Annotated in this window: 56 protein-coding genes and 2 pseudogenes (1 of these 58 only partly in view); 26 read left to right on the plus strand and 32 right to left on the minus strand. The window is 65.7% G+C overall.

Annotated features, from left to right (window positions below):
* The 3 genes from BM145_RS15635 to BM145_RS07145 form a co-directional block, all read right to left on the minus strand.
* Window positions 1-223, minus strand: a 223-nt coding sequence (locus BM145_RS15635) for a transposase (RefSeq protein ID WP_143090122.1), incomplete at its 3' end; no start/stop codon positions are given.
* A gap of 41 nt (window positions 224-264) precedes the next feature.
* Window positions 265-690 carry an NUMOD4 domain-containing protein gene (locus tag BM145_RS07140; RefSeq protein ID WP_143090123.1) on the minus strand — a complete coding sequence of 142 codons (426 nt, stop codon included), beginning with the start codon at window positions 688-690 and terminating at the stop codon, window positions 265-267.
* A gap of 77 nt (window positions 691-767) precedes the next feature.
* Window positions 768-1,022 carry a PDDEXK family nuclease gene (locus tag BM145_RS07145; RefSeq protein ID WP_218149633.1) on the minus strand — a complete coding sequence of 85 codons (255 nt, stop codon included), beginning with the start codon at window positions 1,020-1,022 and terminating at the stop codon, window positions 768-770.
* Between the two features lie 142 nt (window positions 1,023-1,164).
* On the opposite strand from BM145_RS07145, the gene BM145_RS15640 reads away from it, so the two are divergent.
* The gene (locus BM145_RS15640) at window positions 1,165-2,136 is read left to right on the plus strand and encodes an STM4504/CBY_0614 family protein (protein ID WP_143090124.1); all 972 of its coding nucleotides are present in this window, start codon (window positions 1,165-1,167) and stop codon (window positions 2,134-2,136) included.
* 39 nt (window positions 2,137-2,175) lie between these two features.
* On the opposite strand, the gene BM145_RS15645 is transcribed toward BM145_RS15640, so the two are convergent.
* The 4 genes from BM145_RS15645 to BM145_RS16000 form a co-directional block, all read right to left on the minus strand.
* The gene (locus BM145_RS15645; RefSeq protein ID WP_143090125.1) at window positions 2,176-3,063 is read right to left on the minus strand and encodes a TIR domain-containing protein; all 888 of its coding nucleotides are present in this window, start codon (window positions 3,061-3,063) and stop codon (window positions 2,176-2,178) included.
* Window positions 3,064-3,141: 78 nt separating this feature from the next.
* Window positions 3,142-3,540, minus strand: a complete 399-nt coding sequence (locus BM145_RS15650; RefSeq protein WP_143090126.1) for a hypothetical protein — start codon at window positions 3,538-3,540, stop codon at window positions 3,142-3,144.
* 97 nt (window positions 3,541-3,637) lie between these two features.
* The gene (locus BM145_RS07150) at window positions 3,638-3,985 is read right to left on the minus strand and encodes a hypothetical protein (RefSeq protein WP_143090127.1); all 348 of its coding nucleotides are present in this window, start codon (window positions 3,983-3,985) and stop codon (window positions 3,638-3,640) included.
* Complete coding sequence (locus BM145_RS16000; protein WP_093332879.1) at window positions 3,933-4,226, minus strand: hypothetical protein; 294 nt, start codon at window positions 4,224-4,226, stop codon at window positions 3,933-3,935. Before BM145_RS16000 ends, BM145_RS07150 begins: the two co-directional genes overlap by 53 nt.
* Before the next feature lie 115 nt (window positions 4,227-4,341).
* On the opposite strand from BM145_RS16000, the gene BM145_RS15655 reads away from it, so the two are divergent.
* Window positions 4,342-5,019, plus strand: a complete 678-nt coding sequence (locus BM145_RS15655) for a hypothetical protein (RefSeq protein ID WP_143090128.1) — start codon at window positions 4,342-4,344, stop codon at window positions 5,017-5,019.
* An 881-nt stretch (window positions 5,020-5,900) separates the two neighbouring features.
* Here BM145_RS15655 and BM145_RS07160 read toward each other — a convergent pair.
* Complete coding sequence (locus BM145_RS07160) at window positions 5,901-6,524, minus strand: hypothetical protein (RefSeq protein WP_218149634.1); 624 nt, start codon at window positions 6,522-6,524, stop codon at window positions 5,901-5,903.
* Window positions 6,525-6,643: 119 nt separating this feature from the next.
* Here BM145_RS07160 and BM145_RS15660 point away from each other — a divergent pair, with 119 nt between their 5' ends.
* Window positions 6,644-7,258: a hypothetical protein gene (locus BM145_RS15660; protein WP_143090129.1), complete on the plus strand. Its 615-nt coding sequence runs from the start codon at window positions 6,644-6,646 to the stop codon at window positions 7,256-7,258.
* Between the two features lie 23 nt (window positions 7,259-7,281).
* Here the strand turns inward: BM145_RS15660 and BM145_RS07165 are convergent, their stop codons facing one another.
* A complete protein-coding gene (locus BM145_RS07165; RefSeq protein WP_093332883.1) occupies window positions 7,282-7,914 on the minus strand; it encodes a hypothetical protein in 633 nt (210 codons plus the stop codon).
* An 83-nt stretch (window positions 7,915-7,997) separates the two neighbouring features.
* Between BM145_RS07165 and BM145_RS07170 the strand changes: the two genes are divergently transcribed.
* Together BM145_RS07170 and BM145_RS07175 are read left to right on the plus strand one after the other, a co-directional pair.
* The gene (locus tag BM145_RS07170; RefSeq protein WP_093332884.1) at window positions 7,998-9,833 is read left to right on the plus strand and encodes a glycosyl hydrolase family 28-related protein; all 1,836 of its coding nucleotides are present in this window, start codon (window positions 7,998-8,000) and stop codon (window positions 9,831-9,833) included.
* A 130-nt stretch (window positions 9,834-9,963) separates the two neighbouring features.
* Window positions 9,964-10,293: a hypothetical protein gene (locus tag BM145_RS07175; RefSeq protein ID WP_143090130.1), complete on the plus strand. Its 330-nt coding sequence runs from the start codon at window positions 9,964-9,966 to the stop codon at window positions 10,291-10,293.
* A 323-nt stretch (window positions 10,294-10,616) separates the two neighbouring features.
* Here BM145_RS07175 and BM145_RS07185 read toward each other — a convergent pair whose 3' ends face one another.
* A complete protein-coding gene (locus BM145_RS07185) occupies window positions 10,617-11,195 on the minus strand; it encodes a recombinase family protein (RefSeq protein WP_093332889.1) in 579 nt (192 codons plus the stop codon).
* 603 nt (window positions 11,196-11,798) lie between these two features.
* On the opposite strand from BM145_RS07185, the gene BM145_RS07190 reads away from it, so the two are divergent.
* Together BM145_RS07190 and BM145_RS15665 are read left to right on the plus strand one after the other, a co-directional pair.
* Window positions 11,799-12,395 (plus strand): hypothetical protein, encoded by a 597-nt coding sequence (locus BM145_RS07190; protein WP_093332890.1) that lies wholly within the window; start codon window positions 11,799-11,801, stop codon window positions 12,393-12,395.
* Window position 12,396: 1 nt separating this feature from the next.
* On the plus strand, window positions 12,397-12,996 hold the full coding sequence (locus BM145_RS15665; RefSeq protein ID WP_143090131.1) for a hypothetical protein: 600 nt from the start codon (window positions 12,397-12,399) through the stop codon (window positions 12,994-12,996).
* Window positions 12,997-13,030: 34 nt separating this feature from the next.
* Here the strand turns inward: BM145_RS15665 and BM145_RS07200 are convergent, their stop codons facing one another.
* Window positions 13,031-13,480 (minus strand): hypothetical protein, encoded by a 450-nt coding sequence (locus tag BM145_RS07200; RefSeq protein ID WP_143090132.1) that lies wholly within the window; start codon window positions 13,478-13,480, stop codon window positions 13,031-13,033.
* 163 nt (window positions 13,481-13,643) lie between these two features.
* Between BM145_RS07200 and BM145_RS07205 the strand changes: the two genes are divergently transcribed.
* Window positions 13,644-14,837: a DNA-methyltransferase gene (locus BM145_RS07205; RefSeq protein ID WP_093332895.1), complete on the plus strand. Its 1,194-nt coding sequence runs from the start codon at window positions 13,644-13,646 to the stop codon at window positions 14,835-14,837.
* Window positions 14,838-15,139: 302 nt separating this feature from the next.
* Here the strand turns inward: BM145_RS07205 and BM145_RS07210 are convergent, their stop codons facing one another.
* On the minus strand, window positions 15,140-16,777 hold the full coding sequence (locus BM145_RS07210) for a recombinase family protein (RefSeq protein ID WP_093332896.1): 1,638 nt from the start codon (window positions 16,775-16,777) through the stop codon (window positions 15,140-15,142).
* Window positions 16,778-16,817: 40 nt separating this feature from the next.
* Between BM145_RS07210 and BM145_RS07215 the strand changes: the two are divergent.
* Window positions 16,818-17,108 (plus strand): annotated as a pseudogene (locus tag BM145_RS07215) (JAB domain-containing protein); the annotation flags it as partial.
* A 104-nt stretch (window positions 17,109-17,212) separates the two neighbouring features.
* Here BM145_RS07215 and BM145_RS07220 read toward each other — a convergent pair.
* Entirely contained in the window at window positions 17,213-17,752 is a 540-nt protein-coding gene (locus tag BM145_RS07220) for an EF-hand domain-containing protein (RefSeq protein ID WP_093332898.1), read from the minus strand.
* A 197-nt stretch (window positions 17,753-17,949) separates the two neighbouring features.
* Here BM145_RS07220 and purB point away from each other — a divergent pair, with 197 nt between their 5' ends.
* A complete protein-coding gene (purB, locus tag BM145_RS07225; RefSeq protein ID WP_093332899.1) occupies window positions 17,950-19,266 on the plus strand; it encodes an adenylosuccinate lyase in 1,317 nt (438 codons plus the stop codon).
* A 4-nt stretch (window positions 19,267-19,270) separates the two neighbouring features.
* On the opposite strand, the pseudogene BM145_RS07230 reads toward purB, so the two are convergent.
* The 3 genes and pseudogenes from BM145_RS07230 to dnaK all read right to left on the minus strand — a co-directional run bounded on the left by BM145_RS07230 (window position 19,271) and on the right by dnaK (window position 23,285).
* A pseudogene (locus tag BM145_RS07230) lies at window positions 19,271-20,101 on the minus strand (APH(3') family aminoglycoside O-phosphotransferase).
* On the minus strand, window positions 20,101-21,216 hold the full coding sequence (gene dnaJ, locus BM145_RS07235) for a molecular chaperone DnaJ (protein ID WP_093332901.1): 1,116 nt from the start codon (window positions 21,214-21,216) through the stop codon (window positions 20,101-20,103). The pseudogene BM145_RS07230 and the gene dnaJ overlap by 1 nt, the downstream one beginning before the upstream one ends.
* A 167-nt stretch (window positions 21,217-21,383) precedes the next feature.
* Complete coding sequence (dnaK, locus tag BM145_RS07240; RefSeq protein WP_093332902.1) at window positions 21,384-23,285, minus strand: molecular chaperone DnaK; 1,902 nt, start codon at window positions 23,283-23,285, stop codon at window positions 21,384-21,386.
* A 163-nt stretch (window positions 23,286-23,448) separates the two neighbouring features.
* Between dnaK and BM145_RS07245 the strand changes: the two genes are divergently transcribed.
* Together BM145_RS07245 and BM145_RS07250 are read left to right on the plus strand one after the other, a co-directional pair.
* Window positions 23,449-23,904 (plus strand): copper chaperone PCu(A)C, encoded by a 456-nt coding sequence (locus BM145_RS07245; RefSeq protein ID WP_177200120.1) that lies wholly within the window; start codon window positions 23,449-23,451, stop codon window positions 23,902-23,904.
* Between the two features lie 45 nt (window positions 23,905-23,949).
* Entirely contained in the window at window positions 23,950-24,447 is a 498-nt protein-coding gene (locus tag BM145_RS07250; RefSeq protein ID WP_245739155.1) for a vgr related protein, read from the plus strand.
* A 99-nt stretch (window positions 24,448-24,546) separates the two neighbouring features.
* Here the strand turns inward: BM145_RS07250 and trhO are convergent, their stop codons facing one another.
* Both trhO and BM145_RS07260 read right to left on the minus strand, forming a co-directional pair.
* Complete coding sequence (trhO, locus tag BM145_RS07255) at window positions 24,547-25,473, minus strand: oxygen-dependent tRNA uridine(34) hydroxylase TrhO (RefSeq protein WP_245739156.1); 927 nt, start codon at window positions 25,471-25,473, stop codon at window positions 24,547-24,549.
* Window positions 25,470-26,693, minus strand: a complete 1,224-nt coding sequence (locus BM145_RS07260; RefSeq protein WP_093332907.1) for a threonine synthase — start codon at window positions 26,691-26,693, stop codon at window positions 25,470-25,472. Before BM145_RS07260 ends, trhO begins: the two co-directional genes overlap by 4 nt.
* Before the next feature lie 107 nt (window positions 26,694-26,800).
* Here BM145_RS07260 and BM145_RS07265 point away from each other — a divergent pair, with 107 nt between their 5' ends.
* Complete coding sequence (locus BM145_RS07265) at window positions 26,801-27,259, plus strand: DUF4126 domain-containing protein (RefSeq protein ID WP_245739157.1); 459 nt, start codon at window positions 26,801-26,803, stop codon at window positions 27,257-27,259.
* A gap of 106 nt (window positions 27,260-27,365) precedes the next feature.
* Here BM145_RS07265 and grpE read toward each other — a convergent pair whose 3' ends face one another.
* The 3 genes from grpE to BM145_RS07280 all read right to left on the minus strand — a co-directional run bounded on the left by grpE (window position 27,366) and on the right by BM145_RS07280 (window position 29,660).
* Window positions 27,366-27,920 (minus strand): nucleotide exchange factor GrpE, encoded by a 555-nt coding sequence (gene grpE, locus BM145_RS07270; RefSeq protein ID WP_093332909.1) that lies wholly within the window; start codon window positions 27,918-27,920, stop codon window positions 27,366-27,368.
* A 26-nt stretch (window positions 27,921-27,946) separates the two neighbouring features.
* Entirely contained in the window at window positions 27,947-28,981 is a 1,035-nt protein-coding gene (gene hrcA, locus BM145_RS07275) for a heat-inducible transcriptional repressor HrcA (RefSeq protein WP_093333183.1), read from the minus strand.
* A gap of 154 nt (window positions 28,982-29,135) precedes the next feature.
* Window positions 29,136-29,660, minus strand: coding sequence for a DUF6438 domain-containing protein (locus tag BM145_RS07280; protein ID WP_093332911.1), 525 nt, complete (start codon window positions 29,658-29,660; stop codon window positions 29,136-29,138).
* A gap of 73 nt (window positions 29,661-29,733) precedes the next feature.
* Between BM145_RS07280 and rph the strand changes: the two genes are divergently transcribed.
* Window positions 29,734-30,459 carry a ribonuclease PH gene (gene rph / locus BM145_RS07285; RefSeq protein WP_093332912.1) on the plus strand — a complete coding sequence of 242 codons (726 nt, stop codon included), beginning with the start codon at window positions 29,734-29,736 and terminating at the stop codon, window positions 30,457-30,459.
* A complete protein-coding gene (gene rdgB / locus BM145_RS07290; protein WP_093332914.1) occupies window positions 30,456-31,091 on the plus strand; it encodes an RdgB/HAM1 family non-canonical purine NTP pyrophosphatase in 636 nt (211 codons plus the stop codon). The genes rph and rdgB overlap by 4 nt, the downstream gene beginning before the upstream one ends.
* Before the next feature lie 27 nt (window positions 31,092-31,118).
* Here rdgB and BM145_RS07295 read toward each other — a convergent pair whose 3' ends face one another.
* Window positions 31,119-31,682 (minus strand): CAP domain-containing protein, encoded by a 564-nt coding sequence (locus tag BM145_RS07295; RefSeq protein WP_245739159.1) that lies wholly within the window; start codon window positions 31,680-31,682, stop codon window positions 31,119-31,121.
* Between the two features lie 23 nt (window positions 31,683-31,705).
* Here BM145_RS07295 and hemW point away from each other — a divergent pair, with 23 nt between their 5' ends.
* Window positions 31,706-32,869 carry a radical SAM family heme chaperone HemW gene (hemW, locus tag BM145_RS07300; RefSeq protein WP_093332917.1) on the plus strand — a complete coding sequence of 388 codons (1,164 nt, stop codon included), beginning with the start codon at window positions 31,706-31,708 and terminating at the stop codon, window positions 32,867-32,869.
* 4 nt (window positions 32,870-32,873) lie between these two features.
* Here hemW and BM145_RS07305 read toward each other — a convergent pair whose 3' ends face one another.
* On the minus strand, window positions 32,874-34,079 hold the full coding sequence (locus BM145_RS07305; protein ID WP_093332918.1) for a penicillin-binding protein activator: 1,206 nt from the start codon (window positions 34,077-34,079) through the stop codon (window positions 32,874-32,876).
* Between the two features lie 10 nt (window positions 34,080-34,089).
* Here BM145_RS07305 and rsmI point away from each other — a divergent pair, with 10 nt between their 5' ends.
* The 4 genes from rsmI to BM145_RS07325 all read left to right on the plus strand — a co-directional run bounded on the left by rsmI (window position 34,090) and on the right by BM145_RS07325 (window position 37,082).
* Entirely contained in the window at window positions 34,090-34,920 is an 831-nt protein-coding gene (gene rsmI, locus BM145_RS07310) for a 16S rRNA (cytidine(1402)-2'-O)-methyltransferase (RefSeq protein WP_093333184.1), read from the plus strand.
* Between the two features lie 97 nt (window positions 34,921-35,017).
* A complete protein-coding gene (locus BM145_RS07315) occupies window positions 35,018-35,368 on the plus strand; it encodes a YraN family protein (protein WP_093332919.1) in 351 nt (116 codons plus the stop codon).
* A gap of 55 nt (window positions 35,369-35,423) precedes the next feature.
* Window positions 35,424-36,380 carry a glutathione synthase gene (gene gshB / locus BM145_RS07320; protein WP_093332920.1) on the plus strand — a complete coding sequence of 319 codons (957 nt, stop codon included), beginning with the start codon at window positions 35,424-35,426 and terminating at the stop codon, window positions 36,378-36,380.
* 96 nt (window positions 36,381-36,476) lie between these two features.
* Entirely contained in the window at window positions 36,477-37,082 is a 606-nt protein-coding gene (locus BM145_RS07325; protein ID WP_093332921.1) for a DedA family protein, read from the plus strand.
* A gap of 125 nt (window positions 37,083-37,207) precedes the next feature.
* Here the strand turns inward: BM145_RS07325 and BM145_RS07330 are convergent, their stop codons facing one another.
* Window positions 37,208-38,107, minus strand: coding sequence for a tyrosine-type recombinase/integrase (locus BM145_RS07330; protein ID WP_093332923.1), 900 nt, complete (start codon window positions 38,105-38,107; stop codon window positions 37,208-37,210).
* A 383-nt stretch (window positions 38,108-38,490) separates the two neighbouring features.
* Here BM145_RS07330 and BM145_RS07335 point away from each other — a divergent pair, with 383 nt between their 5' ends.
* On the plus strand, window positions 38,491-40,659 hold the full coding sequence (locus BM145_RS07335; protein ID WP_093332924.1) for a primosomal protein N': 2,169 nt from the start codon (window positions 38,491-38,493) through the stop codon (window positions 40,657-40,659).
* A 37-nt stretch (window positions 40,660-40,696) separates the two neighbouring features.
* Here the strand turns inward: BM145_RS07335 and BM145_RS07340 are convergent, their stop codons facing one another.
* The 5 genes from BM145_RS07340 to BM145_RS07360 all read right to left on the minus strand — a co-directional run bounded on the left by BM145_RS07340 (window position 40,697) and on the right by BM145_RS07360 (window position 45,809).
* On the minus strand, window positions 40,697-40,948 hold the full coding sequence (locus BM145_RS07340; RefSeq protein ID WP_093332926.1) for an ATP synthase F1 subunit epsilon: 252 nt from the start codon (window positions 40,946-40,948) through the stop codon (window positions 40,697-40,699).
* A 188-nt stretch (window positions 40,949-41,136) separates the two neighbouring features.
* On the minus strand, window positions 41,137-42,618 hold the full coding sequence (atpD, locus tag BM145_RS07345; RefSeq protein ID WP_093332927.1) for a F0F1 ATP synthase subunit beta: 1,482 nt from the start codon (window positions 42,616-42,618) through the stop codon (window positions 41,137-41,139).
* A gap of 92 nt (window positions 42,619-42,710) precedes the next feature.
* On the minus strand, window positions 42,711-43,589 hold the full coding sequence (locus BM145_RS07350; RefSeq protein WP_093332929.1) for a F0F1 ATP synthase subunit gamma: 879 nt from the start codon (window positions 43,587-43,589) through the stop codon (window positions 42,711-42,713).
* A 129-nt stretch (window positions 43,590-43,718) separates the two neighbouring features.
* Window positions 43,719-45,248: a F0F1 ATP synthase subunit alpha gene (atpA, locus tag BM145_RS07355; RefSeq protein ID WP_093332931.1), complete on the minus strand. Its 1,530-nt coding sequence runs from the start codon at window positions 45,246-45,248 to the stop codon at window positions 43,719-43,721.
* A 6-nt stretch (window positions 45,249-45,254) separates the two neighbouring features.
* Entirely contained in the window at window positions 45,255-45,809 is a 555-nt protein-coding gene (locus tag BM145_RS07360; RefSeq protein ID WP_093332933.1) for a F0F1 ATP synthase subunit delta, read from the minus strand.
* A gap of 179 nt (window positions 45,810-45,988) precedes the next feature.
* Between BM145_RS07360 and ada the strand changes: the two genes are divergently transcribed.
* Both ada and BM145_RS07370 read left to right on the plus strand, forming a co-directional pair.
* Window positions 45,989-47,032, plus strand: a complete 1,044-nt coding sequence (gene ada, locus BM145_RS07365) for a bifunctional DNA-binding transcriptional regulator/O6-methylguanine-DNA methyltransferase Ada (protein ID WP_093332935.1) — start codon at window positions 45,989-45,991, stop codon at window positions 47,030-47,032.
* A 57-nt stretch (window positions 47,033-47,089) separates the two neighbouring features.
* Window positions 47,090-48,631 (plus strand): TadA family conjugal transfer-associated ATPase, encoded by a 1,542-nt coding sequence (locus BM145_RS07370; protein WP_093332936.1) that lies wholly within the window; start codon window positions 47,090-47,092, stop codon window positions 48,629-48,631.
* A 59-nt stretch (window positions 48,632-48,690) separates the two neighbouring features.
* On the opposite strand, the gene BM145_RS07375 is transcribed toward BM145_RS07370, so the two are convergent.
* Together BM145_RS07375 and BM145_RS07380 are read right to left on the minus strand one after the other, a co-directional pair.
* The gene (locus BM145_RS07375; RefSeq protein ID WP_093332938.1) at window positions 48,691-49,101 is read right to left on the minus strand and encodes a holin family protein; all 411 of its coding nucleotides are present in this window, start codon (window positions 49,099-49,101) and stop codon (window positions 48,691-48,693) included.
* 53 nt (window positions 49,102-49,154) lie between these two features.
* The gene (locus tag BM145_RS07380; protein ID WP_093332939.1) at window positions 49,155-49,694 is read right to left on the minus strand and encodes a glycoside hydrolase family 108 protein; all 540 of its coding nucleotides are present in this window, start codon (window positions 49,692-49,694) and stop codon (window positions 49,155-49,157) included.
* A 251-nt stretch (window positions 49,695-49,945) separates the two neighbouring features.
* Between BM145_RS07380 and BM145_RS07385 the strand changes: the two genes are divergently transcribed.
* From BM145_RS07385 to BM145_RS07395, 3 genes are all read left to right on the plus strand, one after another.
* Window positions 49,946-50,665 (plus strand): phosphocholine cytidylyltransferase family protein, encoded by a 720-nt coding sequence (locus BM145_RS07385; RefSeq protein WP_093332941.1) that lies wholly within the window; start codon window positions 49,946-49,948, stop codon window positions 50,663-50,665.
* Window positions 50,665-51,855 (plus strand): hypothetical protein, encoded by a 1,191-nt coding sequence (locus BM145_RS07390; RefSeq protein ID WP_093332943.1) that lies wholly within the window; start codon window positions 50,665-50,667, stop codon window positions 51,853-51,855. The genes BM145_RS07385 and BM145_RS07390 overlap by 1 nt, the downstream gene beginning before the upstream one ends.
* 92 nt (window positions 51,856-51,947) lie before the next feature.
* Window positions 51,948-53,039, plus strand: coding sequence for a CDP-alcohol phosphatidyltransferase family protein (locus BM145_RS07395; protein ID WP_093332945.1), 1,092 nt, complete (start codon window positions 51,948-51,950; stop codon window positions 53,037-53,039).
* A 102-nt stretch (window positions 53,040-53,141) separates the two neighbouring features.
* Here the strand turns inward: BM145_RS07395 and asnB are convergent, their stop codons facing one another.
* On the minus strand, window positions 53,142-54,825 hold the 3' portion of the coding sequence (asnB, locus tag BM145_RS07400) for an asparagine synthase (glutamine-hydrolyzing) (protein WP_245739161.1). 233 nt of this gene lie beyond the right edge of the window; the window shows 1,684 of its 1,917 coding nt (coding positions 234-1,917); its start codon lies beyond the right edge, outside the window; the stop codon is at window positions 53,142-53,144.

Genomic DNA, 54,825 nt, shown 5'->3' on the forward strand with positions numbered 1-54,825 from the left:
CGGCTGCCGCGGCGGTCAACGCGCCCTGGTTCATCAGCCTGCGCCACGTGAAGACCTGGCTGCCGCTGATGCCATGCTGCCGGGCGACGAGCGACACGCTCATGCCGGGCAAATACGTCTCCTCGACGATCCGGACCTTCTCTTCCGGTGTCCATCGCCTCCGGCGCTGAACACCGGAAAGGACCTCGCCGTCATTGTAACGCCTGGTCGTACCGTCAGTCATATGCCTCACTCTTATCCAAGAGCGAGATCCTGTCAGGTCATTTAGGGGGCCACCTCACCGCGACTGTGCATCGAACGCACCTGCGCAGCTTCTTCGACGGTCAGGAACTTCTGGTCGGCGAATGGTCGAAGCTTACCGTTCTGCGCAGCCATCTTACCGTTGTCGGACTTATCACCCCAGACGATGTTGTCGATGTGGTTGCTCGCCGGGTTGTCATCGCGGTGGAGTGCCAGCGGCTTGTCTGACGGCTGCTCGGGACCATGGGTGACCAGCACCACACGATGTAGATAGAGGCGACGACGCTGCTGGTAGTCGTCGGTCAACTCGATTTTATAATGATTATCAGACAACCAAGGGTTGATAATCTTATATCCGCCTGCACGCTTCTTCTTGCGAATCTTGCCATCTTCGCTGACTTCGTAGCGGCTGTAGCCGTCGATTGTTCTCCAAATAGTTTCCGTTGACATTGTAGATACTCCTTTTGGAGAAGACTTATTCTTGCTCCAAAAGTATTTATTTAAACTGCGTGAAAGTGTGCCATTAGCTAGCATTTGAAGTGTTGCCACTCTATGCCGTTTTTCTCACAGCAAGCGGCGTAAGTGGTTTTGGACTTGGCGACTAGAAGGTTGGGGCGCTGTAGAACCATGACGATCCGCCAATCTGGATACTGGCGTTTGACAGCCAACATCTTGCGTCGGTCGGCAGCATCCAGTCTGCCTTTTGTTTCGTAGATGGTTTGGTTGGCGTGATCGACGAAGTCAGGCGTGTAGGTGCACTGAAGCGTGTAGGTCAGCCTCAAGGCTCATAGGCGAGTTCCGGGTGGAGTTTTTGAAAGCGCGCTTCGAAACGGTTGCGGACGCTTTTGCCACCGGGTAGCGTTCGGTGGTCGAGCATGGCGGTATTTATCAACCGCCGACCAGAAGCTCCGAAGGACCGCGTTGATGACCCTGCCTGCGACATTTTCCCGCCGAAGGCGTCAAGCTGCTGCTTCTACCGGGGCTGATGTTTATCAGTATGACGACTTTCCGCCAAAACTGCGGCGGCAGATCGTCATGATACTATTGGACGCGATTGGCGGCTACCACGCTGGCTCGCAATACACATACTTACCTAGAGTGGCCTATGATGCAATTGTGGCCTTCTGTCGAAAAGAGCAGGGGGTTCACGTTTTGACGCGTGGGGCTGGTAACGATCTTTCTAGAGAGTTTCTCACTTGGATCGAAGAGGAAGATCGCATTGATGATCTACTGGATGGACTGGAGTTTGCGCTTGGAATAGTAGATCGTTGGGTTCGACAGAACTATGCTAACGCTCGGGCTTACGTTAATTCGTCGCCCGACGACGCTTTAGCGGAGTTCAACGCACGTCTCGCCGAAGCCGGTGTTGGATACGCATACAACGAAGGCGAGATAATGAGGGTGGACTCTGCCCTCATTCACAAAGACGCCGTAGTTCCCGTGTTGAAGCTACTTGGTCAAGGCCGCTTCGCTACAGTTGATGAAGAATATCGGCGGGCGCACGAAGCCTATCGTCATAACGACTACGAAACTGCGCTTACCGAATGCGCAAAGGCATTTGAGTCGACGCTGAAGGTGATCGCAGCCGAGCATGGTTGGGCCGTGCAGCCCAACGATACTGCACAAACGCTGATCACGGTTTGCGTCAACAATGGCCTTTTTGCCACCTATCTCGGACAGGGGTTCGGCTCTCTTCGTAGTATGCTGGAGTCCGCTATTCCAACGATCCGAAATAAGTCGGCAGCGCATGGCGCTGGAACAACTCCACGCGTCATCCCGACGCACCTTGCCACGCTTCAAATCCACCAGACGGCTGTCGTCATCAAATTTCTGGTAGAAGCAAGTGACGCCTACGTAGCCCCTTCGGGGTCGTTAAAGGCAGCGGCAAGTTTCTGAAGAGTAGCCTACTTCGCATTCGAGGATAGCAGAAGAACGTTATCTTTTCTTGTTCAAGTTATCTTTCTCTTCTGCCTCTTTCTCGTAAGCAACGCCTTCAATGTGGTCGAGCGCTGATTTCTGAGCCCTACTGCCAAATTCGCCGGTTAAAGCGGCAGCATAAAGCCTTGCTCTTTCGTCATCTGATGCTCGTAAAAGCTCGGATTCGAGTTCCTTCTTCAGCAATCCGCGATCTAGCGCGTCTTGCAAGGAAGATGCATTGATCGGATAGGTCCACTTAAACGCGGCCCCTCTCTTGTGGACTAGAGCGTTCCGTGCCTGCTCTAACGTCATCGTAGATAACGGCCCCTGACCCTTTATGCCCTCTGCTATGCGGTCGCGCTCCAATCGGGCCAGTCGCTCTTCCATGTCGCCGATGGCTCGGTCTTTAGGATCGTCACTGGTTTTCAAGGCTGTAATTGCGCCAGCCATCGTGACAGGATTGCTGACTTTGTAGCCATGAACCTGCGTCGCCAGCACAGCCGCTTTCAAGCGGTTCTTGGCATTCTCAATAGCCTCAAAATCCGAAATATCGACATAGATTGTTCGCTGGTCTTGATTATCAAATGGGAGCTTCACGTTCTCGGCGATGACGTGGATTGTAGGTTTTTGTAGGGCGTGACGTATACCTAGCTCGTAGAACGCATTGGGGTTGAAACCCGTCAGGTCAGCTATAACGAGATCGGCATTGATTAAGTCTGTAATTAACGCGCTCGATATGGAGCCGGGATCGGCATCTTCATCGGCTCTCTTGACAATAAAGTTTATCGATTCGTCTTCAAGAACCGGCTTGAAGAGACCCCTTAGGAGCCAGTCCGCTAGCTTTCGAGTTTCTGTGCCGCCGTCGCCGATCGGCCCAACTATGAAACACATCTTTTTGTCAGCCACTTGCCAGCCTTCCGAGTTACGCTCGCTAACGAGGCTAGCAGCTATCCGGTAAGCTGGGCAATCGCGAACCTTCGCCGCCTAAACCCGTGCAGCAACTATGCGTAGCCGCATCAAAGACGGGTCAACATCGTCGGTGCGAAACCCCAACCAGCGCAGAAACAGCCGAGTCTTTGGCGCGTTCGGCGTAGCTACTATGGATGCAATTCCGGCGCTCGCGATCCAGCCAAGCATCGCTCGTGCAATCTCCGATCCAGCACGACCCCGACTATGACCGTGAATGAAGATGTGCCCCATCGTTGACCCATTGACGGGCTCCAGCAGACACCATGACCCGGCACCATCGGTCAGCAGATGCCAGCCGGGTTGGTCGAGCATCGCTTGCCAGTCGAGTTCACGCCATTGCGGGTGCCATTGGTCGAGTTCGTCCGCGCACTCGATGACGAGCCGCTGCCAGTCGGTGGTGCTTACAATCGCCATCAGCGCCCCACAGAGCGCGGAGGAGCCGTTTTCTGACGCCGGGTAGGAGCGAGTGCCTGATGGTCGCTAAACGCGCTCCTACGGCCATCCCGCGAGGTCATCCATTGTCCGCCAACGCCTGCATGTAATCGTCTTCATGCGGCCGCTTATGATACTTGTCAGTGTAGCAATACTGGTCGCGAAACCGAACACAGTCGTCGTAGTCGGAGAACAGAAAGACAGTCGTTGCGAACGTCGGCATACCTTTGCGTGGGAACTGCATCAGCCAGCCATGTTCGACGTTCTCGTTGCACCACGCCACCAACCGGGATGGAACGATGCTGCGTGGCATGGGGCAGACGAAGTGGAAGTCGAAGAGCGTCAGCGACCGTGCAGCATGGTCACGGTTAAGTTTAGGCATCGTCACCCTGCCAATCGACGCAACCGGGCAGGGCGTCTTGGTCAAGTTCGACATCTGCGTTGAACCTTGCCTTCTCCAGCAGGTATTCGAGAACGTCGAACCCGAGCGCCCCGCAGGCAACGACCATCTGCTGGTCAGCAGGGAGCGCATTCAGACGCTCTGTCTCGCGCTTGATGTCATCAGGTGTAGGATCGGCAGGCGAACGATATAGGACGATGTAAGGGGTCAGGGCTAGGACGCGTGCCAGAGCGTCGGTCTTGAAGCGGGCGTGATCGTGTCGGTGCATGGTCGTATTTAGTTTCGGGACCGGGAAGGAGACTGACTGCCTCAATTCAACGCGACCACGAATGATTCAACTTACCGGCAGTAGAAGGCTGACCGATAAAGATTATATACGCCGTATGGACGATCAAACAGCTTCCCGTCACTCACACGAGTTCTCGCGTCTCCTCGCCGCTCTTCGACAGGCATATGAAGCGGCCAACAAAGCGTCGGAGTTCGACGAATTCGATACGCACAACGCGTTGGTCGAACATATCGAGCGACTGATGGCAGACGTTGAGAATGACGATGCGATAGATAGCCAAGGCAATAAAGTTTCCAGACGCTGGCTTCTGGAAATCGAATACCAAGCAGTTAGTGCATCCCGTGTCGCTCTGCGAAAGAGCGTGATAACGGCGCTTTACCATCTGTGGGAGCGTTCGGTATTACGTTGGGTAGCATGGACGGGGAGAAAACACGCGAGTCATTCCGATCTAGTCGGCCTTGCTGCTTCTACAGGTGCAAGCGCGGTCAGCCTGAACCGTCTGGAACCACTCCACTTCATCAACAACGCGCTTAAACACGATAATCCAAGCTGGATTCAACGGTTACGCGAAGGTGGATACGACCGCTACTTAAACGATCAAACATATTCGCCGTATGACTCTCCCTTGGACCCGTATGAGATTATACATCTGTCCCACAACAATGTAATCGACTTCTTCGATTGGGTAGCCGCCTGCGGTCCGAACTTCATGCAGCCTTGGCCGGGTATGCTACCGACGCGTCAGGAATTTGATCCCATCTACGGGTCGTAGTCAGAAGATGCAGGACCGGGAAGGAGACTGATTGTCTCGACTTGACCCGGCCCCTGCGCAGACGAATCCACATCATGTCTGCGCCGCTGGTCAGCCCCATGGACCACACCAGTCGAGTATTTATATCGCGAGCCGATTTATATTGCGGCAAAAACATCAAATTTGATAAATAGAAGTGACGGAAGTTCCGTTGGTAAGATACTCCTAGTTGTTGCTAAAGAGACGGTGGCATGATCCATTTCATGCTGCCGTCTTTTATTGTTGCGCACCATTTTTCTAGTCTGGTATAAATATCTTTGGGATCAGAAGTCCCCTGATTAAATCTAATCAGCTGATGCGTCGTGTGGCGACGCTGACTTCCGTGAGGCGGACCCTTGTTATCAATGAGCGGGGCTCTGTCGATCTAGACAACCCCGCAGCGTAGGGCGGTCAGAGTAAACAGGCGGCTTCCCTACGTGATCCACACCGACCGAAAGGCTACAATCTGTAACGATTGGCCTTGATAGTATGCGGCGCGGAAGGTTCCTCGGCGGTCCCCCTTCCCCGGCTTTTTAGCCACGACGCAAGCCACCAGTCTTCGACATCGCAGGATGAGAAAACACCCACTATCCCCCTGAACACCTGAAAGCAAAGCCAGTCATCTGGCGTGGTAAGTTAGCTTGGTCCCGTTGGCCCGTCTGCCTTTAAGTAAGCCTTTCAGGTGTTCAGGGGGATAGTTCTGTCTTCTTCAATCGAGGATGAGTGATTAAGTGTTTAGATATTCAATCTCTACTACTAGAATCCGTTCAAGCGAATGAGTGAGCGAACAGCGAACGAATGAGTGCAGAACAGGACAAGCGTAAGCTTGTCCTCCTTAATTAGCATGGAGACTGCAACATCACCTATGAAAGCTGATCCGTCACGAACGCTTCTACCCTGTCTATCATATCCGCAACATCAGCAGCAGTGAACTGGTCAACGTGTCCATGAGCGGCATTGTTGCGGATGTCAGCCAAAGCCGTGATGCGCTTCTGCGCTAACAGGTTGTAGCGGCCAGCCTTGGCTAAATCAGCATTCATCTTGTTCAGGCTTCCGGTGCCGATTCCTTCTTCGGCGCATAAGCCACGCAACGTCGTTTCGAGAACAACGCCGGCGATGACAGCGGCAGCTATATGGTAGCCACTTCGATGTAACTCGCGTGCTTGCTCAAGTTCATCGCTAAACAACTCCGCCTGCACCATACTGCGAACAGAGTTCAGATAGCCGCCCTCGAAATCTTCCTTGGCGGCTTCGAAGACGGCTTTCACCTGAAGCAGGGTTTGATGGTTTGTTGAATAGAAGCCGCCGCCCTCCCTCTCCATGAACTCTTTCAGGTGGATGGAATCGCTTCCGCACGCGGTTGCAAGGAGGTGACGAGCCTTCGTCTTCCAGTTCGTGTATGCTTCGTCATTGATGTAGTTGCCGCTTGAGTAGCTGTCGCTAGAGTATTGCTTGGTGGCCTCCAGCGCGATTACCTGCTCGGTCAACTCGTTGAAGCGACGGGATAGGAGCGATGTATTAGGCATTGCAGGATGCTCGATCAGCGTGGAGCGGCAGTCAAGCGGCGTCTCTTGACAGCGCTCCCTCCAGATGGTCGCTGGCGGTCATGGCGACGCCCCCTTCGCACCCCATCACCATCCAGTCGCGCTTGACAGGCATATGGGATGAATGGGCTGCGATTGTGGTGGCGATCCTTTTCTGGTCGATCGTGGGTCTGATCGCATTCATTGCGACCGCACAGAGCGCCAAACCATGGGATACGCTGATCGCTGCGCTTGCGATGGCGTCGCAGGCGTTCTTCGCTTTCATGGTCTGGCGTCTCGGTCAGGCACAGTATGCCTTTGCTCGACAAACGGCAGAGCGTCAGCACAAGATCGACGCATTTCCGCTTCGCAGCGAGGTCATCGTTGCGCTGCAAGACCTTGGTGACAAGCACATCTTTACGCCAAACGGTATTTGGCCCGGTGCAGAAGACAGCTTCTTCGAACTTTCGAAACTGGTGACTCGCCTTTTCTCTAATGAAGCCTCTGACGATGCATACCAGCTTTATGACGCCGTGATGATGGCTGCAGACACCAAACTTCCATACTCCCCCAATCCCGACAGATCAGAAGAGAATCGCCGCAGAAGAGATGAAATCTACAAACTTGCAACGGATGATGCCGTTGCACGTTGCAATGAACTACTCGAAAGGTTGGAAAAGGAAGCAAGAATTACCTGACATGGTTTGCCAGACCCACACTTCTAGTCTTGCTGCGGCTGCTCTGCAAACTTCCATTGTTCGCCCGTTTTGCGAGTCAGATGCCCGATCATAGCGGCATTGCGGTCATAGTAGATTTCCTGAATGGCATTGACCAGCTTCTTCCAATTTGGATCGCCGCCGATTTGGAAGCGCACGCTCAATCGAGGGTAGACGATGAACTGGTCATCAGCATAGCTGACCTCCATTTCACTTTGTATGAAGCCCAAATCTTCGTCATCGTGGGCAAAGCGTTTGTTGCGAAGAGTCATGACCTCGTCGTGCATCTCGCGCAAGTCTTCCGGTAGCTGCATTTTGTCGAAGCCAGCGCCTCCCTTGCCAAGATGCAATCGCGCGTAAGTGACGACAAAGGCGGTTGTCAGCATGTCGAGTTCGTAGAAGTATTCCATGTTGGCGTCGAACCGCGAAGCCAGAAGCTTATCCATGATGTATTGCAACGTGACGATATGCGTCAGTGCTCTTGTCAGCGTCGCAATGCGTTTGAGTTCCGGTTGAACCTGCGCAAGCACGGCCTGCGCTTCCTCTGCCATCTGCTCAAAATGCAAGCGCACATCGTCAGGTAGAACATGCAGCATGTCTGACGAAATAATGATTTCTTCGCTGCTATCGTCAGACATGCCGCTTCCTCTTCTGCAAGCAATGCTGTGCATAAGATGCTGACCTAAACGGCGACAGTCAATGCCATCGGTATAAATACCGCATGGTTTCATTCTTCCAATCAAAGGTTTCTGTAGGCGGAGACATCCCCACTCTTCTGAACGTCGATGCTCTTCGCAACTACCTGCCGCGTGGTATTCGAGACGGTGCCACGGTCATTGTTACAGGACAGCTTGAACCCGGCGACAAGAACGGTGGTGTCTATGTCTGGCAGGACAGCAACAACGATCCCGATGACGGACTGAACACGGTCAAGCCGGTCACAAGCATCGCCACTGGTCGATGGGTTCTGTCAGTGGGTCGCGGCATCCGGGGCGCTACCGGCTCGATTGGCCCCATTGGCCCTGTAGGACCAAAGGGCGACGGTCTGGCCGATGTCATGGCGCCGGGTGGCAGCGCACTGGTCGGCTATGGTAACCGGTCTGTTGCAGCCAAGCTGAACGATACCGTCAGCGTCAGAGACTTCGGCGCAACAGGAACTGGCACCACTTACGATTTCGATGCCATTACTGCTGCCATAGACCACGTCGCCAGTATCGGCGGCGGTTCTGTGTTCATTCCCCGTGGCATATACAGCATCGGTAACACGACCTTGAAGCTGCGTTGCGGTGTCAGCTTGATTGGAGACGACAACCTTCCGACCATCCTCTACAATGGTCCCGGAAAGGCAGTTTTACATGAGGCGGTCGATCCGAACGTCCGAGGCAACTACACCGTCAAGAACCTTCTGATTAGCGGTAGCGGGACTGATGCATTTACCATCGCCCCCGCAAGCGTTTCAGACATTTCTGGCGTAGGTATCGTTGTTGAGAACATCAAGGTTTTGGGAACGTGGCAAAATGCTTTTACCTTTGCCAACTTCTACGGCGGCAAGGTTCAGCGTCTGTCCACAGAGCAGGCAAACATTGCATCTTCATGTTATCGCATCTTGGGTTCGGTGAACGCGACGCACTTCGATACGCTATATACTGGCGATAGTCAGAGCCATCTTTATTGTCTCTACTATGACGCGCAGGGGCGCGTTGAGGCCGACAAATCTCTACCTAACGGCGCAGGGAATGTTTTCACCGGCCTTGCGTGTCAGGGTGGAAAGTATGGTCTTTTTGTTCGATGCGGCTACCAGCTAACATTCGTCGCGCCTTACTTCGAAAATGTAGCGCAACCTATAGTCATCGGGCAGGCCGATGCGGCGCGCACAACCAACATCGTTATCACGACACCATTCGCAATCGGGGCGTTGGGTCAGAACCCCTATCTGGCATCTGCCAGCGCGATGATACGCATTGATAATGCATGGGGTGTGGAGATTCAGTCACTTGATACCCGACAGTGGAGCCGCGTCGTTGCTCTCAACATATCCGGAAGTGGTGGTAGCGGTGCGCGCGGGTGGGCTGTTGCTGGATATGACGGTAAGATTCATCACGCCACGGTCACTAATCCCGGCAGCGACTACACGGCTATCAACGTTGCGGATGCTTTTACTGGCACGACTTATATCGGCAGCTTGAATGCAGCGGGTGGGTTGCAATCCATAAGCGTTACGCCGGGTTCTACTGCTCAGCTAAACCCCTCTTGCCCTGTCGCGGTGGCAATCGGAGATGTCCAAAATGTTACGATCTCTAATCCATATCCTGCCGCCGCGCCGCCTGTAGGTGATGTTCCTATCATCGACACCATCTTGCCGATGATCGGCTACTTGACTGGTTCGCAGGGCTCTACCGGTGTCAACGTTGTTGGCGATGTAATGAGTGATGGACAAACTTACACTCTTCGTAAGAGCGCAGGGTATGGGTTCTATCACGTTGCCGAGTTCGTCGATCAAAACGGTAGTCCAGTGCGTTGGGTTTACCAACTACCCGCCGTAAGCTTACCGAACTAATAGTTCGGCCGTTTCTCACAAAATCGCGTCAAGTAAAATCTTTATTTTTCTTCACATGAACAAGTCGTAAACTATACTACAAACCAATACTTGCAGACTACTCTGGGCAGACAAGTATTCAAGGAGAACAATGAAAAACTACAAGACTAAAAAGACTATCGCCGGGATGGATGCCGACGAATACTTGACGAACATCATCGGTCCAATGTCCGCGACCATCTTGGAACAACTCTTGACAAAGTGGCTTGCCTCAAATGGCGAAGGCATGACCGGACCCGAGTTGAAGATGGTGCAGTTCGCTATCGAACGCAGTTACGGTGCAGCTACCCGTAAGGTCGAACATCTGCGTGTCAGCGATCAGGAGATTGCGGCTGAACAGCTTGGCAGCCTCGATCCAGAGACGCTGCGTAAGATCGCTGCCGCTAACGGTAAGCGCAACGATGGACCGACGATCAACTGATGGCTGGTTACGACAGCTACAGCGACGATCAGCTACAGCGCCTCGCAACCAAGATGCAGGGCGTCCAAGGCGGTAAGGATCGCTTGGAGGCGATTACAGCCGTTTTGAACGCCAGAGGGGTCGTGGAGCAGGATGGACGCCAAGAGGCGCTAAACGCGCTCCTACGGCCATCTGCGGGCGATCAGGGGCACGATGCGTAGGAAGGCTCAAAAGCGTTCGCCAGCAGCCGTGTTGGACGATTTGAGGAAGCGTGCCGCAATGGTCATGAACACGGTTCAGCCTGACGGTCAGGCTGACAGGAAGGCAGACGCTGGTCGAGACGGTCAGGCAGCGCAGTAGCGCGCCACTGTCGACTTGCTGATATTGAAGCGCGCCATCGTCTGACTGATCGACGCCTGATGCTCGCGCCGCCATGCGACAACAGTCTGCTGACAGGCAGCGTTAGGGCGACCACCAAGGCTGGTCTTGCCACGATGGGTGCGACCAGTAGCAGCATGATGCTCCTTCGCGGTCACTCGACCGGCTGCGCAGCGTTCGTTGATACGCTGGCGTTCAAGGTCAGCAAGCTGCGCCAAGACAGCCACGATGACTTCGCCTACGCCGGAAGCAATCAGACCGATGCCGCGAACATCGATGTGCACGCCCTTCTTCAACAGAAGGCGCACTGTCTGCTGAACGTCCAACGCATCGCGACCTAGCCTGTCAAGCGCATACAGATAGAGAATGTCGCCATCGCGGATGTAGTCGAGCATCGCAGCGCAACCGGGACGTTCTGCTGCGAGGATCGACCCTGACAAGCCGATGTCGTTAAATTCGCGATCAAAGCCACCACCAAGCGCGTTGCGCTGCATTTCAACAGACTGGTCGGTGGTCGAAACCCGGTAGTATGCAATCTTCGCCATGACGCTTTGCCTCAAAACCTACTCTGACTGTCTGGCACAGTCTCAAAACTAGAACAAGTAGGTAGTGCGACAAGTTCCGCACTAACTTCTAGGGTGTGTCAATACGACATAGTTGTGAGACTGTGGTTGCGACAGTGCGCTGTGCCTGCATCAAGAACTGTGCCAAATTATGTGATTGAACTATCACCCACTGCCTTTTCTAACAGTCAAGGTAGTCGCAAGTATAGTCGGGAAAAAATACCCTTGACGGTCATGTAGTCTTGGCGCGGCAAGTATTCCCCAAGAAGAATAGTTGGAGCCGTAAGTAAGGTTTTTGTTGACAATCTGGATAGAGGGTTAAGTTTTTCGGAGGGCCACCCCCACCCCATGTTACTCTGTATCATTTTGGAAATAATCGGCCAGCGCCGTCAGGACCGCGAGCATTTTTCAAACTCGCCAAACGTAAACGCTAGTCAGACACTGATTTGGATCGCTCCCCCTCTTCCGGTTAGGTCTACCGCTGCGAAAACGGTCAAGCAACGCCCTTGCCTGCCGCTTACCTGCGTCTAATGTCACGCAAGGGGTTAGCGGATGACGAGACGAGCAACACGCGACGACGCTGTTATGATCGGCGGCGGAGCCTTGGTGGGCCTTCTGCTAGGCGCTGTGTTGACGTGGGGCGTAGTCCTGCTTGGGAAGGCGTTCGACCTTGTAGGACTGACAGCACACGGCCCTCGCGCCGCCCTGTTGCGCGATCATCCGTGGCAAACCAGCCTGACAGTCGGCAGCGTGATTGCGGTTTTCATGGCTGGGAGCATGTTGCTCGATGTCGTGAAAGAGACAGGATGGGGAGGATTGATGCCTGCTTGGATTTGGCCGGTCGAACAGAAGACCGAAACGACGGTTCTGATCCGCCTCGCGCGCTTCGTGCATTGGATCGGCGTCGCGCTTGGTGTCGTCATCATCGGCGGATCGGTCATCTACGCAGCCAGTCAGATCGATAGCGTTCCGCGCGCCGAGCGCGAACACGCAGCATGGGAGGCAAGACACCCGGTTCTCTCGACAGGCGAACGGGCCGGGGTTGGTGATGGCTACTATGACGGTGATTATGAGCCATCCATTCCATCCCCTGACTATGGCACGCCTTTAGCAATCGGAGTCTTCGGTGCGCTGGTGGCGCTATTCGCCCGAGGTCTGCGCTACATCATGGCAGGTGAATGAAATGAAGCGTGCTGCCACAATTGTCCTGATTGCTTTAATGGGCTGCACCCAAGCGCAGACAGACGAAGGGACGGCTTCAAACAATGCGACGACAGGGGAAGACCCCGGTCCCAAGATCGTCTGGAAAGACGGTCCAGAGAACAGCGTGTTCTTCGTGGAGCATAACGAACAGGGCAGCTATGCCAGACGGTGTTGGAAACGCGCCGATGGCTACGACTGTCTAAATGCATCAGGACCGAGCGCGGTGCCAACCTTGAAAGACATCTTCCGGTTCAAACTGCCAGCATTGCCAGTCTATCGCTACGATACTTCGGTTTACCAATCATCGGGTTACGGCTGTAAAATGACCGACCGCAACATCATCACGGAACAAGTTTCGGCCGAGCAGGGCACGATAAAAGAGAACCTCTTCACGCTCGATCATTCGGTCAGTGGGCAAGCATTAACGGCAGATCAGGTCGCCAATATGCTACGCGAAAACAAGGTCGAGACAAAAGCGCCTTACTTCAACTGCCCGGCTGTAGCAGCAGTCATTGCTGAAACCGATGATGTAGGAACCATCACGACGACCGCTATCAGCTACGACGACTACATGCGCTAAAACGCTAACACAGTTCTCATGACCGCGCCAGCCATCAGCCGGTCAGCGCAGTTTCCGAGTCAGCCTCGCCCCTTATGACTGCACAAACCTGCTTCGAACGGTCTATCAGGCTGTCAATCGCGGTCAGATATTCGGCGCGTAGGTCGATCCAGTCTTGGTCTGTAAGGACGCGCGTTTCGTCACTAGCCCTCATGAACCTGCGCATTTTGTAGTCGAAGACATCAATTTCTTTCTTGCGTTTGCCGATCAGCTTTTCGTCAGCCTCCATCAGGTTGGTCACCATTGTGATGTGCCAGACCTTCTTGTCCTTTTCGGTCAGCAGCCCTTTGCTTTCGAAATAGACGCAATAGGCGGTCTTGTTCGACCCAAAGCCAGCAGCGCGCGCGGCTACGAAGTGCTTCGCCATCGAGTCCACGTAGTCGAAAGCCTCTTCTTTCTTGGTGATGGCTGACCGCACGGTGCCTCGATAGCGTTCGTCGTTCACCTCTTCGCCCCCACTACGCTTGATACATGGTTCCACTACGCTTGATGTCACTCGCTCGGCAAGTTGGTCAAACTGCGGTAGTTGCCAAGTCGTCAGCAAGCAATCGGCGACCTGACGCAAACAACCAAGGAATCCTATGGGAACCTGATCGAAAGAATGTGGCATGACCAAGCGTAATCAAGAAGACCAGATTGGCAACATCGCAGCCCTATTGAACAGCATGGGGACCAGCATGGCAGCGATAATTGCAGAAGCTAACGCGCGGGCCGATGAAGCGGAGGAACGACTTGCGCAACAGGCGCAGGACTACACCTATTGGCGTTCCGTAGCGGCTAATGACCCGAAGCCTGCGACAAGGCCGGTCAGGGTCGGCAAGAAGGGGCGCTACCCCAATGCCCTGTTCATCGGCGCTCTGACCCATCGTTTCCAGACCGCTCGTCAGCTTCACGCCAAGCTGCTTCATTCCGGTGTTAGCAAGGGGAGCGTCTATGCTCGCTACCAGCGCCTTGCAGACGATCCTGCATCGGGTGTGGAGGGTGACGACTTCTCCTACCGCCTGAAGGCTCCTGACCGGGTGAAGAAGACGGCTTTGGCGAAGCGCAGCATCAAGCCGCGCGCCACTCGGAAAGCATCGAACGACAACAAGGTGAGCCTCGTTCGCAGGGCGATCAATGATCCCGCTCGCCCGGTTCTCGTCCACAGCGACGGTCTGGCGATGCTACGCACCCTCGATGCCGGAAGCGTCGATCTAATGCTGACCGACCTCCCCTACGGCCTGACCGGACTTCCCCTTGATCCAGTTATCGACGTGCAGGACTGGATGGCGGAGATGTTGCGGGTCGTTACCGACCGTGGCGCAATCGTGGCATTTGCAAGCGGATCATTCAGCCACTGCCTGACCGATGCCGGTATCGACTTTTTGAAGGACCGTCTGGTCTGGCATAAGCCACGGGCGACCGGGCAACAGTTGCTGCGACACATGCAGGCGCACGAAGACATTCTGATCTTCTCAAAGGGGACCGTCTCTCGCAATTCGACGCGTCAGATGACCTTCAATCCCCAGAATACCGGTCAGACCCCCAATTATCCGCGCACGGTCCTACAATTCTGTAAGGACAAGAACAATGTCCATCCTTTCCAAAAGCCGGTCGCGCTGCTGGAATACCTCATCAAGACCTACTCCAATCCGGGCGAGTTGGTCGTGGACCCGACGATGGGTTCCGGCTCGGCAGCTATCGCGGCGATCAACTGTCAGCGTGCCTTCATGGGCGCAGAAAATGGGGTGTATCAGGACGGACGATCCATCTTCGACTTGGCGAAGGAGCGCATCGACCGGGCGCTGATCGAACAGGGCTGACGGTGCGCATGGTCAAAAACCGCCATTGGTGGTGGGTCTACCCCGATCCCGAGTCTGATTTGGAAGCGCAAATCATCTGGGAGGTGTTCAACAAGAAAGCGCCTGCCCGGATCGTGACGAACTGGATTCGTGGCAACGTAGTCGGAGGGTGACGATACACTAACACCGTTGTAAAGCTGAAAGGCGATAGCAGGGACTACACCGCGTTTCGCTTCGAACACGAAACCGATGCTTTGCTGTTTAAGGTTCGCTTCGACGGCTTCAAGCTCTCATAACGCCACCATGCACGGTCAGTCGACCCCTCACCCGGCTGACCGTGCCCCCTTGTCGTTGTAAGGCAGGAAAGTCCCTGCCTCGATGGCCGCATCCCGCCTCCTAGCGTAGTCTGGCGATCCCTCCCGATTGCGCGGGTGGAACAGGTCAAGGCCGCTGATCGACCCGTCTTTACCGATGGTCATCATGAAATGCGGCGACGACACCCGTAGGGATCGACCATCCCACACCATCCCGTCGATGATCGCAGGAAGCGCGTCACGCACCATTCGCCGCGCCTCTGCGCTGGTTTCCAGACTGGCTGATACATTCCTGACGCGTGACAGATGTTCGGCTGGCGAGACGGTCCCGCGCGCGATCGCTACGGCATCTTCGCTCTGCGTCAGAGCGGCCTTCGCGGCGACAAGTTCTCCCTCGATCCGTTCAAGTTCGCCGATAAGAGCGTCAGACGCCGATAACCGGCGGATAGCTTGCAGAAGGTTGGTCTGTTCGGTTTCCAGCGTGGCAATCTTCGACCTTGCTTGTGACACTCGCGCCATCAGCGGCGCTATGTCGTCAACGGCAGCAAAGTGCGTGTCGTTCAGTGCGAGATGTAGGAGGTGATCCACCACGGCCTTGGACAAGATCGCGTAATTCATCCCACCGCGATTAGAGCAGGTTCCATAGCGAGCGTTCCGGCACTCTAGGTAGGCGTAACCCTTGCCACCTTTGACCCGTCCAACAGCGCCACTGCAATGTTTACAGGTGACTAAACCGACGAAGTAATTCTGTGCTTCGCTGGCGTTCTGTCCGCCAGTCCCGGCACGCTTGTCGATTGCTGCCCGAGCGCGATCTACCAAATCGGCATCCACAATCCGGGGATAATAGCCGGTAATAACTTCGCCCGTAGGCTGGCGTCCGGGTCCGTTGACGACATACTTGCCTTCGACGGCTGGTGCTCGGAGGATGTCGCGGACGTAGCCGATCCGCCACTGCGAAGCGCCCGTCTTCCAACCCGGTGCGGACCAAGGTTCATGTGAGGCGTTCAGCCGCTGGCAGATCGCTTGCAGACCCATGCCGCTGGCTGACCATTCGTAGATGAGTTGCACTACGGCTGCGCGTTCATCGATAATAGTCAGCGGTTCGCCCACCACGCCTTTCAGCCAAGCCGGAACGCGAGGCGTAGGACAGATACCGCTGCGGATCATGCCAGTCATGCGTTCGAGATTGCTACGCTGGAAGGTGCTCTTACGCTGGCTTTCGGCGGTCGCGCGATTGGCTTCCAAAAGGTGTTGGATCATCGAGCCGATGTTGGAACCCGACATGGCTTCCCGGTCGAGCAACAAGGCAGGGGAACATACCGCTACCGTTATCTCTCGGTCGGTGACATCCTCGATCCACCGCCGCGCGGTGCGGTAATCCTGTCGTGACAGGCGGTCGAGGTTTTCAACGACAATGACCGTCCCTGCCGGGATCAGCCCCGCGTCGATCCGCTTCCGCAACTCACCCAGCTTGCCGACCGAAAGATGGTCACCTTTCCACGCACTCTGCCCGCAGTCCTCCAACGTTTCGACAACGGTCCAACCCTTCGCCTCGCACAGTTCGCGCGTAGCCTTGTCCTGTCGAGCAAGGGTCGATCCGCGATCCTGCCGCTTGGAGGAAAATCGATGATAACGAATTGCCTGCATGGTGCCTCTTACCTCACCACGCCGCTTTACAACACTATCTCACCTCAACACGCGCAACATGCTGATCCTGGACGAGGTGATGAGCCGCGGCACGCTCGACCAGGCGGCGGTGCACGTGCGCGAGGTGATCCGCCGCGCGCTGGACCTGGGCTCGGCGGCGATCATCCTGGTCCACAACCACCCTTCCGGCGACCCTTCCCCCAGCCGCGCCGACATCGACATCACCCGCGCCATCGCGGAGGCGGGCAAGCGACTGGGCATCGCCGTGCACGACCATCTGATCGTCGGCACCAGCGGCCACGTGTCGCTGCGCGCACAAGGGCTGATCTAGGTATCGTCAGCCCTCCAGCGCCGTCGTTACGACACTATCCTCCGAACACGAGAACGGCCGCCGGGCGGATGCCCGGCGGCCGTCGTATCACCTAAGTGATCGAGTCAGGACGGCTGCGAGGCGCCCTTGACGAGGAAGCCGGTCAGCTCGGTCTTGGACACGCTGGCCGACTTGTCGCCGTCCGCCTGCTTGAAGGCAGCGTCGTTCCACGCGGTCGCCTGTGCCGGCGTCTCGCTGGCGGCGGTCGGCGCCTGTGATTTCAGCGCGGTCATCCAGGCCGAGAACTCGGTCTTGCTGAGCGCCCCGTTGGCGTCCTTGTCATAAGTCGCGAACTGCTGGTCAACGACCTGCGCGACCTGGGTCGGCGCGGGCGCGGTCGATCCCGTTGCATCCGCCGACTGGGCGGGGGCCGTCGCGTCCGGCGTGGCGGGCGCCGGCTGCGCGGTTGCGGACTGCGGCGCGGTCGTGCCGGGCGCAGCCTGCGTCGTCGCCGGACCGGTCTGCGCACCCGGTGCAGCAGTTGGCGCGGTCGTCGTGGCAGTACCGGTGGACGTCGTTCCAGCCTGGCCGGTCGCAGGCGCAGTCTGCGCGAGCGCGGGTGCGGCGATCATCATCGTGCCAGCGAGGAGCATGTTCTTCATCATCTATCGTCTCCTTCTTGCTCTATTCGCATCGACCAGTCGTTTGCTGACGGTCGATGCCGCGTTGTTATGAAGTGAACCGTCTGCATTGGAGGTGGGTTCCCGCGCACCGGATTTGAAGGGGCGGCACAGGGCTGCTAACGGGCAGGTCCGAGAGGCCGGCACGACGAGCCGTGGCCCGAACAGGACAGGCGACACCCATGATTCCGCGCTATTCCCGTCCCGAAATGGCCGCCCTGTGGACGCCCGAGGCGCGGTTCCGCATCTGGTTCGAGATCGAGGCGCACGCCACCGACGCCCTTGCCGAACTGGGCGTGGTGCCGAAGGAGGCCGCGGCGCGCATCTGGGAGGCGGACGCCGCCGCCGGCCCGTTCGACGTCGCACGCATCGACGCGATCGAGGCGGAGACCAAGCACGACGTGATCGCCTTCCTGACGCACGTGTCCGAGCGGACCGGGCCGGAAGCGCGCTTCCTCCACCAGGGCATGACCTCGTCCGACGTGCTCGACACCTGCCTGGCCGTGCAGCTCGCCCGTGCGTCGGACATCCTGCTCGCCGATCTCGACCGGCTGCTGGAGGTGCTGGAGCGGCGCGCGCGCGAGCACAAGCTCACCCCGACCATCGGCCGCAGCCACGGTATCCACGCCGAACCCGTCACCTTCGGCCTGAAGCTGGCACAGGCCTATGCCGAATTCGACCGCTGCCGCACCCGCCTGCGCCACGCCCGCGCCGAAGTCGCCACCTGCGCGATCTCCGGCGCCGTCGGCACCTTCGCCAACATCGATCCCTTCGTGGAGGAATATGTCGCCGGCAAAATGGGCTTCGCCGTCGAGCCCGTCTCCACCCAAGTCATCCCGCGCGACCGGCACGCGATGTTCTTCGCGACCCTCGGCGTCATCGCCGGATCGGTCGAGCGGCTCGCCACCGAGGTCCGCCATCTGCAACGCACCGAGGTGCTGGAGGCGGAGGAATATTTCTCGCCCGGCCAGAAGGGCTCGTCGGCGATGCCGCACAAGCGCAATCCGGTGCTGACCGAGAACCTGACCGGCCTCGCCCGCATGGTCCGCGGCTACGTCACCCCCGCGCTGGAGAATGTCGCGCTGTGGCACGAGCGCGACATCAGTCACTCCTCGGTCGAGCGCTATATCGGCCCGGACGCGACGATCACGCTCGACTTCGCGCTGGCGCGGCTGACCGGCGTGATGGACAAGCTGGTCGTCTATCCCGAGCGGATGGCGAAGAACCTCCACAAGATGGGCGGCCTCGTCCACTCGCAGCGTGTGCTGCTCGCGCTGACGCAGGCGGGGGTGAGCCGCGAGGACGCGTACCGGCTGGTGCAGCGCAACGCCATGAAGGTGTGGGAATCGGACGGCGCGCTGTCGCTGCTCGACCTGCTCCAGGCCGATCCCGAGGTCACCGCCGCCCTATCGGCGGACGAGATAGCGGCGCGGTTCGACCTCGATTATCACTACAAGCACGTCGACACGATCTTCGCGCGGGTGTTCGGGACCGCTTGAACGGTCAGAACATCTCATCCAGGCACAAGTGGAAGTCGAGCCGGTCGGTATCCGGCTCGGCGATGCCGTAGGTCGCGAACAGACGATCGCGCAGGTCGTCGTCGAACTCGTCGAGGCAATCGGCGAGGATCGCCAGGTCCTGGTACCGATCGGCCATACCGACGCGACCGAGATCGATCAGGCCGACGACCCGGCCATTCGCCATCAGGATGTTGTCCAGCGAATAGTCGCCATGGGTGACGACCCGATCGTCGTCGCGCGGACGCAGGCGCGTGAGCTCGTCCCAGACCTGCTCCGCATCCCAGCCGGCGCGAGCCTCTCCGAAATCGTCCTCGTCGACGAGACCGGCATCGATCCGCGCACGGGCCTGCACCAGACGCACGGCAGCACCGCTGTCGAGGGGGCATTCGGCGGCGGGCAGGGCGTGGAGCGCCGACAGATCGCGCGCGAGGGCGTCGACGACCTCTCCGCGTGCAACCGCGCTGGTCGCGTCCGCGAGGCATTGATAGGCGGTCTGCCCGGCCAGCGCGGACATCAGCAGCCACGCACCGTCCGCGTCGATCACGAACGCCACCAGCTCGGGAACGGTGCGATATGGTCGGAGTTAGCGCATCCGCACCATCTCGTCGACGATCGCGTCCGCCACGTCACCCGTGCCATGTTTGAGATAAAGGTCCGGCAGGTCCGCCGCATGAAGCCGATGAACCAAGGCGCCCGCCTCACCGACGGTATCGCGCCGCCATCGCCGTCCCGCGATCAGCGGCCTGAGAGAGGCGGGCACCGCCATGGGAACGGCGGCCGCCTCGCGATCCTCAAGCCCGCCGTCGCTGCTCATCAGCCGACGACGGCTGCCTTCAGCTTGGCGAAGAAGCCCTGGCTCGCCGGGCATTCGTCGCCCGTCTCCGTCTCCCGGAATAGTTCCAGCAACTCGCGCTGACGGGTCGACAGCTTGGTCGGCGTCTCCACCTCGATCTGGATCACCAGGTCACCTTGCCCCCGCCCCTGCAGCACCGGCATGCCGGCGCCGCGCTGGCGCAGCTGCTTGCCCGACTGGATGCCCGCCGGAATGCGGACCTCGTGCGTCGTGCCGTCGAGCCCCGGGATCGACAGCGATCCGCCGAGCGCCGCCGTGGTGAAGCTGATCGGCGCGCGCGCGAACAGCGTCGTGCCCTCCCGCTCGAACAACCCGTGGCGCCGTACGTGGAGGAAGATGTAGAGGTCGCCCGCCGGGCTGCCGCGCGGACCGGCCTCGCCCTCGCCGGACAGGCGGATGCGCGTGCCCTCGTCGACCCCAGGCGGCACGGTGACCGACAGCGTCCTGGTCTTCTCGACGCGCCCCTCGCCGCGGCAGTCCAGGCACGGGTCGGTGATGACTTGTCCTGCGCCGTTGCATACGGGGCAGGCGCGCTCGACCACGAAGAAGCCCTGCTGCGCGCGCACCTTGCCATGGCCGTTGCACTGACGGCAGGTAGAGGCCTGCGTGCCGGGCTTGGCACCCGATCCGTGGCACGTGTCGCACTCGGCCGACACGTCGATGGTGATCTCGGTCTGCTTGCCGTGGAACGCCTCTTCCAGGCTGACTTCCATGTCGTAGCGCAGGTCGGCGCCGCGGCGTGGCTGCGGGCGACCACCGCGCCCGCCGCCCATGAACTCGCCGAACACGCTCTCGAAGATGTCGGAGAAGCCGCCGAAATCCTGCGCGCCGCCGCCACCCCCGCCGTTCTGGAACGCGGCGTGGCCGAACCGGTCGTAGGCCGCGCGCTTCTGCGGGTCCTTCAGCACGTCGTACGCCTCGGATACCGCCTTGAACTTGGACTCCGAATCCTTGCACCCGGCGTTCTTGTCCGGATGGTATTTCATCGCGAGCTTGCGGTACGACGTCTTGATCGTGCCGGCGTCCGCGGTCCGCTCGCATTCGAGCAGTTCGTAATAGTCGACCTGGGTACTCATGATCGGCCCTCAGTCCATCACCGTCATGCCGGGCTCTTCGGGTCCCATCAAAATATTACTTTGATGGATGCCCTCGTCCCGGCATCCAGGGCCGCGAGCGTCGGCGCCCTTGGCCCTGGACCCCGGGACGAGCCCGGGGTGACGGATGGAAGTTACGTTGCTCGTTCTTACGCCTTGTGGTCGTCGACTTCGGAGAACTCGGCGTCGACCACGTCCTCCTTGGGCGCTTCCGACGAACCAGCCTCCGGCGACGCGTCCGCCTGCTGCTGCTTCTCGTAGATCGCCTGGCCGAGCTTCATCGCGACCTGCGCCAGGGCCTGCGCCTTGTCGTTCATCGCGTCGGGCTCACCACCCTCGACCGCCTTCTTGGCCTCGTCGATCGCCGCCTGGATCTCGGACTTGAGCGACTCGTCGACCTTGTCGCCATTGTCCGCCAGCTGGCGCTCGGTCGTGTGGATCAGCGACTCGGCGTTGTTCTTCGCCTCGGCGCCGGCACGGCGCTTCTTGTCCTCCTCGGCGAACTGCTCGGCATCGCGCACCATCTGGTCGATGTCGGCGTCCGACAGGCCACCCGACGCCTGGATGCGGATCTGCTGCTCCTTGCCGGTGCCCTTGTCCTTGGCCGAGACGTTAACGATACCGTTGGCGTCGATGTCGAACGTCACCTCGATCTGCGGCACGCCGCGCGGCGCCGGCGGAATGCCGACCAGGTCGAACTGGCCCAGCATCTTGTTGTCCGCCGCCATCTCGCGCTCGCCCTGGAACACGCGGATAGTAACGGCGCCCTGGTTGTCGTCGGCGGTCGAGTAGGTCTGCGACTTCTTGGTCGGGATCGTCGTGTTGCGGTCGATCATCCGGGTGAACACGCCGCCCAGCGTCTCGATGCCGAGCGACAGCGGCGTCACGTCGAGCAGCAGCACGTCCTTGACGTCGCCCTGCAGCACGCCCGCCTGGATCGCGGCGCCCATCGCCACGACCTCGTCCGGGTTGACGCCGGTGTGCGGGTCCTTGCCGAAGAACGACTTCACCGCGTCGCGCACCTTGGGCATGCGCGTCATGCCGCCGACCAGGACCACCTCGCTGATGTCGCCGGTCTTCAGGCCGGCGTCGGCCAGCGCCTTCTTCATCGGCTCGATCGTGCGCTGGATCAGCGGCTCGACCAGCCGCTCCAGGTCGGCGCGGCTGATCGCCTTGACCAGATGCTTGGGCCCGTTCTGGTCGGCGGTGATGAACGGCAGGTTGACCTCGGTCGATGCGGCCGAGGACAGCTCGATCTTCGCCTTCTCGGCGGCTTCCTTCAACCGCTGGAGCGCCAGCTTATCCTTGGTGAGGTCGATCCCCTCGTCCTTCTTGAAGCCCTCGGCCAGGTAATCGACCAGCTTGTTGTCGAAATCCTCGCCGCCCAGGAAGGTGTCGCCGTTGGTCGCCTTCACCTCGAACACGCCGTCGCCGATCTCCAGGATCGACACGTCGAAGGTGCCGCCGCCCAGATCGTAGACCGCGATGGTCTTGCCGTCCTGCTTCTCCAGGCCATAAGCGAGCGCCGCCGCCGTCGGCTCGTTGATGATGCGCAGCACCTCCAACCCTGCGATCTGGCCGGCGTCCTTGGTCGCCTGGCGCTGCGCGTCGTTGAAATAGGCCGGCACGGTGATGACCGCCTGCGTCACCGTCTCGCCGAGATACGACTCGGCGGTCTCCTTCATCTTCTGGAGCGTGAAGGCGCTGATCTGCGAGGGGCTGTAATCCTTGCCGCCCGCCTGCACCCACGCGTCGCCGTTGCCGCCCTTCACGATCGTGTAGGGAACCAGTTCGGTGTCCTTGCGGGTGATCGGGTCGTCGAAGCGGCGGCCGATCAGGCGCTTTACCGCGAAAATGGTGTTGTCGCCGTTGGTCACCGCCTGGCGCTTGGCCGGCTGGCCGACCAGCCGCTCGCCGTCCTTGGCGAAGGCGACGATCGACGGCGTCGTGCGCGCGCCCTCGGCGTTCTCGATGACCTTGGGCTTGCCGCCCTCCATCACCGAGACGCAGCTGTTGGTGGTGCCGAGATCGATGCCGATAACTTTTGCCATGAGTACCTGTGTGCCCCTCACTAAACAAAAAAGATGAGTGTCGGCGCCCCGTTACGGCGGCGCACTCACCCGTTGCTGGGGGCGATATAGGTTGCACCTCGCTTGCCGCAAGAAGCCGCGGAACCTATCGCCATGCCGCGAAACGGGACGAATGGAGCGGCGGATGCGGGCGGGTTGGACGATGGTCGGCAGGATCGGGGGAATCGCGGGCGCGCTGATGCTCGCCGGCTGCCTCAGCCCCGACCGGATCGAGGCGGAGGATGCCTGGGTGCGCCTGCCCGCCGTGCCCGGTCGTCCGGCGGTCGGCTATTTCACCCTTCACGGCGGCGCGGCGCCGACGCGGCTGGTCGCCGTCAACGCCGATCTGGCCCAGCGTACCGAGATGCACGAGAGCATGGCGGCGGGCGGCGTCACGACGATGCGGTCGATCGATGCCGTGCCGCTGCCCGCCGGCGGAACGATCGCCTTCGCGCCGGGCGCCCGCCACCTGATGCTGTTCGGCGTCAATCCCTCGCTCAAGCCCGGCGGATCGACGGTCCTGTCGTTCACCTTCGCCGACGGGTCGCGGATCGAGCGCAGGGCCTGGGCGATCGGCCCCGGCGATCCCGCCCCGGAATAGCGACGAAGCGAGGGACCACCGACCTACCCGCGCGTTGGGCCCGCCATGACGACGACGCAGGGCATGACGATACAGGGAACGACGGAACCGGGCCGGGCGCGGCGGATGACGCCGGGCGAAGTGGCGATGGCGCGGACGATCTACCGCGACAGCATCGATTACGGCGCGGTGGAGATCAGGCGCCGCAAATGGGCCTTCTTCCAGCCGCGCCACGTCGCGATGGCGCCGACGGGGCACGTCCACTTCCATCCCCAGGGCGACTGGCGCGAGGATTTCTCGACGGAGGGGTTGGGCCTGCGCGGCCTGTTCCTGCACGAGCTCTGCCACGTCTGGCAGTGGCAGCGGGGCGTGTACCTGCCGCTCGCCCGGCATCCCTTCTGCCGCTACGCCTATGCGATGAAGCCGGGGTGGCGCCTGCCGCGCTACGGACTGGAACAGCAGGCGGAGATCGTCCGCCATGCCTACCTGCTGCGCGAGGGATACGAGGTGCCGGGCGCGCCGCCGCTCGCGCAATATGAGAGCCTGCTGGCGGTGTTCCGGTAACCTACCGTCATGCCGGGCTCGTCCCGGCATCCAGGATCACCAACGGAAACGCTGCTTGGCTCTGGATGCCGGGACAAGCCCGGCATGACGGCGGATCAGTCAGTCGGGAGTGTCACCGACATGCTTGCCACCGCGCGCTTCCGCCAGCCGCACCTGCCGGTGTCGCTCCGCATAGCCCGCCCGCTGCTCCTCGTCGCGAGCGTCGTGGCAGCGCGGGCAGCTCACGCCTTCCTCATACAACGACGAAGCCCGGTCCGCCGCGCTCACCGGCATCCGGCAGGCGCGGCACAGCGCATGGCTGCCGGGGGCGAGGCCGTGGCCCACCGCCACCCGCTCGTCGAACACGAAACACTCGCCCTGCCAGCGGCTCTCCGCCGCCGGCACCTCCTCCAGGTAGCGCAGGATACCGCCGTCGAGGTGATACACCTCGTCGAAGCCCCGCGCCTTCATCAGCGCGGTCGCCTTCTCGCAGCGGATGCCGCCCGTGCAGAACATCGCCAGCCGCTTGCCCGCTAGCTCGCCGGCATGCGCGTCGACCCAGGCGGGGAAATCGCGAAAGCTGTCGGTGGCCGGATCGACGGCGCCCGCGAAGCTGCCGACCGCGACCTCGTACCCGTTGCGCGTGTCGATTACGACCGTATCCGGATCGTCGATCAGCGCGTTCCACTCGGCCGGCGCGACATAGGTGCCCGCGTCGGCGACCGGATCGATGCCGTCGACCCCCATGGTCACGATCTCACGCTTCAGGCGTACTTTCAGCCGGTGGAACGGCATCGCCGCCGCCTCGGCATATTTGGGCTCGACGTCCGCACAACCCGGCAGGCGGCGGATCGCGGCGAGCAGCGTCGCGATCCCCTCCTCGCTGCCGGCGATGGTGCCGTTGATCCCCTCGCCCGCGACTAGCAGCGTGCCCTTGATCCCGGCCGCCCGCGCGTCGGCCTCCAGCGCGTCGCGCACCGTGGCCGGATCGTCCAGCCGCGCGAAACGGTAGAGCGCGGCGACGCGGATCACCGCCCTGCCCGTCAAAGCGCGTCGAAGTCGATGGCGCCGTGCCGATCGAGCGTCTGCGGCGCCGCCGGCATCGGGTATTTCAGCCCGGTCGCGCAGTTGAACAGCACCACGCGCTCGTCCTCGTCGACCTCGCCCGTCTTCAGCGCCTCCCGATACGCGGCGAGCGTCGCGCCGCCTTCCGGACACAACAGCAACCCGTCCTGCTTGGCGCACTCCTCCACCGCCTTGAGGATCGCCGGGTCACCGACGCCGAGCGCCTTGCCGCCGCTCTCGCGCACCGCGCGCAGGATCAGGAAGTCGCCCACCGCGCGGGGAACGCGGATGCCGGCAGCCACGGTGTGCGCGTCTTCCCACCGCTCCGCATGTTCCTCGCCCGCCTCGAACGCGCGGACGATCGGCGCACAGCCGGACGCCTGCACCGCGTACATACGCGGCCGCTCCGGCCCGATCCAGCCGAGCTTCTCCAGCTCGTCGAAAGCCTTCCACATGCCGATCAGGCCGGTGCCGCCGCCGGTGGGGTAGAAGATCGCGTCGGGCAGCCGCCACCCGCCCTGCGCGGCGAGTTCCAGCCCCATCGTCTTCTTGCCCTCGATCCGGTACGGCTCCTTCAGCGTCGAGAAATCGAACCAGCGTCCCTCCGCCGCGCCCTTGCCGACGATCGCGCCGCAATCGTCGATCAGGCCGTTCACCCGCCACACGCGCGCGCCCTGCATCGCGATCTCGCGCACGTTGATCTCGGGCGTGTCCTCCGGGCAGAATACGATCGTCTCGATGCCGACGCGGCTGCAATAGGCCGCCAGCGCCGCGCCCGCATTGCCGTTGGTCGGCATCGCGATGCGGGTCACGCCCAGCTCCTTGGCCATCGCCACCGCCATGACGAGCCCGCGCGCCTTGAAGCTGCCGGTCGGCAAGCGCCCCTCATCCTTGACCAGCACGTTGCCGCCGCCGGACTTGGGAATGGGGATCAGCGGCGTCTCGATCTCGCCGAGCGACACGATGTTCTCCGTGCCCCGCACCGGCAACAGTTCGCGCCACCGCCACATATCGGTCGGCCGCGCCGCCAGCACCTCGCGCGACAAGGTCGCCTTCACCGCGTCCAGGTCGTAGCGGACCAGCAACGGCCGGCCCGCGCGCGACAGGCCGTGCAGCGTGTCGGCCTCGTACCGCTCGCCGGTGATCGAGCATTGCAGATGCGTGACGAAGGTCGGGCGGTCGGTGGTCAGGTTGCTGCTCATGCCCGCTCCCTACGCCTGCCGGCCCGACATCGTCACGCGCGAAGTCGACGGATCGAGTGCGGCATCGGACCGTTTTTACTGCGATAACAATTGGCAGGAGAACGCCCGTGTACCGCTCGATCCTGATGGGACTGGTCGCCGGCCAGCGCGCGATGACGCCGCTCGCGGCCTTGGCCGGCGCCGCCCGCCGCGGCGCGCTGCCGCACGACAATGCACCGGCGCGGCTGATGGCGCACCCGCTGATCGCCGCGGGCGGTGTGACCATGGCGGCGGCCGAGATCGCCGGCGACAAGATGAAGACCGCGCCCGATCGCACCGTGTTCCTGGGGCTGCTCGCGCGCACGATCAGCAGCGGCTTCGCGGGCGCCGCCCTCGCCCCGCCCAAGCGACAGATCGCCGGCGCCGCCGCCGGCATCGCCGCGGCGATCGCCTCGTCCTACGTCGGACTGGCGTTACGCAAGAAAGCGATGGCGCGCTGGGGCCAGACCACGACCGGCTTCGTCGAGGATGCGATCGTCACCGCCGCCGGAAACGCCATCGTCCACGCCAAATCAGCGACGGCCTAAGCCGTCGGCTTCGTCATGCCGGACTCGTCCCGGCATCCAGGGCCAGGAGCGGTATCGCCGCTCGGCCCTAGACCCCGGGACAAGCTCGGGGTGACGACGATGGGGTTCAGTCCGGCTTCTTCGCCACGCCGACCAGCGCCGGGCGGAGCAGTCGGTCCTTTATCATGTACCCCGCCTGCATCTCGGTCACCACCGTGCCGGGCTCGGCGTCGCTCGGCATCTCCATCATCGCCTGATGCTTGTTGGGGTCGAGCGGCTGTCCCATCGATTCGATCTTCGTGATGCCGTTCCTGGCCAGCACGCTGTCGAACTCGCGGCCGGTCGCCTCCAGCCCGGTGACGAGGCCCTTCATCTTCTCGTCCTCGCGCAGGTCGGCCGGGATCGCCGACAGCCCGCGGGCGAGATTGTCCGCCACCGACAGGATGTCGCGCGCGAAGTTGGTCGACGCATAGGCGCGCGCGTCCGCCACGTCCTTCTCCGCGCGGCGACGGACGTTCTGGATGTCGGCCTGCGCGTAGAGCGTCTGCTGCTTGGCCTCGGCCAGCTGGTTCTCCAGCTCGGCGATCCGCGCGGTGCTCGCGTCGTGCTCGGCCACCTCGGGCGCCGCCTCGGCCGTCTCTTCGCGCAGGGTTTCGGGCTGGTCGGTACGCTGGTCGGTCATCGCAAATCCTAAGCTGGAACGGCCGCTCAACCCATCAGGCGGGCGAGCGTTGCCGCGGTGAAATCCACCATGGGCACCACGCGGGCGTAGTTCAAGCGCGTCGGCCCGATCACGCCGACCACGCCGACCACCTGTCCCCCCGGTCCACGGAACGGCCGCGCGATGACGGACGAGCCGGACAGCGCGAACAGCTTGTTCTCCGCGCCGATGAAGATGCGCGTCGCGTCGCCCGCCCGCGCCAGGTCGAGCAGCTGCGCGATCTCCTGCTTTCCCTCCAGGTCGTCGAGCAGTTCGCGCACCCGGTCCAGGTCGGCGGCCGCGTCGTCCAGCAGCCGCCCCTGCCCGCGCACGATCAGGATCGGGCGGCGCTCGCCATCCTCGCTCCACACCGCCAACCCCTGCTCGACCAGCGTTCGCGCGGCACCGTCGATCGCGGCGCGGCCCTCCGCGAGCTCCCGCTCGATCCGCGCGCGCGCCTCGGCCAGCGTCAGGCCGTGGAGCGTCGCCGACATGAAATTGCCCGCCTCCACCAAGGCCGCGGGCAGCATGCCGCCGGGCAGGCCGATGACGCGGTTCTCGACCGACCCGTCCTCCGCCACCAGCACCGCCATCGCCTGCGTCGCCGAGAGCGGCACGAAGCCGATCGAGCGCAGCCGCAGCTCGCGCTTGGGCACCAGCACCAGCCCCGCACAGGCCGACAGGCCCGACAGCGCGGCGGTGGTCGCGGCGAGCGCTTCCTCCACCGGGCCGCCCGTGCCCGCCCGCCGCTCGATCTGCGCGCGCTCGTCGGCGGAGGGCTCGCTCGCCTGCATCATGCCGTCTACGAACAGGCGCAGGCCTAGGTCGGTCGGCACCCGCCCGGCGGAGGTGTGCGGGCTGGCGAGCAGGCCCAGCGCCTCCAGCTCGCCGAGCACCCCGCGGATGGAGGCTGGCGACAGCGCGATCCCCGACAGTGCCAGCGTCCGCGATCCCACCGGCGCGCCCGACGCCAGATAGCCGTCGACGACCGCGCGAAAGATCGCGCGGGCGCGGTCGGTCAGTTCGGCGACGGGCGGCGACATGGCGTTCATCTAGGCGGTAACCCGCCGCGATTGAACCTCCGCCACGCTCTCAACCCGTCATGCCGGGCTCGTCCCGGCATCCAGAGCAACGAACGCCGACGCTGCTGGGCCCTGGACCCCGGGACGAGCCCGGGGTGACGAGGCGGCAGCCTGCTCACCGGCTCGGCGGGAACGGCGCCGCCGGCTTGATGAACGCGCCGATCGGCAACACCTCGGGCGCCGCACGGATCGCGTCGCGCATCGCCTCGGTGCCGCAGCCGTAATAGAGCGACAGGTGCTGCGCGCCGCCCGACGCCTCGCTCCAGCGCACGTCGACGCTCGGCATGTCCGACACCATCGGCCTACCGCACAGCGGCGTGCCCATATCGTAGAGCATCTCGCCGTTCGCAGGCCGATACGGCTGGAGCGCCGCGGCGAAGCGGCGATACTGTTCCGGGGTGGCCTTGAACTCGCGCAGGCCGGTGACGGCGGTGAACCGCTGCCCCTCAAACGTGCCGCTGCCGTCCGGCCGGATCGTGACCGCGTAAACCGGGCAGGTGCCGAAGCAGGGCGACGTCTCGTACCGGATCGAATCGCCCTCGATCGCCATCGGCCTGCCCGCCGCTGCCGTCTCGCGCCCCGCCGTCGTGCAGCCGGCCAGCATGGCCGCTGCCGCCGTCATCGCCACCATCGCTCGCATCGTCGTCTCCCATCTGGCGCGGTTCCAACGCGCCAGCTAGGGCCATGGCCGACACGACCTTGAGGAGAGTTGAATGCGTCCCAGCGGCCGCACCCCGGACCAGATGCGCCCCATCACCATCGTGCCGAACTTCACGCGCCACGCGGAAGGATCGGTGCTGGTCGGCTTCGGCGACACCAAGGTGCTGGTCACCGCCTCCGTCGAGGAGCGCGTGCCCCCCTTCCTCCGCGGCAAGGGCGAAGGCTGGGTGACGGCGGAGTACGGCATGCTCCCCCGCGCCACCCACACGCGCGGATCGCGCGAGGCGGCCAAGGGCAAGCAGTCCGGCCGCACGCAGGAGATCCAGCGACTGATCGGCCGTTCCCTGCGCGCGGTGGTCGACCTGAAGACGCTGGGCGAGCGGCAGATCGTGCTCGACTGCGACGTGATCCAGGCCGACGGCGGCACCCGCACCGCGTCGATCTCCGGCGCCTGGGTGGCGCTGCGGCTGGCGGTGAACGGGCTGATGGCGGCCGGCAAGCTCACCGCCGATCCGATCCGCCAGAAGGTCGCCGCCGTGTCGTGCGGCATTTATCAGGGCACGCCCGTGCTCGACCTCGACTATGTGGAGGATTCCGGCGCGGACGCGGACGGCAATTTCGTGCTGCTGGAGAACGGCCACATCGCCGAGGCGCAGGCCACCGCCGAGCACGCCACCTACGACGAGGAGGCGCTGCTCCGCCTGCTGCGCCTCGCCCGCATGGGCTGCGCCGACATCTTCCGCGCGCAGGAGCAGGCCGTGTCGGGGGCCGTGAAGTGAGCGCCGAGGGCCACGAACCACAGGCGATCCGCAAGCTCGCGCGCGGCAAGCTGGTCATCGCCAGCCACAATGAGGGCAAGGTGAGCGAGATGCGCGCGCTGCTCGCCCCCTACGGCATGGACGTGGTGTCGGCCAAGGAACTCGACCTGCCCGAGCCGGTCGAGAACGGCACCACCTTCTTCGCCAATGCCGAGATCAAGGCGCGCTCCGCCGCCGACCTGTCGGGCCTGCCCTCGCTCGCCGACGACAGCGGGCTGTGCGTCGACGCGCTGAACGGCGATCCGGGGGTCTACACGGCCGACTGGGCCGAGACGCCCACGGGCCGCGACTGGACGCTGGCGATGCGGAAGGTCCAGGACGCACTCGCCGCCAAGGAGCCCGGCACCAGCCGCTCGGCGCATTTCGTGTCGGTGCTGGCGCTCGCCTGGCCCGACGGCCACGTCGAATGGTTCGAGGGCCGGGTGGAGGGCACGCTGGCCGACGCTCCCCGCGGTGTCGAGGGTCATGGCTACGATCCGATCTTCGTGCCCGAAGGCGACACCCGTACGTTCGCCGAGATGCCCGAATCGGAGAAGAACGGCATCAGCCACCGCGCCGACGCCTTTCGCCAGCTCGTCGCCGCCGTCTTCTGATCCCTCCTCCCGCTCGCGGGAGGGAGATCAGTACGCCCGCTGCCCCACCACGTTGCCGGGAAAGGCGTACCGGCAGACGAGGTAATCGTCGGTGCCGTTGCTCGCCATCGCGCAGCCGACCGCCGTCGTCCCGCGCCACACGACCTGCGCGTAATGCGCCGCATCCCGCCATCGCCCCGTGCGGCTGAAGTTCGGCGTCGGCCCGTTCACGAAGTCGCGCCGCTCCGCCACCCACGAGCCGACCATCTCGTCGTACCGATACACGCCGCGGATGCCCCGCCACATATTCTCCCCCTGGCGGGTACGATCCATCGGCTGCACCGCGTGGACGTAGCGCCCGGTCCGCGCCATCTCGTCGGCATAGCCTTGCGCGCTGGCGGCGAGCGTGTCGCTCCACGCTAGCGGCGGCAACCCCACGGCCGCCCGCGCCTCGGCGTGACCGCGCATCATGGCCATCCGGAGCAGCGCCGTCCCGCGCGGTGGCGGTGGCGGATCGATCGGCCCGGCCGCGAACGTGGCGGCATGCCCGGCACATCCGGCGATCGGCGATCCGCACAGGAACAATAAGGCGAGGTGCTTCCTTCCGGTCATCACCGCCGCCATATCGCGCGTCGATGAACGCCGCCCAAACGCCGCCCACTGCCGCCCCTTTGGCGCTCTATGTCCACTGGCCGTTCTGCGTCAGCAAATGCCCTTACTGCGACTTCAACAGCCATGTCCGCGCGTCCATCGACCAGGATGCCTGGCGCGCCGCGATGCTCGCCGACCTGCATCACGAAGCAGCACTGACACCCGGCCGCCCGGTCGGCTCGATATTCTTCGGCGGCGGCACCCCCTCGCTGATGCCGCCGGAGACGGTCGCCGCGCTGCTGCGCGCCGCCGACCAGGCATGGGGTTTCGCGCCGGATGTCGAGATCACGCTGGAGGCGAACCCCTCCTCGGTCGAGGCCGCGCGCTTCGCCGATCTTGCCGCAGCGGGCGTCAACCGCGTGTCGCTCGGCCTGCAGGCGCTCGACGACGACGCGCTGCGCTTCCTCGGCCGCGCGCACGACGCGGCGGAGGGGCTGGCCGCGCTAGACGTGGCGCAGGGCGTGTTCGCCCGCGCCAGCATCGACCTCATCACCGCGCGCCCCGGTCAGCCGCTCAGCAGCTGGGAGGCGGAACTCGCCCGCGCCCTCGCGCTCGGCACCGAGCATATCTCGCTCTACCAGCTGACCGTCGAGCCCGGCACCCGCTTCGCCACGGAGGAACGCGAGGGCCGTCTCGTCCTGCCCGACGGCGACGCGGCCGCCGACCTGTTCGAGGCGACGCGCGCGATGACCGCCGCCGCCGGCCTGCCCGCCTACGAAACGTCGAACCACGCGCGGCCGGGGGCGGAGAGCCGCCACAATCTCACCTACTGGCGCTACGGCGACTATCTGGGCGTCGGCCCCGGCGCGCACGGCCGCCGCGGCGCCCTCGCCACCGTGCGCCACCGCAAGCCGGAGAACTGGCTCGCCGCCGTCGCCCGCAATGGCCATGGGCTTCAGATCGAGGACCCTCTCGCCCCCGCCACCCGCGCCACCGAGGCGCTGGTCATGGGCCTGCGCCTGGCCGAGGGCGTCGACCTGTCCCGCATCGCCGCGCTCGCCGGCGGTACGGCGCCGATCGACGCGCCGGCGGAGGCGCGGCTCGCCGCGCACGGCCTCGTCGCCCGCGAGGGCAGCCGCCTCCGCGTCACCGATGCCGGCGCCCTGCTCCTCGACGCGATCCTTGCCGAGCTGGTGGTGACCGGCTGATCGCCTAGCGCCCGAAGCCGCTCGGCGCCGGCGACACCACCGAGGACCCGCCAGCGCGCACCTCCTGCACCTCCAGCGCGCGCTCGGCGACGTTGTCGCGGCCGAAGCGGAACGCCCCGTCGATGCCGGAGAAACCGTCCGGGTCGCGCAGCCGCGCCTCGGGGAAGGGCGCCCCCACCCGCCAGTCGCGTGCGATCCGTACGGTCAGCAGCACCGCGTCGTAACCCAGGCTCGACAAGCGGTACGGCGCCGCGCCGAAGCGCGTGCGGTACTTGGCCGCATATTGCCGGTAGAGGTTGTTCGACACGCCCGCGTACCACGCGCCCTGCAACGCCGCCCGCGCGCCGAGATTGGCCTCCGAGTTCCACAGTTCGGTGCCGAGCAGCCGGGTGCCCGCGTTGCCGCCGCGCTTCACCACCGGTGCCGCCGCCGCCGCGCTGGCGCTGCCGTCCGCCACCAGCACCGCCCCGTACGGCGCCTTGGCCGCGAGCCGCGACGCCGCCGCCGCTACCTGCCCGCGGCCATATGTCTGGAGCGACACCACTTCTCCGCCCGCGCCCTCCACCGCGCGCAGGAACGCGGTCGACGTCCGCTGCCCGTACAGGCCGTTGGGGACCAGCCCGGCGAAGCTGGTGATGCCGCGGCTGCGCGCGTAATCGACGACCCGCCCGACCGATTGCGCGGGGATGTAGCCCATCACGTACGCGCCCCCGCCTGCTACCTCGGTGTCGTTGGAGAAGCTCAGCACCGGCACCCGCGCCGCGCGCGCGATCGGCGTCACCGCCCGCACGTCCTCCGCGAGCAACGGCCCCAGGATCAGCTGCGCGCCCTCCGCGATCGCGCGCTGCGCCGCCGCCGCTGCGCCGGTCGCGGTGTCGTAATTGGTGATCCGGACCGACCGGTTCTGCGTGTCGAGCAGCGCCAGCATCGTCGCATTGGCGATCGACTGGCCCACCCCCGCATTGCTCCCCGACAGCGGCACCAGCAGCGCCACGCGATTGCGGCTGTCGTCGCGCGGGATGCCGGCGACCACCTCCGCATCGGGACGCGCGGGCGGCGGCGCCTCGACCCGCGCCGGCGGCGCCCGCTCCGCGCCGCGCGGCACGATCGTCTGGCACGCGGCGAGCGCGCCCGCCGCGACGATCGCCAGCCACCGGCCGATCGCCCGGCCCATCGGCGCCCGTTGCGGCCGCCCCACTGCCTCTGCCATGTGCGTCCCCATGCTCCCACTCGAACCCGGCCTGTACATCGTCGCGACGCCGATCGGCAATCTCGGCGATCTTTCCCCGCGCGCCGCCGACATCCTGTCGCGCGCCGACGTGATCGCGGTGGAGGACAGCCGCGTCACCGCCGGGCTGCTCCGCCATGTCGGCACCAAGCGGCCGATGCTGCCGTACCACGACCATAATGCCGAAGGGGTCCGCCCCGGCCTGATCGCACGCATGGCCGGCGAGGCGGTGGCGCTGGTGTCCGACGCGGGCACGCCGCTGATCTCCGATCCCGGCTACAAGCTGGTCCGCGACGCGCGCGCGGCCGGCCACCTGGTGGTGACGATCCCCGGCCCCTGCGCGGCGGTGGCGGCGCTGACGCTGGCGGGCTTGCCGACCGACCGTTTCCTGTTCCTCGGCTTCCTGCCGCCCAAGGACAAGGCGCGGGCGGAAGCGATCGCCGATGTCGCCACGGTGCGCGCCACCCTTATCCTCTACGAATCCGGCCCCCGCCTCGCCGCCTGCCTCGCCGCGCTGGCGGACGGCCTCGGCGACCGCGAGGCGGCGGTGACGCGCGAGATCACCAAGCGCTTCGAGGAGGCGGTGACCGGCACGCTGTCGTACCTCGCCGTGCGCTACGCCGAGGCACCGCCCCGCGGCGAGATCGTCGTCGTCGTCGCCCCGCCAGGCGATCCCGCGCCCGCCAGCGAGGCGGACGCCGACGCCGCCCTGGCCGACGCGCTCACCCGTCTCCCCGCAGGCCGCGCCGCGAGCGAGGTGGCCAAGGCCCTCGGCCTCGACCGCCGCACCCTCTACGCACGGGCGCTGGAGATGAAGCGGTAGGTTGACGGTATGGCCCACCATCCCGCTTGCGCTCCCATCGCTCCCGCTCCACCCTGATCCCATGCCCCTTTCCCGCACGCCCCGCTCGCGTCCCAAGATGGATCGACGCCTCGCCGAAGCCGCCGGCCGGCGCGGCGAGCGGGTGGCGGGGTGGTGGTTGCGGCTGAGGGGGTGGCGTATCCTGGAGCGTCGGGTGCGGACGGCGGCGGGGGAGGTGGACCTGGTTGCCCGAAGGGGGAAGCTGGTCGCGTTCGTCGAGGTGAAGGCGCGCGCCTCGGCCGCCGAGCTCGACTGGGCGATCGACGAGCGGCGCCTGGCCCGCGTCGCGGCGGCGGCGGAGATGCTGATGCCGCGCTACGCTGGGCCGGGCGACGACATCCGCGTCGACGTGATCCTGCTCGCGCCCGGTGCGCGGCCGCGGCATATCGAGAATGCGTGGATTGGGTGACTTTCGCGGCGCCCGTGCGTAGTTCCCGGCACGCTCGTTTCCCCGGAAGGCCCTCATGACCCTCACCGTCGCCGTCCAGATGGACCCGCTCGCCTCCATCAACATCGCGGGCGACTCGACCTTTGCGCTGATGCTGTCGGCGCAGGCGCGCGGCCACCGGCTGTTCCACTACGGCGCGGGCGAACTGAACTGGTCCGACGGGCGCCTGTGGACGCGCGCGCATCCGGTGACGGTGCAGCGCGCCGAGGGCGATCATTTCCGCTTCGGCGAGGCCGTCAAGCTCGACCTGGGCGAGGAGGCGGACGTGGTGCTGATGCGCCAGGACCCGCCGTTCGACCTGGGCTATATCACCGCTACCCACCTGCTGGAGCGGATCGCCGACCGCACGCTGGTGGTGAACGACCCCGCCGAGGTCCGCAACGCGCCGGAGAAGGTGTTCGTCCTCGACTATGCCCGCTTCATGCCGCCCACGCTCGTCACCCGATCGCTGGAGGAGGCGCGCGCCTTTCTCGCCCGGCACGGCGCGATCGTGCTCAAGCCGCTGCACGGCAACGGCGGCAAGGCGATCTTCCGCGTCGGCCCGGAGGGGGAGAACCTGTCGGCGCTGATCGAGGTGTTCAACCAGACCTGGCCCGAGCCGCACATGGTGCAGGCGTTCCTGCCCGACGTGGCGAAAGGCGACAAGCGCATCGTGCTGGTCGACGGCGAGGTCGCGGGCGCGATCAACCGGCTGCCCGGCGAGGGCGAGATCAGGTCCAATTTGGCGGTCGGCGGCTCCGCCGAGAAGACCGGACTGACCGCGCGCGAGCGGGAGATCTGCGCGGTGCTCGGCCCCGAGCTGAAGCGGCGCGGGCTGCTGTTCGTCGGCATCGACGTGATCGGCGGCGAGTGGCTGACCGAGATCAACGTCACCTCCCCCACCGGTATCGTCGCGATCGAGCGGTTCGACGGCACCGACGTCGCCGGCCTGATCTGGGACGCGATCGAGGCGAAGGTGGCGACGCGTGCCTGAGCGCCGTCATGCCGGGCCTGTCCCGGCATCCAGGATCAACCAGCGCTGCCGTTCATGGCCCTGGATGCCGGGACGAGCTCGGCATGACGCCCAGCCATGACCGACGTCATCCTTACCCTGATCGCGCGCGGCGGGTATCTCGGCATCGCCCTGCTGATGGCGCTGGAGAACGTGTTCCCGCCGATCCCGTCGGAGGTCATCATGGGCCTGGGCGGCATGGCGGTGGGCCGCGGCGACATGGCGTTCGTGCCGCTGGTGCTCGCCGGCACGATCGGCACGGTCGCGGGCAATTATCCCTGGTACTGGCTGGGCCGCCGCTTCGGCTATCAGGGATTGAAGCCGTTCGTCGATCGCTGGGGCCGCTGGCTGACGATGGAGTGGGAGGACGTCGAGCGGATCACCCGCTTCTTCCACGATCGCGGCGGTTGGGTGGTGTTCGTGTTCCGCTTCATGCCCACCTTCCGCACGCTGGTTTCGCTGCCCGCGGGCATGGGGCGGATGCCGCACTGGCGCTTCATCCTTGCCACCGCGGCGGGCGCGACGATCTGGAACTGCGTGCTGGCCGGCGCCGGCGTGGTGCTGGACCGCAATTTCGGCATGCTCGATCGCTATGTCGGTCCGCTGGCGATCGCGCTGATGGTCGCGGGCGTCGGTTTCTACCTTTATCGCGTCGCGACGTGGAAGCCGCGCGGACAACGGTGACGTTGACGATCGCTTGACTCAAGCGACCCTGAAACGAAACTTGCCGCGTCGATCGTTTCCGTTTCCAGCGTGTTTGCAAGAGCGGCGGCGTCCTTATCCCGATCGGGACGCTTGCAGGACCGCGCCTACGCCCGCGGATGCGCGTGGCGGTAGACGTCCATGAGGTGCGCCGCGTCCACCGCGGTATAGACCTGGGTCGAGGACAGGCTGGCATGGCCCAGCAGCTCCTGCAGCGCGCGCAGGTCTGCGCCGCGGCCGAGCAGGTGGGTGGCGAAGCTGTGGCGCAGCGCGTGCGGCGTGGTCCGCTCGCCCAGGCCCAGACGGCCGCGCGCGCCGCGCACCGCCTTGCGCACCACGCCCGCGTCGAGCGGGCCGCCGCGGGCGCCGCGGAACAGCGCGTCGTCGCGGCCGAGCGGCCAGGGTTGCGCGGCGGCATAGTCCTCGATCGCCACGCGCACCTGCGGCAGCAGCGGCACCACGCGCGTCTTGGCGCGCTTGCCGACCACGACCAGCGTCTCGCCCAGCGGCAGCACGCCCGCCGGCAGCGCCAGCGCCTCGCCGATGCGCAGGCCCGCGCCGTAGAGCAGCAGCAGCAGTGCCCAGTCGCGTGCCGCCAGCCACGGCTCGGCCGCCTCGTCGGCGACCTCGCCGGCCAGCGCGACGACGTCGGCGGGCGCGACCGGCCGGGGCACGCCGCGCGCGACCTTGGGCCCCTTGACGCGCGGTGCCGGGGCGCCCGCCCAGTCGAGGAAGCCACGCACCGCCGACAGTTCGCGCGCCGCCGAGGCGTTGCCGAGTCCCTCGCCGCGCCGGTGCGCGAGGAAGGCGCGGAGGTCGGCCACGGTCAGCGCCGCGAGCGTTGCCGCCGTTGCCGGCTCGCCGTGGTGGCGCTGGAGAAAGGCGAGGAGGCGGTCGGCGGCGGCGTGATAGGCGCGCACGGTATGCGGCGAGCGGTGGCGGCCCTCGGCGAGGTGGCGGGCATAGGCGGCGGCCAGAGGCTGGGGCAGGTGCACGGGAGGGTTCATGCCACAGTGCGCGTCCCTTCGTCATGCCGGACTTGATCCGGCATCCATGGTTCCGCACGAGCAATGGCCGGAAGGACTCGCGGCGGGATGGACCCTGGATCAAGTCCGGGGTGACGAGGGGTGTTCGACGACGCGCTCCGTCATGCCGGGCTGGTCCCGGCATCCAGGGTTCCGCGCGAGCAATGGCCGGAAGGACTCGCGGCGGGATGGACCCTGGATCAAGTCCGGGGTGACGAAGGGGGTTCGACGACGCGCTCCGTCATGCCGGGCTCGTCCCGGCATCCAGGGTCAAGCAGCGCGGCGCTCCTGGCTGTGGATACCGGGACGAGCCCGGTATGACGGGGTGTTTTCCCCTATGGCCCGCAACCCATATAGGCCCCCACATGTCCCGCGCCCGTGTCCTGATCCTCAACGCCGCGCTCGGCCCGCTCGACTACCGCGTGCCGCACGGGATGGCGGTGGAGCCCGGGTCGATCGTCGTCGCGCCGCTGGGCCCGCGGCAACTGCTCGGCGTCGCCTGGGAGGCGGAGCGGATGCCGTCGGACGCGGAGGTCGGCGACAACCGGCTGCGGCCGTTGCTCGCGGTCGCCGACGTGCCGCCGCTCGCCGCGCCGCTGCGACGGCTGGTCGAGTGGACCGCGGGCTATTACCTGGCGCCGCCCGCCTCGGTGCTGCGCATGTGCCTGTCCTCGACCTCGGCGCTGGAGGGGGCGCGTAGCGTTACCGAATACCGCGCGACCGGCGAGGTGCCGGCGCGCCTCACCCCGCAGCGTAGCCAAGCGCTGGAGCGGATCGGCGAGCGGCAGGGGCTGATCCGCGAGCTGGCGAGCGTCGCCGACGTGTCCGACGCGGTGATCCGCGGGCTGGCCAAGGTGGGGGCACTAGAGGCGGTGGAGGTCGATATCGACAGCCCCTACCCCGCGCCCGATCCCGGCCATGCCGTGCCGACCCTGTCGCCCGACCAGCGCGCCGCCGCGGACGTGCTGGTCGCGAACGTCGCCGCGCGGGCCTTCGCGCCGACGCTGCTCGACGGGGTGACCGGATCGGGCAAGACAGAGGTATATTTCGAGGCGGTGGCGGAGGCGATCCGCGCTGGGCGACAGAGCCTGGTGCTGCTGCCCGAGATCGCGCTAACCGAGCCGTTCCTGAAGCGTTTCGCCGACCGGTTCGGCTGCGAGCCGGTGGCGTGGCATTCCGGCCTGCGATCGACCCAGCGGCGGCGGGCGTGGCGGGCGATCGCGAACGGCGACGCGCTGGTGACGGTGGGCGCGCGGTCGGCGCTGTTCCTGCCTTATCGCAATCTGGGGCTGATCGTCGTCGACGAGGCGCACGAGACGAGCTTCAAGCAGGAGGAGGGCGTCCACTATCACGCCCGCGACGTGGCGGTGATGCGCGGCAAGTTCGAGGAATGCCCGGTGATCCTCGCCTCCGCCACCCCGGCGATCGAGACGCGCCAGCAGGTGGCGCTGGGCCGCTATGCCGAGTTGCAATTGCCCGGCCGCTACGGGCCCGCCGAGATGCCGGCGATCGAGGCGATCGACCTGATCGCGACGCCGCCCGAGCGCGGTCGCTGGCTGGCGCCGCAGCTGGTCGCGGCGATGGCGGAAACGTTGGAGAAGCGCGAGCAATCGCTGCTGTTCCTCAACCGCCGCGGCTATGCGCCGCTGACGCTGTGCCGGACGTGCGGGCACCGGTTCCAATGCCCCAACTGCACCGCCTGGATGGTCGAGCACCGGCTCGTCCGGCGGCTCGCCTGCCATCATTGCGGGCACGTGATGCCGACGCCGCGTGCCTGCCCGGAGTGCAAGGAGGAGGAGTCGCTGGTCGCCTGCGGCCCCGGTGTCGAGCGGATCGCCGACGAGGTGGCGGCGCTGTTCCCCGAGGCGAAGACGGCGGTGGTCACCTCCGACACGATCTGGTCGCCGGCCAAGGCGGCGGAGTTCGTCGGGCGGATGGAGGCGGGCGATATCGACATCGTCGTCGGCACGCAGCTGGTGACCAAGGGATATCATTTCCCCAACCTGACGCTGGTCGGCGTGGTCGATGCCGATCTGGGGCTGGAAGGCGGCGACCTGCGCGCGGCGGAGCGGACGTTTCAGCAGATCCGGCAGGTGTCGGGACGCGCGGGCCGCGGGAGCAAGCCGGGGCGGGTGTTCATCCAGACGCACTCGCCGGCGGCGCGGGTGATGCGCGCGCTGGTGACGGGCGACGCCGACGATTTCTACGCGGCGGAGACGGAGGTGCGGCGCGACGCGGGGGCGCCGCCGTTCGGGCGCTACGCGGCGATCGTGGTCTCGTCGGAGGACCGCGAGTGTGCGCACGAGACGGCGCTGCTCGTCGGCCGGTCGGCGCCGCAGGTGGAGGGGATGGCGGTGTACGGGCCCGCGCCTGCGCCGCTGGCGATGCTGCGGGGGCGGCATCGCTATCGGCTGCTGGTCCACGCGCGCCGCGCGCTCGACGTGCAGGACGTGATCCGCGACTGGCTGGGCGCGCTCGATTGGTCGGCCAAGGCGCGGGTAACGGTGGACGTCGACCCGTACAGCTTTCTCTAGGCTAGGGTCCGCCGGATGATGCGGACCCTTGGACGGGTCAGTCGGCGTGCTCGGCCAGCACGGTGAGGCCGCGCGCGTTGACCTCGGCGAAGCCGCCGCGGATGGCGATCGTCTCGGGCGTGCCGCCGCTCGTGCGGTGGATCTGGATGGCGCCGTCGCGGATCGTGGACATGAAGGGCGCGTGGCCCTCCAGCACGCCGAAATCGCCCTCGGTGCCGGGGACGACGACCATGTGGACGTCCTCGGAACGGACCAGCTTCTCGGGCGTGACGAGTTCGAAGTGGAGCATTGCTATCGCCTCAATCCCCTCTCCCCTTGTGGGAGAGGGAGGGGCCCATCGCGGAAGCGACGGGAGGGTGAGGAGAAGCGAGCCGCAGGCCCGCGGGTCGCGCCACGACGCTTCCCCTCATCCGACCTACGCCGGGCAGCGATGCCGCCGAGCGTCGGTATCCTTCTCCCGCAAGGGGAGAAGGAGCATCAGGCCTCCTTGGCCATCTTCTCGGCCTTGGCGACGACCTCGTCGATGCCGCCGACCATGTAGAAGGCGGCCTCGGGCAGGTGATCGTACTCGCCGTCGACCACCGCCTTGAACGAACGGATCGTGTCCTCGATCTGCACGAACTTGCCGCTGATGCCGGTGAAGACCTCGGCGACGTGGAACGGCTGCGACAAGAAACGCTGGATCTTGCGGGCGCGCGTCACCGTCAGCTTATCCTCTTCGGACAGCTCGTCCATGCCGAGGATGGCGATGATGTCCTGCAACGACTTGTAGCGCTGGAGCAGCGACTGGACGGCGCGGGCCGTGTCGTAATGCTCCTGGCCGACGATGCGCGGCTCCAGCACGCGGCTGGTCGAATCGAGCGGGTCGACGGCGGGGTAGATGCCGAGCTCGGAGATCGCGCGGTTGAGCACGGTCGTGGCGTCCAAGTGGGCGAAGGACGTGGCCGGGGCCGGATCGGTGAGATCGTCGGCGGGGACGTACACGGCCTGCACCGAAGTGATCGAGCCCTTGTTGGTCGAGGTGATCCGCTCCTGCAGCGCGCCCATGTCGGTCGACAGCGTCGGCTGGTAACCCACCGCCGAGGGGATGCGGCCGAGCAGCGCCGACACCTCGGCGCCCGCCTGGGTGAAGCGGAAGATGTTGTCGACGAAGAAGAGCACGTCCTGGCCCTCCTGGTCGCGGAAATACTCGGCGATCGTCAGGCCCGACAGCGCGACGCGGGCACGCGCCCCCGGCGGCTCGTTCATCTGGCCGAACACCAGCGCGACCTTCGAACCCTCGCTGGTCGGATTGCCGTCGGCGTCCTTGGCGATGACGCCCGCGTCGAGGAACTCGTGGTAGAGGTCGTTGCCCTCGCGCGTCCGCTCGCCGACGCCCGCGAACACCGAGGTGCCGCCATGGCCCTTGGCGATGTTGTTGATGAGTTCCTGGATCAGCACGGTCTTGCCGACGCCGGCGCCGCCGAACAGGCCGATCTTGCCGCCCTTGGCGTAAGGCGCGAGCAGGTCGATGACCTTGATGCCGGTGACGAGGATCGCGTTCTCGGTCGACTGGTCGACGAAGGGCGGTGCCTCGGCATGGATGGGCGAGCGCAGGTCGGTGGCGACGGGGCCGCGCTCGTCGATCGGCTCGCCGACGACGTTCATGATGCGGCCGAGCGTCGCCGGGCCGACGGGCACGCTGATCTGCGCGCCGGTGTCGCGCACCGTCTGGCCGCGGGTCAGGCCGTCGGTCGCGTCCATGGCGATGGTGCGGACGGTGTTCTCGCCCAGATGCTGCGCGACCTCCAGCACCAGCTTGGTGCCGTTGTTGTCGGTCTCCAGCGCCGACAGGATCGCCGGCAGGTTCTGGTCGAAATGCACGTCGACGACCGCGCCGATCACCTGCGCGATGCGGCCGGTGTTGTTGGTCGAGCCCGTGCCTTGCGTCGGGCGGATGTCTTCAGCGGCGGTGGCCATCTTCTTTTCCTTCTTGTTCCCCGGCGAGGGCCGGGGTCCAGATGCGGGACCTGCGTAACTGGGCCCCGGCCTTCGCCGGGGAACTGCTTGCTCTAGAGCGCTTCGGCGCCGGAGATGATCTCGACCAGCTCGGTCGTGATCGCCGCCTGGCGGGCGCGGTTGTACTGGATGGAAAGGCGCTTGATCATGTCGCCGGCGTTCTTGGTCGCATTCTCCATCGCGTTCATCCGGCTGCCCTGCTCGGACGCGGCGTTCTCGAGAAGGGCGCGGAAGACCTGGACGGCGACGTTGCGCGGCAGCAGGTCGGCGAGGATCGTCTCTTCGTCGGGCTCGTACTCGGTGACCGCGCCGCCGTCCGTCGCCTGACCCTTGCCCGCCGTCGGCAGCGGAACCGGCACGATCTGGATGCCGGTCGGCTCCTGCACCAGCGCAGACACGAACTTGGAGAAGAACAGGTGCGCGACGTCGAACTCGCCGTTCAGGTAACGGGCGATGACGTCGTCGGCGACCTCGCGCGCGTCGTCGAACGACACGTACTTGATCGCGCCCATCTCATGATCGACGAGGATGTCGTTCGGGTAGAAGCGCTTGAGCACGCGGCCCTTCTTGCCGGCGATGTAGAACTTCACCGTCTTGCCTTGCGCGATCAGCTCCTCCGCCTTGCGGCGCGCCGCGCGGACGATGTTGGAGTTGAACGCGCCCGCCAGACCGCGCTCCGACGTGGCGACGACGAGCAGGTGGACCTGATCCTTGCCGGTGCCCGCGAGCAGCGGCGAGGCGCCGACCCCCGACACGCGCGTGGCGAGTGACGCCATCACCCGCTCCAGCCGCTCGGCATAGGGACGGCCGTTCTGCGCCGCCTCCTGCGCGCGGCGCAGCTTGGCGGCGGCGACCATCTTCATCGCCTTGGTGATCTTCTGCGTCGACTTCACCGAGCCGATGCGGATCTTGAGGGCCTTCAAACTTGCCATCTACGGTCCTCTTTCCGTCATGCCGGACTTGATCCGGCATCCATCCATCCGCGAGCGCATCGCCTGAGGAGAGATGGACCCCGGATCAAGTCCGGGGTGACGGCGTGTGTGTGTCAGCCGCTACGCGTCTTACGCGAACGTCTTCGCGAAACTGTCGAGCGCCGCCTTGAGGCCGCTCTTCGCCTCGTCGCCCAGGTCGCGCGTCTCGCGGATCTTGGTCAGGACGCCCGCGTGGTTCGCGCGCAGGTCCTGGAGCATCGCCGCTTCGTAGCGGACGACGTCGTTCACCGCGACGGTGTCGAGATAGCCGTTGGTGCCCGCGAAGATCGACGCGGTCTGCTCCTCGAAGGGCATCGGCGAGAACTGCTTCTGCTTCAGGAGTTCGGTCAGGCGCGCGCCGCGGTTGAGCAGCTTCTGCGTCGAGGCGTCGAGGTCCGAGCCGAACTGCGCGAAGGCCGCCATCTCGCGGTACTGGGCCAGCTCCAGCTTGATCGAGCCGGACACCTTCTTCATCGCCTTGGTCTGCGCGGCCGAGCCGACGCGGCTGACCGACAGGCCGACGTTGATCGCCGGGCGGATACCCGCGAAGAACAGGTCGGTTTCGAGGAAGATCTGGCCGTCGGTGATCGAGATCACGTTGGTCGGGATATAGGCCGACACGTCGCCCGCCTGCGTCTCGATGATCGGCAGCGCGGTCAGCGAGCCGCCGCCGTTGGCGTCCGACATCTTGGCGGCGCGCTCCAGCAGGCGCGAGTGGAGGTAGAACACGTCGCCGGGATAGGCTTCACGGCCCGGCGGGCGGCGCAGCAGCAGCGACATCTGGCGATAGGCGACCGCCTGCTTCGACAGGTCGTCGAACACGATCAGCGCGTGCATGCCGTTGTCGCGGAAATACTCGCCCATCGCGGCACCAGTATAGGGCGCGAGGAACTGCATCGGCGCGGGGTCCGAGGCGGTGGCGGCGACGACGATGGAATATTCCATCGCGCCGTTCTCCTCCAGCGTGCGGACGAGCTGGGCGACGGTGGAGCGCTTCTGGCCGACGGCGACGTAGACGCAGTAGAGCTTCTTCGACTCGTCGGTGCCGGCGTTGACGCCCTTCTGGTTGATGAAGGCGTCGATCGCGACGGCAGACTTGCCGGTCTGGCGATCGCCGATGATGAGCTCGCGCTGGCCGCGGCCGACGGGGACGAGCGCGTCGATTGCCTTCAGGCCCGACTGCATCGGCTCGTGCACCGACTGGCGCGGGATGATGCCGGGCGCCTTGACCTCGACGCGGCTGCGCTGGTCGGCGACGATCGGGCCCTTGCCGTCGATCGGATTGCCGAGGCCGTCGACCACGCGGCCGAGCAGGCCCTTCCCGATCGGCACGTCGACGATGGTGCCGGTACGCTTGACGACGTCGCCTTCCTTGATCTCGGCGTCCGAGCCGAAGATCACGACGCCGACATTGTCGGCCTCCAGGTTCAGGGCCATGCCCTGCACGCCGTTGGCGAACTCGACCATCTCGCCCGCCTGGACGTTGTCGAGGCCGTAGATGCGCGCGATGCCGTCACCGACCGACAGCACCTGGCCGGTCTCCGAGACCTGCGCCTCGGTGCCGAAATTGGCGATCTGGTCGCGGATGACCTTGGAGATTTCTGCGGCGCGGATATCCATCGTGAGTTAGCCCTTCATCGCGTGCGCGAGAGAATTGAGACGGGTGCGGATCGACGAATCGATCATCTGGGAACCGATACGGACGACGAGGCCGCCGAGGAGCTGCGGATCGACCTGGAGGTCGACCGACACGTCGCGGCCGACGCGCTGGCGCAGCTGCTGCTTCAGCTCGGTGACCTGATCGGCGGAGAGGGGATGCGCGCTCGTCACCTCGGCGGTCGTCTCGCCGCGGTGGCGGGCGGCGAGCTGGCGATAGGCGCGGGTGATCTGCGGCAGCGCCGACAGGCGGCTGTTCTCGGCGAGGACGCCCAGGAAGCTGCGGGTGGTGGGATCGAGGCCGAGCTGGTCGGCGACGGCGACGACCGCCTTTACCGCGGCGCCCCGCGCGATCAGCGGGCTGGTGGTCAGCTCGCGCAGATCGTCCGACTGCGCCAGCGCGTCGCGGACGGTGGCGAGATCACGCTCCACCGCCTCGATCTTGCGCGCGTCCTCCGCCAGCTCGAACAGGGCGAGCGCGTAGCGCCCACCCAGGCTTGCCTCAATACCGCCGGAAGTCTGCACAGACCTTCGTTTCCTCACACGCCAGAACGGGTTGGCCCAAGCGAGACGGGGCGCGAAAACGCGCTGTCGAAGGGCTGGCGGGCGGCTAGCATGAGGGGCGCGGGGATGCAAGCCGAGGCTGGCGGTTTGACCGCAAGCGCCGGGATGCCGAGGCTGCGACGGGCGGCTACAAGGGCGCCATGGACACGATCGATCCCGATGCCGCCTGGGCCGCCTTCGCCGCGCGCGATCGATCCGCGGACGGGCGGTTCGTGGTGGGGGTGCGAACGACCGGCATCTACTGCCGGCCGAGCTGCCCCGCGCGGCGACCGCGGCGCGAGAACGTCGCTTTCTACCGGAACGATGCCGAAGCGACGGCCGCGGGCCTGCGCGCGTGTCGCCGCTGCCTGCCCGACGACGTGCGCCGCGACGAGGCGGCGGTCGCGGCGGCGCTCACCATCATCGGCGGGGAGGACGCGCCGCCGCTCGCCGTGCTGGCGGCGAGGGTCGGCTATGCGCCGCATCATTTCCAGCGGCTGTTCACCCGCGCGACGGGCGTCAGCCCCGCCGCCTATGCCCGCGCCCGCCGGGCCGAGCGCGCCGCTGACGCCCTGACCCAGGAGAAGCACGTGACCGACGCGATCTACGAGGCGGGCTATGCCGCTCCCAGCCGCTTCTACGACGGGGCGGCGCCGCGATTGGGCATGAGCCCCAGCGCCTGGGCGCGCGGCGGCACGGGCGAGACGATCCGCTGGACGCTGGCCCCGACCAGCCTGGGGCCGCTGCTGGTCGCGGCGACGCGCAAGGGGCTGTGCCGCGTCGCGTTCGGCGAGGACGAGGCGGCGCTGCGCGGACGCTTCCCGCACGCGACGATCGTGGCGGGCGGCGACGACCTCGCCGCGCTGGCGGTGCGGATCGTGGCGGAAGTGGAACGGCCGACGAATGCGGCGCTGCCGCTCGACGTGCGCGGCACCGCGTTCCAGGAAAAGGTGTGGCAGGTGCTGCGCGCGATCCCCGCCGGCGAGACCCGCAGCTATGCCGAGATCGCCGCGGCGATCGGCAGCCCCGGCGCGACGCGCGCGGTGGGCAGCGCCTGCGGCGCCAACGCGGTCGCGGTCGCCATCCCCTGCCACCGGGCTCTGCGCAGCGACGGCACGCTCGGCGGCTACGCCTGGGGCCTGGATCGCAAGCGGGCGCTGCTCGATCGCGAGAGCAGGCGCGAGAACGGGCGCGAGCGTGGTTAGGAAGATGGTAAACCTTCGCCGCGTATCAGCCGCGCTGAACATCGAAGGTTGTCGGGCATGAGCGCGTTCGGGCGTCGGAATGGAATGGGGAGCGGGCAGCCGGTGCGGCCGGCGTTCGGCGTCGCCCGGCCGATGCAGGGCGGCGGCCCGGCGCCGCGCGGCGACGAGCCCCTGGACGGCGGGCTGCAATTCCCGCCGCTCGATGCGCTGCCGATGCCTGGCGAGAGCGAGGGCGTGCTGCCCGGCACGTCGCCCGGCATGGCGATGGACGCCATGCAGCGGCTGACCGACCGGCAGAACGCCAGCGGCGACGCGGGCGCGGCCAAGGTCGAAGGGTTCGAGGCCTCCGTCCACAAGATCAAGGAACAGGTCCTTCCCCGCCTGCTGGAGCGCGTCGACCCGGAAGCCGCGGCGACGCTGGGCAAGGACGAGCTGGCCGAGGAGTTCCGGCCGATCATCGGCGAGGTGCTGGCCGAGCTGAAGCTGACGCTCAACCGGCGCGAGCAGTTCGCGCTGGAGAAGGTGCTGGTCGACGAACTGCTGGGCCTGGGGCCGCTGGAGGAGCTGCTCGCCGATCCCAACGTCAGCGACATCATGGTGAACGGGCCCGAGCAGACCTATGTCGAGCGCAAGGGCAAGCTGGAGATCGCGCCGATCCAGTTCCGCGACGAGGAGCATCTGTTCCAGATCGCGCAACGCATCGTCAATTCGGTCGGCCGCCGCGTCGACCAGACCACGCCGCTGGCCGACGCGCGGTTGAAGGACGGTAGCCGCGTCAACGTGATCGTGCCACCGCTGTCGCTTCGCGGCACCGCCATCTCGATCCGTAAGTTCTCCGCCAAGCCGATCACGCTGGACATGATGGCGGGGTTCGGCAGCATGAGCCCGAAGATGGCGACCGCGCTGAAGATCGCGGGCGCGAGCCGGTTCAACGTCGTCATCTCCGGCGGCACCGGTTCGGGCAAGACGACGATGCTGAACGCGCTGTCGAAGATGATCGACCCGGGCGAGCGCGTGCTGACGATCGAGGACGCGGCCGAGCTCCGGCTCCAGCAGCCGCACTGGCTGCCGCTGGAGACGCGGCCGGCGAACCTGGAGGGCCAGGGCGAGATCAGCATCCGCGACCTCGTCAAGAACGCGCTGCGTATGCGGCCGGACCGGATCATCCTGGGCGAAATCCGCGGGTCCGAGTGTTTCGACATGCTCGCGGCCATGAACACCGGCCACGACGGATCGATGTGCACGCTCCACGCCAACTCCCCGCGCGAGGCACTCGCCCGCATGGAGAACATGGTGATGATGTCCGACATCAAGGTGCCCAAGGAAGCGATCAGCCGTCAGATCGCCGATTCGGTCGAGCTCATCATCCAGGTGAAGCGCCTGCGCGACGGATCGCGCCGGGTGACCAACGTCACCGAGGTGATCGGCATGGAAGGCCCGGTGATCGTCACGCAGGAGCTGTTCAAGTTCGAGTATCTGGACGAGTCGGCCGACGGCAAGATCATCGGCGAGTACCGATCGATGGGCCTGCGGCCGTATACGCTGGAGAAGGCCAAGCAGTTCGGGTTCGACCAGGCCTATCTGGAGGCGTGCCTCTAGGGTGGATCATCGTATCCTACGCCACCACCCCGGCGAAGGCCGGGGTGGTGTGAGCGGGACTACCGCTCCACACCCTTGACCTTGCCCCAGCTGCGCGCCACCGTGTAGCCGAGATAGCCGGTACCGAAGAGCGCGTAGAGCGGTTCGGGCAAGCCGCCGAGATAGGCGACCATGCCGCGCGCGATCGCCTCGGCCGCGGCGGGGCGGACGGCGGCGATCAGGCCCATCGGGATCGACCACAGCAACAGCGCGTACATGACGTAGAGGAAACTGGGCCGCGCCCGCGCGGTCCAGGGATCGGCGGACTGCGCCTCCGCGATCATCGCGGAGAGCTGCGCGCGCAGGCGCTCGAGTTCCTGCCCGTTCTCCAGCGCGAGTAGCTGGAGCTTGGCGGCGTCGCGCGCGGCGGGATCGGGGATCAGCTTGTCGAGCAGCCCGGCGAGCGGCGCGACGAGGGCGGTCAGGGACATGGTGGTTCCTTTCAAAGGTATCGAAGGTCAGGCAGTGTTCGGCGCCCGTGCGGTCAACCGATCCGGTTCGCGAGCCAGCCGTAGAGGAACGCCTCGTTGGCCGGGCGGCGCTCGGCCAGGGTGACGTAGCGCTCGCCCTGCAGCGCCTCGATCGCCTTGAGCAGCACCTCCTCGCCGCCCGCGCCGCGACGCGCGAGGAAGCCGTCGAGTGCGGCCAGCGTCGCCGGGCCGAGGCGGCCGTCGGCGGCGATGTCGGGATAGTCGGCGGCGCCCCGGTTGAGCGCGTTCAGCGCGCGCTGGAGAAAGGCGATCGCGACCGGCGGCCCCATGTTGACGGCGGTGTCGAACAGCTCCGCCGCCAGGCGCGGTGCGCGCGGCCAGAGCGTGTCGATGCGCGGTCGGTGCCAGTAGCGGCGGCGGTAGATCGTCGCGGCCCGGTCGCGCGGGAAGCCGCGCATGTCGCCGTTCCAGCCGTCGGCCCTCGCGGTCGCCTCCGTGATGCCCCAGCGGGTCGGGCCGCCGCGGTCGGCGGGATGGTCGGTGTAACCGCCCTCACGGTCGATCACGGCGTCGATCAGGTCGTCGATGGTCATGGAAAGCCCCCGGTTGATGGAGGGTCAGGCATTTATCCTATATGGTTTGTTGTAGGACAGCGTTGAATCGCATCCGTCATGCCGGGCTTGTCCCGGCATCCAGGATCGCGAACGTCGTCGCTGCTGGGCCCTGGACTCCGGGACGAGCCCGGAGTGACGGCGTGGGCGCGAGGACGTCGCCCCATGTCATGCTCGCCGCATTGCCGCCGCGGTTGCGTGGCAGGGCGCGCGGCTCCATTCGGACTACCGCCATGATCGCCATCCTTCTCGCCGCCGGGCAGGGCTCTCGCCTGTTGCCGCTGACGCTCTCCGCGCCGAAATGCCTGGTGCCGGTGGGCGGGCGGGCGATCATCGACCATCAGCTCGACGCGTGCGCGGCGGCGGGGATCGAGCGCGCGGTGGTGGTGGGCGGATACCGGATCGAGCAGGTGGCCGAGCATCTGAGCGCCCGGAAAGGCGGCCCCGCGACCGAGCTGGTCTTCAATCCCTTCTGGGCGGCGGCGAGCAGCATCGGCAGCGTGTGGGCGGCGCGCGACGCCTTGCGCGGGCCGTTCGCGCTGATGAACGGCGACACGTTGTTCGACCCCGCGCTGGTCGCGCACGCCGTGGCCGACGCGCAGCGCGGCGTGCGGCTGGTGGTGGACCGACTGGAGGCGGCGGAGGAGGACGACATGCTGGTCGAGGTGGCCGACGGCCGCGTGCGCGCGGTGAGCAAGACGCTGTCGCCCGAGCGGGCGACGCATCGGTCGCTGGGGCTGGTGATGTCGGCGGGCGGCGGCGCCTATGCCGATGCCCTGCGCGCGGTGATCGGGGCCGACGAGGGCATCCACGCCTTTCACCACGCGGTGATCGACCGGCTGGCCGGGGTCGACGCGTGCGGCGCGATCCCGGTGCCGGCCGGCGCGCACTGGCAGGAGATCGACCGGCCGGCGGACATCGCCCGGTGGCGCGAGGAGCATCAGCCGTCTTGATGGGGGACCGATCGAAGAGGGAGCGGCCGATCGCGGTGCTGTTCCTGGGCGAGACGCTGCTGATCCCGCACCTATGGCCGATCGCCGCGGCACTGGCGGCGGCGGGCGCGCGCGTCGACCTGTGGGTGGCGACCGGCGTGCACGAGGCGTTGCTGACGCGGTGGAGCGCGGGGATGGTGGGCGTGCGGATACGGCGCGCGCCGGGCTTCAGGCCGCTTGCCGATGGTTCAGGCGACGGGACGAACAATGGGGCGGAGGGGCGCAACCCGCCGCTGCCGGCCAAGATCCCGACGCTGCTGCGCCTGCTTCCCCGCCTGCTGGGCGCGCGCGCGGTGCTGTGCGCGGAACAGACCAGCCTGTGGCTGCCGCGGCTGTTCCCGTGGTTGCCGGTGCCGTTCGTCAAGACGTCGCACGGAGTGGGATCGATGAGCGCGCGCGACGATCCGCGGCGGCGGGCGGCGGCACTGATGCTGGTGCCGAGCGAGCGCGAGCGGGCGACCTATCTCCAGCGCGGGTTCTCGCCTGCGCGCGTGCTCGCCACCGGCTATGCCAAGGCGGGGTTCGCCGAGCGGACCTATCGCGCGCTGCCCTTCGCCGATGGCAAGCCGGTGGTGCTCTACGCCCCGCACTGGCAGCGGCACCGCTCGTCCTGGTGGGACTGGGGCGACGCGCTGGTGCGGGCGATCGCCGCCGACGGGCGCTGGAACCTGGTGTTCGCACCGCACCAGCGGCTGGCGGAGACCGCGCCGGCCGTGCGCGAAACGATGGCGGCGGTGGCGGGGCTGCCCAACGTGCACTGCGATCTGGACGGATTTGCGATGGTGGACGGCAGCTACACCGCGGCGGCCGACATCTATCTGGGCGACACGTCAAGCCAGGTGGTGGAGTTCCTGGGGCGACCGCGGCCATGCGTGTTCCTGAACCCGCGGGGCGTCGCGTGGCAGGACGATCCCGCCTATGCGCAATGGGCGTGCGGCGAGGTGGTGACGGCGATCGACGCGGTGCTGCCGGCGCTGGCCCGCGCGCCGGCGCTGCATCCGGATTTCGCCGAGACGCAGCGCACGTTCGCGACCGATTCACTCGGCGATGCGAGCGGCGACGGCGGCGCGCGGGCGGCGGCGGCGATCCTCGATTTCCTATCCCCTCTCCCATCGGGAGAGGGGCAAGCCGCCGCAGGCGGCGCGGGGTGAGGATCGACAGAACGCCCTGTCCTCACCCTTCCGCATCCTGCGGATGCTCCCTCCCTCTCCCAAAGGGAGAGGGAATTGCGTAAGCGCCACCCATGACCTCCCCCTCCCTTATCCCCGTCGGCGACAATCCCACGCGCCTGTGGGGCATGACCAATGCCGAGCGGGTGCGGCGGATCGGCGTCGCGCAGGGCTACGCGGCCGATGGCGGGAGCGTGGTGCTCGCCAACATGGGCTACGCGTTCGATCCGGTGTGGACGGCGCACCTGAAGAGCCGGCCCGGCACCGCGGTGACGCGCGGCGGCGTGCCGGTGCTGATCCACCTAGCCGCGGGCGAGCGCGCCGCGGGCGAGGCGGCGATGCGCGCGGGCACGGTGCCGGCCGGCTGCGCGGTGATCGAGGCGGAGGACGAGGCCGGCATCCTCAACGAGGCGCTGAGGAAGCGCGAGCGGCCCTTCGCCGAGCCACTCACCCCCGCCACCGTGCCGGCGATCGAGCGGCTGAGCTACAAGGGCGCGTACAAGGGGGTGACCGACCTCCTGACCAAATATCTGTGGCCGGAATGGGCGTTCCACCTGACAAGGGCGGCCGCCGCGATCGGCCTGCCGCCCAACGGGGTGACGGCGATCGGCACGGTGCTGTGCATCGTCGCCACCGTGGCGTTCTGGCATGGCTGGTTCTGGACGGGGCTGGCGACGGGCCTCGTCTTCATGGTGCTCGACACGGTCGACGGGAAGCTGGCGCGGTGCACGATCACCTCGTCCAAGCTCGGCAACGCGTGGGACCACGGCATCGACCTGGTCCACCCGCCGATCTGGTGGTGGGCCTGGGCGACCGGCTGCGCCGCGTACGGGCGCGCGCTGTCCGACGAGGCGTTTTGGTGGGTGATCGGCACAATGCTGTTCGGCTACGTCGCGCAGCGGCTGATCGAGGGGGCGTTCATCGTCCGCTTCGGCATGCACATCCATGTGTGGGAGAAGTTCGACAGCGACTTCCGGCTGGTGACTGCCAGGCGCAACCCGAACATGGTGATCCTGTTCGCCGGGTTGCTGGTCGGGCGGCCCGATTGGGGGATCGTCGCGGTGGCGGCGTGGACGGCGGCGTCGCTGGTGGTGCACCTGTGGCGGCTGTTCCAGGCGACCGCGGCCAAGCGGCGCGGCGCGGCGGTAGTGAGCTGGCTGGCGTGAATGTTTCCGTCATGCCGGGCTCGTCCCGGCATCCAGGATCACGGACGCTGCGCTGCCTGGCCCTGGACGCCGGGACGAGCCCGGCGTGACGCAGGATGTGGTTCAGCCCCGCCCCTCGCGCCACAGGCAGTAGACCGCCAGCGCGTAGAGGAAGCGGCTGTGGTCACGGCGGCCGGCGCGGTGGTCGGTGAAGACGCGGTCGACCTCTTGGGCGCGGAACGGGCCGTCGGTGCGCGCCGCCGACTCGCGCCAGAGCATTTCCGCGTAGCCGCCGAAATCGCCCGCGAACCAGGCGGAGAGCGGCATCTGGAATCCCTGCTTGCGCCGGTCGAAGATACCGGGCGGCAGCCAGGGGCCGACGGCCTCGCGCACGACGTGCTTGCCGGTGCGGCCGGCGAGCTTCATCGATTCGGGCATCGACAGGGCGAGGTCGACGACCTGCTGGCCGAGCATCGGCACGCGCACCTCCAGCGAGTGCGCCATCGACGCGCGGTCGACCTTGGTCAGCATCGCGCCGGGCAGGTTGAGCACCAGATCGGCGAGCGCGAACTGTTCGAGGGTGGAGGGCGAGATGCCGGCGGCGTCGGGGAAATACTCCGCGGTCAGCCGGCCGATCTCGCCGCGCCCGCCGCCCGCGCGGGCCAGGAAGTCGCGATCGAACACGCGGTCGCGGAAAGGCGCGGCGGTGATCTGCGTCTTGGCGAAGAAGCGGGCGATGCCGCTCGGCAGACCGGCGGAGGCGGCGGTCTTGGTCCAGCGCTGCACCGCCTCGTTGGCGCGGCGCGAGGGCAGCGTCGGAATGGCGTGGACGGCGCGCGCGGCGTGGCGGACCAGCGCGGGCAGCCGGCCGACGCGGGCCTCGGTGGCATGCCGCTTGTAGCCGAAGAACAGCTCGTCGCCGCCGTCGCCCGACAGCGCGACCTTGACCTGCTCGGCAGCGACCCGGGACACGTACCAAGTGGGTAGCATCGACGGGTCGGCGAAAGGCTCGTCGTAGCAGGCGGCGACCGTCGGCAGCAGATCCTGCGCCTGGGCGAGGTCGAGCATCCGCGTGGTGTGGCGGGTGCCGAGCGCGGCGGCGACGGCCTCGGCGTGCGGGCTCTCGTCGTAGCGGGGATCGGGGAAGCCGATGGTGAAGGTGCGCACCGGCCGGTCGGACACGCGCGTCATCGCCGCGACGACGGCGGAGCTGTCGATCCCGCCCGACAGGAAGGCGCCGACCTCCACGTCGGCGACCATCTGCGCGGCCACCGTACCCAGCCAGGTGGTGCGGAACCGGTCGACCCATTCCGCCTCCGCCATCGGCGCCGCCGGTGCGTAGCGCGGCGTCCAGTATGGCTCGATCGTCGGCGCGCCGCCCTCGCCCAGGTGGAGCAGGTGGCCGGGCGGCAGCGTGCGGACCTCGGCATGGATCGAGCGCGGCCCGCGCACGTGGCCGAAGCGGAAATAGTCGAGCAGCGCGCGCTCGTCGGTCGTGAAGGCGAAGCCGGGCAGGTCGGTCAGCGCCTTCAACTCGGAGGCGAAGGCGAAACCGGCGGACTGGTCGGTGTAGAACAACGGCTTGATGCCGACGGGGTCGCGCGCGAGCGTCAGGCGGCGTTCCGCGCGGTCCCACACCGCGACCGCGAACATGCCGTCGAGCCGCGGCCAGACGCCGTCGCCCCAACGTTCGTAGCCCGCCAGGATGACCTCGGCATCGCCCTGGCTCTCGAAGGCACGATCCGGCGACAGTTCGGCGCGCAGCTCGCGGAAATTGTAGATCTCGCCGTTGAAGACCAGACTGTAA

Origin of the sequence: Sphingomonas rubra (assembly GCF_900115745.1) — a bacterium.
Classification (GTDB): domain Bacteria; phylum Pseudomonadota; class Alphaproteobacteria; order Sphingomonadales; family Sphingomonadaceae; genus Sphingomonas; species Sphingomonas rubra.

What these genes read in the sequence shown, in the direction of transcription:
- BM145_RS07140 (WP_143090123.1), bottom strand. Translation starts at nt 690, where the DNA reads ATGTCAACGGAAACTATTTGGAGAACAATCGACGGCTACAGCCGCTAC.
- BM145_RS15640 (WP_143090124.1), top strand. Translation starts at nt 1,165, where the DNA reads ATGACCCTGCCTGCGACATTTTCCCGCCGAAGGCGTCAAGCTGCTGCT.
- BM145_RS15650 (WP_143090126.1), bottom strand. Translation starts at nt 3,540, where the DNA reads ATGGCGATTGTAAGCACCACCGACTGGCAGCGGCTCGTCATCGAGTGC.
- BM145_RS16000 (WP_093332879.1), bottom strand. Translation starts at nt 4,226, where the DNA reads ATGCACCGACACGATCACGCCCGCTTCAAGACCGACGCTCTGGCACGC.
- BM145_RS15655 (WP_143090128.1), top strand. Translation starts at nt 4,342, where the DNA reads ATGGACGATCAAACAGCTTCCCGTCACTCACACGAGTTCTCGCGTCTC.
- BM145_RS15660 (WP_143090129.1), top strand. Translation starts at nt 6,644, where the DNA reads ATGGCGACGCCCCCTTCGCACCCCATCACCATCCAGTCGCGCTTGACA.
- BM145_RS07165 (WP_093332883.1), bottom strand. Translation starts at nt 7,914, where the DNA reads ATGTCTGACGATAGCAGCGAAGAAATCATTATTTCGTCAGACATGCTG.
- BM145_RS07170 (WP_093332884.1), top strand. Translation starts at nt 7,998, where the DNA reads ATGGTTTCATTCTTCCAATCAAAGGTTTCTGTAGGCGGAGACATCCCC.
- BM145_RS07175 (WP_143090130.1), top strand. Translation starts at nt 9,964, where the DNA reads ATGAAAAACTACAAGACTAAAAAGACTATCGCCGGGATGGATGCCGAC.
- BM145_RS07185 (WP_093332889.1), bottom strand. Translation starts at nt 11,195, where the DNA reads ATGGCGAAGATTGCATACTACCGGGTTTCGACCACCGACCAGTCTGTT.
- BM145_RS07190 (WP_093332890.1), top strand. Translation starts at nt 11,799, where the DNA reads ATGATCGGCGGCGGAGCCTTGGTGGGCCTTCTGCTAGGCGCTGTGTTG.
- BM145_RS15665 (WP_143090131.1), top strand. Translation starts at nt 12,397, where the DNA reads ATGAAGCGTGCTGCCACAATTGTCCTGATTGCTTTAATGGGCTGCACC.
- BM145_RS07205 (WP_093332895.1), top strand. Translation starts at nt 13,644, where the DNA reads ATGACCAAGCGTAATCAAGAAGACCAGATTGGCAACATCGCAGCCCTA.
- BM145_RS07210 (WP_093332896.1), bottom strand. Translation starts at nt 16,777, where the DNA reads ATGCAGGCAATTCGTTATCATCGATTTTCCTCCAAGCGGCAGGATCGC.
- BM145_RS07220 (WP_093332898.1), bottom strand. Translation starts at nt 17,752, where the DNA reads ATGATGAAGAACATGCTCCTCGCTGGCACGATGATGATCGCCGCACCC.
- purB (WP_093332899.1), top strand. Translation starts at nt 17,950, where the DNA reads ATGATTCCGCGCTATTCCCGTCCCGAAATGGCCGCCCTGTGGACGCCC.
- dnaJ (WP_093332901.1), bottom strand. Translation starts at nt 21,216, where the DNA reads ATGAGTACCCAGGTCGACTATTACGAACTGCTCGAATGCGAGCGGACC.
- dnaK (WP_093332902.1), bottom strand. Translation starts at nt 23,285, where the DNA reads ATGGCAAAAGTTATCGGCATCGATCTCGGCACCACCAACAGCTGCGTC.
- BM145_RS07245 (WP_177200120.1), top strand. Translation starts at nt 23,449, where the DNA reads ATGCGGGCGGGTTGGACGATGGTCGGCAGGATCGGGGGAATCGCGGGC.
- BM145_RS07250 (WP_245739155.1), top strand. Translation starts at nt 23,950, where the DNA reads ATGACGACGACGCAGGGCATGACGATACAGGGAACGACGGAACCGGGC.
- BM145_RS07260 (WP_093332907.1), bottom strand. Translation starts at nt 26,693, where the DNA reads ATGAGCAGCAACCTGACCACCGACCGCCCGACCTTCGTCACGCATCTG.
- grpE (WP_093332909.1), bottom strand. Translation starts at nt 27,920, where the DNA reads ATGACCGACCAGCGTACCGACCAGCCCGAAACCCTGCGCGAAGAGACG.
- hrcA (WP_093333183.1), bottom strand. Translation starts at nt 28,981, where the DNA reads ATGTCGCCGCCCGTCGCCGAACTGACCGACCGCGCCCGCGCGATCTTT.
- BM145_RS07280 (WP_093332911.1), bottom strand. Translation starts at nt 29,660, where the DNA reads ATGCGAGCGATGGTGGCGATGACGGCGGCAGCGGCCATGCTGGCCGGC.
- rph (WP_093332912.1), top strand. Translation starts at nt 29,734, where the DNA reads ATGCGTCCCAGCGGCCGCACCCCGGACCAGATGCGCCCCATCACCATC.
- BM145_RS07295 (WP_245739159.1), bottom strand. Translation starts at nt 31,682, where the DNA reads ATGACCGGAAGGAAGCACCTCGCCTTATTGTTCCTGTGCGGATCGCCG.
- hemW (WP_093332917.1), top strand. Translation starts at nt 31,706, where the DNA reads ATGAACGCCGCCCAAACGCCGCCCACTGCCGCCCCTTTGGCGCTCTAT.
- BM145_RS07305 (WP_093332918.1), bottom strand. Translation starts at nt 34,079, where the DNA reads ATGGCAGAGGCAGTGGGGCGGCCGCAACGGGCGCCGATGGGCCGGGCG.
- rsmI (WP_093333184.1), top strand. Translation starts at nt 34,090, where the DNA reads ATGCTCCCACTCGAACCCGGCCTGTACATCGTCGCGACGCCGATCGGC.
- BM145_RS07315 (WP_093332919.1), top strand. Translation starts at nt 35,018, where the DNA reads ATGGATCGACGCCTCGCCGAAGCCGCCGGCCGGCGCGGCGAGCGGGTG.
- gshB (WP_093332920.1), top strand. Translation starts at nt 35,424, where the DNA reads ATGACCCTCACCGTCGCCGTCCAGATGGACCCGCTCGCCTCCATCAAC.
- BM145_RS07325 (WP_093332921.1), top strand. Translation starts at nt 36,477, where the DNA reads ATGACCGACGTCATCCTTACCCTGATCGCGCGCGGCGGGTATCTCGGC.
- BM145_RS07330 (WP_093332923.1), bottom strand. Translation starts at nt 38,107, where the DNA reads ATGAACCCTCCCGTGCACCTGCCCCAGCCTCTGGCCGCCGCCTATGCC.
- BM145_RS07335 (WP_093332924.1), top strand. Translation starts at nt 38,491, where the DNA reads ATGTCCCGCGCCCGTGTCCTGATCCTCAACGCCGCGCTCGGCCCGCTC.
- BM145_RS07340 (WP_093332926.1), bottom strand. Translation starts at nt 40,948, where the DNA reads ATGCTCCACTTCGAACTCGTCACGCCCGAGAAGCTGGTCCGTTCCGAG.
- atpD (WP_093332927.1), bottom strand. Translation starts at nt 42,618, where the DNA reads ATGGCCACCGCCGCTGAAGACATCCGCCCGACGCAAGGCACGGGCTCG.
- BM145_RS07350 (WP_093332929.1), bottom strand. Translation starts at nt 43,589, where the DNA reads ATGGCAAGTTTGAAGGCCCTCAAGATCCGCATCGGCTCGGTGAAGTCG.
- atpA (WP_093332931.1), bottom strand. Translation starts at nt 45,248, where the DNA reads ATGGATATCCGCGCCGCAGAAATCTCCAAGGTCATCCGCGACCAGATC.
- ada (WP_093332935.1), top strand. Translation starts at nt 45,989, where the DNA reads ATGGACACGATCGATCCCGATGCCGCCTGGGCCGCCTTCGCCGCGCGC.
- BM145_RS07370 (WP_093332936.1), top strand. Translation starts at nt 47,090, where the DNA reads ATGAGCGCGTTCGGGCGTCGGAATGGAATGGGGAGCGGGCAGCCGGTG.
- BM145_RS07375 (WP_093332938.1), bottom strand. Translation starts at nt 49,101, where the DNA reads ATGTCCCTGACCGCCCTCGTCGCGCCGCTCGCCGGGCTGCTCGACAAG.
- BM145_RS07380 (WP_093332939.1), bottom strand. Translation starts at nt 49,694, where the DNA reads ATGACCATCGACGACCTGATCGACGCCGTGATCGACCGTGAGGGCGGT.
- BM145_RS07385 (WP_093332941.1), top strand. Translation starts at nt 49,946, where the DNA reads ATGATCGCCATCCTTCTCGCCGCCGGGCAGGGCTCTCGCCTGTTGCCG.
- BM145_RS07390 (WP_093332943.1), top strand. Translation starts at nt 50,665, where the DNA reads ATGGGGGACCGATCGAAGAGGGAGCGGCCGATCGCGGTGCTGTTCCTG.
- BM145_RS07395 (WP_093332945.1), top strand. Translation starts at nt 51,948, where the DNA reads ATGACCTCCCCCTCCCTTATCCCCGTCGGCGACAATCCCACGCGCCTG.